Source organism: Staphylococcus sp. FSL W8-0774 (assembly GCF_038006785.1).
GTDB classification, from domain to species: domain Bacteria; phylum Bacillota; class Bacilli; order Staphylococcales; family Staphylococcaceae; genus Staphylococcus; species Staphylococcus pasteuri.
The window spans coordinates 1,153,429-1,211,099 of record NZ_JBBOVW010000001.1 but is presented as its reverse complement, the minus strand read 5'-3'; the positions used below and the strand labels follow the sequence as shown (position 1 = coordinate 1,211,099).

The following is a 57,671-nucleotide window of genomic DNA, read 5'->3' as shown; positions in this document are numbered from 1 at the left end:
ATTCTTGTTGAGGGAGTCAACAGTGTTATTAATTATTTGAATTTACGTTTACGTGCAGCTTCTGATTTCTTTTTACGTTTAACACTAGGTTTTTCGTAAAATTCACGTTTACGTACTTCTTGGATAGTACCACTTTTTGAAACTGAACGCTTAAATCGACGTAAAGCATCTTCAAGTGATTCATTTTTACGTACTACTGTTTTAGACATCTGTATTTCCCTCCCTCCAAATATCAACGGAACTTTATATTCAATCGCATAGTAAAACTATGCTTTTATTAGTATAATATATCTGTAATATCCGGTCAATTACTAATATTTATATTTTTAAAATAATTAAACAAGTACTTCTTGTTCAGATTTATTTGTAGCATGATCAACAATACGAATAGCTTTACCTTTATTTATAGGATAATTGGCTTTTTGAATTTTAACTTTCACAATTTGACCTATTAAATCTTCATTGCCTTCAAATTCAACTTTCATGTAATTATCAGCATATCCAACTAAAGTGTTTGGTGTTTCTCCACTTTCCTCAGGAATGACTTCAAGTACTTCATCTTCAAATTTAGATGCATATTCTTTAGCTAATTGATTACTTAATTCAATTAATTTATGCACACGTTCATTTTTGATTTCTTCATCGATTTGGTCGTCCATTCTTGCAGCTGGAGTACCAATACGAGATGAATATGGGAAAACATGTAATTCTGAGAATTTATGCTTCACAATAAAGTCGTATGTTTCTTGGAATTCTTCTTCTGTTTCGCCAGGGAAACCAACGATAACGTCACTAGTAATAGCTACATCTGGTAAAACTTGATGTAATTTAGTAATTCTTTCTGAGAAGTGTTCCATTGTATATTTACGTCTCATACGTTTTAACACTGTATCTGATCCAGATTGTAAAGGTACATGTAAATGTCTTACAATCTTATTTGAGCTTTCAAGAACACTGATTACTTCATCAGTTAATTGACTTGCTTCAATTGATGAAATACGAATACGCTCTAAACCATCAACTTGATCTAAATCTCTTAATAATTGAGCTAAATTATAATTTTTTAAATCTTGTCCATATCCGCCTGTGTGAATACCAGTTAATACGATTTCTTTATAACCAGAGTTAACTAAAGTAGTCGCTTGTTCCACTACTTTTTCAGGATCTCTAGATCTCATTAATCCACGAGCCCATGGAATAATACAGAATGTACAGAAATTATTACATCCCTCTTGAATTTTTAATGATGCTCTTGTTCTATCTGTAAAGTATGGCACATCTAACTCTTCATATTTACGATTTTTCATAATATTACCAACACCATTAATTGGTTGACGTTCTTTTTGGAATTCATCAATGTAATCAAGTAATTTATGACGGTCTTGTGTACCTACGACTACATCTACACCTGGAATTTCCATAATTTCAGCAGAAGATGTTTGTGCATAACAACCAGTTACACATACTACAGCATCAGGATTTTTTCTGATTGCTCTTCTTATAATTTGTCTACTTTTTTTATCTCCGGTATTCGTTACAGTACAAGTATTAATAACAAATACATCTGCATTTGTTTCAAAATCTACTCTTTCGTAATCTGCTTCTTTAAATAATTGCCAAATTGCTTCAGTTTCATAGTGGTTAACTTTACAACCTAAAGTGTGAAACGCAACTGTTGACATATTGTTCACCCCATTAATTCTTTTTCATAACTTAACGCGCTCAATGCATATAGTGGCGCTGTTTCTGCCCGTAAAATTCTTGGTCCTAAACCAACTAACTGTGAATTTGATTTTAACATTGACACTTCTTCATCAGAAAGTCCGCCTTCTGGACCAAATATAAGTAATACACGATCTTGTGGCTTAAATTGTTTTAACATATGTTTGAAATGACTATTTTCGTTATGTTTGGCTTGTTCTTCATAAGCAACAAGAACATAATCATACTGAATTATGATATCACAAATTGCCTTTGAATTCGATAGATAATTAATTTGAGGAATTGTTAATCTATAGCTTTGTTCTGCAGCTTCCTTGATTATTTTTTGCCATCGTTCTAGTTTTTTAGAGATTTTTGCATTGTTTAATTTAACAATAGATCGGTCCATTTCTACTGCCAAAAATTCACTGGCACCTAGTTCAGTTGCTTTTTGAATCATCCATTCATATTTATCAGCCTTAATCAAACCACTGCAAATAGTAATATGTTGCGGTAACTCAGTATTAATTTCTTGCTTTTCGATTAATTCTAACTCTATATTTTGATCAGATATATTAGTTATTTTACACGTATAAACATTTTTATCATTAAATGTGATTACTATTTTATGTCCTTCAGAATGGCGCATTACATTTTTAATATGATGCATATCTTCTTTATCTGTAATAAAAAAACGCTGACTTTCATCAGCGTTTTGATTAATAAAATATCTTTGCAAATTAGTCACTCACTTTCTGACCAACGATACATACCCAACCGTTGTCATGTTGAACTGAAATAATTTTAAAACCTACACGCTTCATATGTTCTTCAATTTCTTCATATTTTTCTTCAATTATACCTGAAGTTATAAAGTAACCTTCTTCATTGACTGTATTATAAGCGTCTTCAATCATTTCATCAATAATATGAGCTAAAATATTTGCAATGACAATATCAAATTTTTCATTTTCATCTTTTAATAAATTACCAGGAACAGCTTCAATCTCATTTAGACAATGGTTTTTTTCAAAGTTTTCTTTGGCTACATTAACAGCCATTTGATCAATATCTAATGCCTTTATCCTTTTAACACCTATCAAATGACTAGCTATACTTAATATTCCAGAACCTGTACCAACATCGATGACACTGTGTTGTGGAGTCACATATGTTTCAATAGCTTTTAAACACATACTCGTCGTTGGATGGTCTCCCGTTCCGAAAGCCATACCTGGATCTAATTCTATAAGTAACTCTTCATCTGATTCTTTATTGTAAGTTTCCCAACTAGGAACGATAGTAAATTTATTAGATGCTCGGAAAGTATGAAAATAATTTTTCCATTCATTTTCCCAATCTTCTTCTGCAATTGTAGTTTCACTTATATTAAAAATAGATTTATCTATATCTTTTAATGCTAGAATTTCTTCTTCAATACTAGTACGTAAATTCTCATTAAAATTCACTTCATTGAAATAAGCTTTTAAACGTACTCCTTTTTCTGGATAGTCCTCAGGTTTAAGTTCATAAATTTCACCGAACTTATCTTCTGGGGGATTGATTAAATCATTTGAGTCTTCTACTACTACTCCGTTAGACCCGTAGTTCTCAAGTATATCAGTAACCAAGAATTCAACCTCATGATTAACTACGATCGAAAGTTCCGTCCAATTCATTTTTGTTATTCTCCTTTGAAGAATCTTCTAGCTTTATCTTTAAAATTTGAAGGCTGTTCATTTAGTTCTTCACCATTAATATCAGCAAATTCTTTCATAATTTCTTTTTGTCGTTCAGTCATTTTAGTTGGTGTAAGCACTTTAATGTTTACAAATAAATCACCGTGTCCATAACCATGAACATTTTTAATACCTTTATCTTTAAGGCGGAATTGTTTACCTGTTTGAGTTCCAGAAGGAATAGTTAATACAACGTTACTATTTAAAGTTGGTATTTTCACTTCGTCACCTAGTGCTGCTTGAGGGAAACTAATATTTAAATCATAGTAAATGTCGTCTCCATCACGTTTAAACACTTCAGAAGGTTTAACTCTGAATACAACATATAAGTCTCCACTTGGTCCTCCGTTTACACCTGGTGAACCTTCGCCAGCTAAACGAATTTGTTGTTCATTATCGACACCTTCTGGAATAGTAACTTCTAATTTAACTGTTTTATTTTCAGTACCTTTACCGTGACAAGTTGGACATGGCTCTTCAAATTCTTGTCCACTACCTTCACATTTAGGGCAAACTTGTTCAGTTCTAACTCTTCCTAAGATCGTATTTTGTTCAACTGAAACAGAACCTGCTCCGTTACAATAGCTACATGTTTTTTTCTTAGTACCAGGTTTAGCACCCTCACCATCACATGTATGACAAGTTACATCTTTACGAATTGAAATCTCTTTCTTACCACCGAAAACTGCTTCATCAAATGTGATCGTCATAGTATATTGCAAGTCGTCACCTTTGCGTGGTGCATTTGGATCTCTTTGTCTAGAGGCACCTCCGAAGAATGAACTAAATATATCTTCGAAACCGCCGCCACTGAATCCACCAAAGTCACCGCCGCCAAATCCTTGGCTGCCGAAACCACCTTGTGGACCATCATGTCCAAATTGATCGTAATTTGCTCGTTTGTTATCATCACTTAAAACTTCGTAGGCTTCAGATATTTCTTTGAATTTTTCATCTGCGCCTTCTTCTTTATTTATATCAGGGTGATATTTTTTTGATAATTTTCTGTAAGCTTTTTTAATTTCGTCTTTAGAAGCACTTTTACTTACCCCTAAGACTTCATAATAATCTCTTTTGGCCACAGTAACCTCTCCTTTTTTACTAACAAGATAAGTTTAACTAATTCATAACAACTATCCAAATAAAAAGCCAAAGCCAATGTACAATTGACTTTGACTTTTTTAAAATAGCTTTAATTGAAGTTGATTAGTTCGACTTAAATATTATTTTTTATCTTCGTCGTCTTTAACTTCTTTAAATTCAGCATCTTCTACAGTGCTATCTTGATTTTGTTCACCAGATTCACCTTGAGCTTGTTGTTGTGCTTGTTGAGCTTGTTGGTAAACTTTTGCTGATAAGTCTTGAACAACTTTTTCAAGTTCTTCTTTTTTAGCTTTAATGTCTTCAACATCTTCGCCTTCAAGAGCAGATTTTAATGCTTCTTTTTTGTCTTCAGCATTTTTCTTATCTTCTTCACCGATATTTTCACCTAAGTCGTTAATAGTTTTTTCAACTTGGAATACTAGGCTATCTGCTTCGTTTCTTAAGTCTACTTCTTCACGACGTTTTTTATCAGCTTCAGCATTTTCTTCAGCGTCTTTTACCATACGATCGATTTCATCGTCTGATAATGAAGAGCTTGATTGGATAGTAATATTTTGTTCTTTATTAGTACCAAGGTCTTTTGCAGTAACATTTACAATACCATTTTTATCAATATCGAATGTTACTTCAATTTGAGGTACACCACGTGGAGCTGGTGGAATGTCTGTTAATTGGAAACGACCTAATGTTTTGTTATCTGAAGCCATAGGACGTTCACCTTGTAATACATGAATATCTACTGCTGGTTGATTATCAGCTGCTGTAGAGTATACTTGTGATTTTGAAGTTGGGATAGTAGTATTACGTTCGATTAACGTATTCATACGTCCACCCATGATTTCAATACCTAATGATAATGGTGTTACGTCTAATAGTACAACGTCTTTAACATCACCAGTGATTACGCCACCTTGAATTGCTGCACCCATTGCTACTACTTCGTCTGGGTTTACACCTTTATGTGGATCTTTACCGATTTCTTTTTTAACAGCATCTTGAACTGCTGGAATACGTGTTGAACCACCAACTAAGATGACTTCATCAATATCTGAGTTTGATAATCCAGCATCTTTCATTGCTTGACGAGTTGGTTCCATTGTACGTTTGATTAATGAATCTGCTAACTCTTCAAATTTAGAACGAGTTAAGTTGATTTCTAAGTGTAATGGACCACTTTCACCAGCAGAGATGAATGGTAATGAGATTTGAGTTTGAGATACACCAGATAAGTCTTTTTTAGCTTTTTCAGCAGCGTCTTTAAGACGTTGTAAAGCCATTTTGTCTTGTGATAAATCTACACCGTTTTCTTTTTTGAATTCTGATACTAAGTGGTCAATGATTACTTGGTCAAAGTCATCCCCACCTAATTTGTTGTCACCTGCAGTTGAAAGTACTTCAAATACGCCGTCACCTAATTCTAAGATTGAAACGTCGAAAGTACCGCCACCTAAGTCGAATACTAATACTTTTTGATCTTGTTCAGTTTTATCTAAACCATAAGCTAATGCAGCAGCTGTTGGTTCATTGATAATACGTTCTACTTCTAAACCAGCAATTTTACCAGCATCTTTAGTTGCTTGACGTTCAGCGTCATTGAAGTATGCAGGTACTGTGATAACAGCTTTATCTACTTTATCACCTAAATAGCTTTCAGCAGTGTTTTTTAAGTTTTGTAATACCATTGCTGAAATTTCTTGTGGTGTGTATGATTTACCTTCTATATCTACTTTGTAATCTGTACCCATATGACGTTTGATAGATTGTACAGTATTTGGATTAGTAATAGCTTGTCGTTTAGCTACTTCGCCGACTTGTGTTTCACCATTTTTAAAAGCCACAACAGATGGTGTTGTACGAGCACCTTCAGGGTTTTGAATGACTTTTGGTTCGTCACCTTCTAATACTGCTACACAAGAGTTTGTTGTTCCTAAGTCAATACCGATTACTTTACTCATAATAAAATTCCTCCAATTGTTATATTTATGTTTTCAATGTTTTTTCGCCAATATTATTGGTTTACTTTAACCATTGATGGTCTTAATACTCTATCTTTTAATTTGTACCCTTTTTGTAGTTCTTGAGTGATAATACCTGAACCATATTCAGGAATGTCATCTTGAACTACTGCCTGGTGTACATTAGGGTCAAATTCTTGTCCTTCAGATTCAATTTCTTCAAGACCATTGTCTTTTAAGGCTCTTAACAGACTTTCATGAACCATTTGAACGCCTTTTTGAAGTGATTTAAATGATTCATCTTCACCTTCAATTTGTAGTGCACGTTCAATATTGTCGATAGTTGGTAAAATATCTGTTAGTACACCTTGAGATTGATACATTTTATTGATTTTATTTTCGTTCTGAATTCTACGTTTATAGTTTTCAAATTCAGCATATAATCTTAAATATTTCTCTTCGTTGTCATTTGCTAACTTTTGTAAGTCATTAATTTCTTGATCTTTTGGATCAATGCTTTCATTATCAGTTTCTTCAGAAGAAACTGTTTCATTGTTTGATTCTTCTTGCGTTTCTACATCTTGCGTATTATTAGATTCAGTGTTATCAACTGAAGTCGCTGTTTCTTCAGATTGTGTATCTGTTGTTTGGTTGTCTGTTTCTGTTTCAGTATTTTGTTTCACTGATTCATCTTTTTCTGTCATTTTGTGCCCTCCAATACAATTCTAATTACGTTACCAAATTCGGTTAAGTAATTGAATTACATTTTGATAATGCATCGCAGTTGGTCCAATAACCGCAATTTGACCTTTGAGTTTCTCATCAAAGTGATACTGTGTTGATACTATTGATATATCACTTAAATTTTCATCTATTTCTTTACCAATTTTTACATTGATTTGAGAATTGGATATATCATCTAATAATTCAATAATTCTATTTGATTCGATATACTGCAAAATTGGTTGAATAGAAGATACATTAGATTCATTCAATGCATCAATCAGTTTAACCTTTCCACCCATGTAAATGCTATTACTTTGATTGGAAATGTGTAAATTCATCATTTTAACTAATTCTTTAATGAATTGTGCTTCATTTTGAGTTTGTGCGAATCTTTCTATTTCATCAATTTGACCTTTAATTAACTTATTATATTGATTTGATAGGAAATTGGATATCTTATTCAATTCATCATTAGTTAAAGGTAATTCAGATGTAAGATGCACATTTTCAACATAGCCTGATGAAAATACTAAAATCATTATTATTAAATGATTATTTGCTCGAATCAAATGAATATTATTAATAATGTCTTGATTATGGTTGGGACGAACAACCAACGTTGCATATTGAGACATCATAGATAGTTCATTTGCAAAATACGTTAATGCAGAAGAAGTATCATAATGATTCTCAATCATTAACTGATTTAAACGTTGAATTTTGTTTGAGTTTTGATGAGATGTTTGTTCTAATAATTGATTTACATAGTATCTAAAACCTAATTCGGATGGTGACCTTCCTGAAGATGTATGAACCTTTTCAATGAAATCCATATCTTCCAGTTGTTTCATTTCATTCCGAATTGTCGCTGGACTTACATTTAAGTCGTGACGATCAATTAAAGTTTTAGAACCAATGGGTTGTCCATAATCAACATAATCTTCAACAATTGCATTAAGAATGCTTAATTGTCTATCTGTTATCATGTTTTCACCTCATTAGCACTCTTTTCTCTTAAGTGCTAATTATAATTTATCAAATTGGTCAAAGTAAGTCAACGTTAAAGCATTAGAAATTTAAATTTATTTTAGATATTTAATAAAAATGCTTCAAAAACCTCGTTACCAATGACTTTACCTCTCTCCGTAAGATAAATATAATCTGATTTTTCCTCAATCAACTTTCTATTTTTTAAATCATTAATAGTTTGACCAAATACATTTTCAATTGATGTATTAAACTTCTCATTGAATTTAGTCATACTAACGCCTTGATTTAATCTTAGTCCTAAAAACATCTCTTCTTCCATTTGCTCATTTATAGTTGGTTCAGTTTGAGTAAGAAGAGGTACTTCTTCATTTTTAATAGCTTTAATATAATGATTAACAGGGTTAACATTTGTATAACGTACTCCATTTGTATATCCACTTGCGCCCGCACCGAAACCATAATATTCCTCATTTAACCAATAAACTTTATTGTGTTCAGATTCGTGTCCTTCAATAGCAAAATTTGAAATCTCATATTGATGGAATCTTGAATTTTCAATTTTATGCATTAATAATTGATACATTTCTGCACCTAAATCTTCGTTAGGTAGTTTGAGATGACCTTTCCTATACATATTATAAAATTGGGTTTTGGGTTCTAGTATGAGTCCATAACTAGATATATGATCAATATCCATTTGCATTGCTAAATCTAAACTATTTTCAAAATCTTGAAGAGTTTGTTGTGGTAAATGATACATTAAATCTAAACTAATAGATTCTATACCAGCATCTCTAGCATTTTTAACTGCATTATAAATATCTTCGGTTTTATGTGTTCTTCCTAAAATATTTAGTAGTTCTGGTTTGAACGTTTGTACACCCATTGATATGCGATTTACACCATAAGATTTTAGTAATTTCACTTTCTCAAATGTAAGTTCATCTGGATTTGCCTCAAAGCTGTATTCGCCTTCAATATTAAATAGATTATTGATTCCTGATAATAATTTTGTAAGTTGATCTATATTCAATGCAGTTGGCGTACCTCCACCAACATACATCGTTTTTAAATTGGTATTTGAATGTTTAGTACGTCTTTCCATTTCTAATAGTAATGAATCCAAATAGTCATCAACTGGTTGCTTATCAATAAAATATTTATTGAAATCACAATAAGTACATATTCTGACACAAAACGGTATATGAATATAAGCACTTTGTATGGTCACTTTAATTCCTCCACAAGATATGACTTTATTTTTATTAAAAAATTAGAGGCGGGATAGAATTAAGTTAAAAATCAATTCTGGTCCCACCTCGTATCAAATGTTAATGTTTAAATCTTAATTAAAAAGTGTTTTTAAATACAAAGTCACACTTAATAACGTCATTATTATTCTTCATCCATTTTAAGTACTGCTAAGAATGCATCTTGAGGAATCTCTACATTACCAACAGCTTTCATTTTAGCTTTACCAGCTTTTTGTTTTTCTAAAAGTTTACGTTTACGACTAATGTCCCCACCATAACATTTAGATAATACGTTTTTACCCATAGATTTAATGTTTGTACGTGCTACTATTTTTTGACCAATTGCAGCTTGTACAGGTACTTCGAATTGTTGTCTAGGGATTAATGTTTTTAATTTTTCAACTAGTGATTTACCACGTTCATATGCAAATTCTTTGTGGACTATAAAGCTAAGCGCATCTACTTTTTCACCATTAAGTAGGATGTCCATTTTAACTAAATCACTTTCTTTATTTTCAATAAATTCGTAATCAAATGATGCATAACCTTTAGTATTAGATTTAAGTTGATCAAAGAAATCAAATACAACTTCTGATAAAGGAATTTCATAAACGATGTTAACTCGAATGTCATCTAAGTAATCCATATTAACAAATTGGCCACGCTTACGTTGACATAGTTCCATGACTGCACCCACATAATCATTAGGTACCATCATTGTTGCTCTAACATATGGTTCATAAATTTTTTCTATACGATCACGTTCAGGCATTTGTGCTGGGTTATCAACTGTGACTTCAGATCCATCTTTTAATATACATTGATAAATTACTGATGGAGCAGTTGCAATCAATTCAATTCCAAATTCACGTTCGATTCTTTCTTGAATGATTTCCATGTGTAACATACCTAAGAATCCAGTTCTATAACCAAAACCTAAGGCTTGTGATGATTCTGGTTCAAATTCTAATGAAGCATCGTTTAATTGTAGTTTTTCAAGCGCTTCACGTAAATCATTATAATTTTTATTATCAATTGGGAATAAACCACAATAAACCATTGGATTCATTTTTTTATAACCTTGTAATGGTTTCTCAGCAGGTCTATTCGCTAAAGTAATAGTATCACCGACACGTGAATCATCAACATTTTTAATACTTGCAATGATATAACCAACATCACCGACAGTTAATTCGTCCACAGGTAGTTGTTTTGGAGTATTAATACCTACTTCAGTCACTTCAAATTCTTTACCTGTTGCCATCATTTTAATCTTATCTCCAGCTTTTACTACGCCATCAATAATTCTAATTGATGAAATAACACCGCGGTACGGATCATATTCTGAATCAAAAATTAATGCTTTTAATGGAGCTTCTGGGTCTCCTTCAGGTGGTGGGACAACTTCTACAATTTTTTCAAGAATTTCTTCAATACCAATATTAGATTTTGCACTTGTAAGAACTACATCATCTTGGTCAAGACCAATAACATCTTCAAGTTCTTGCTTAACTCTTTCAGGTTCAGCTGCTGGAAGATCAATTTTATTAACTACTGGTAATAGTTCTAAGTTATTATCTAAAGCTAGGTATACATTAGCTAGTGTTTGTGCTTCTATACCTTGTGCAGCGTCGACTACTAAAATAGCACCTTCACATGCAGCCAATGATCTTGAAACTTCATATGTAAAATCGACATGTCCAGGTGTATCGATTAAATGGAATGTATATGTTTCTCCATCTTTAGCTTCGTATTTTAATCTAACAGCATTTAATTTAATTGTGATACCACGTTCTCTTTCTAAATCCATTGAATCTAACAATTGATCTTGCATATCTCTAGTTTCTACTGATTTCGTATTTTCAAGAATTCTATCAGCTAAGGTAGATTTACCGTGGTCTATATGAGCTATAATAGAGAAATTTCTAATCTTATCTCTTCTATTGTATCGTTCTTGCTTATCCATTATATCCTTCTCACTTTCATATTTATAACCCGTATTTGTACATCTTTGATATGATAACGTTTTTAAATTGTAAATGCAAACATCTAATTAATCGTTTAAATAAACCATTTACTTTGATAAACTAATACTTATATTGGTTTAAGTTTAATATTGCATACTTTATTATAAAGTGTAATGAACTTAATTCCAATACTATAATGTGATATTCATTTATTAGCGTAGCCATTAAATAAATGATTGCACAAAGATAGTACATTTGATAAAATATTTCTTGTTGTAATCAAATATAATTTAATTTGATAAGTTAGTTCACTTTTAGGAGGTGACAGTAATGCCAAACATTAAATCTGCAGTTAAACGTGTTAAAACAACTCAAACTGCTGAAGAACGTAATATTTCTAAGAAAAATACTATGCGTACAGCAGTTAAACGTGCGAAATCAGCTATTGAGACAAATGCCGATAACAAAAATGAATTAGTAAGCTTTGCTATTAAGCAATTAGATAAAGCTGCTCAAAGCAACTTAATCCACTCTAACAAAGCTGATCGCGTAAAATCACAATTGATGAGCGCTAACAAATAATTATAAATAAAAGCTAGTTCGCCTAATAGGTCGAACTAGCTTTTATTTTTTTATGTAATAACCAATCAATCTTATAATGATAAAATAAACAATTCTAAAATCAGTTGTTTATACATATATGAAGATTTCAATTTATAATCAGTTTCTGCACAAGAATTTATAATATTTAAAAGATCTTCTAACTGATAATGTCTTACCTGCCCCAATGCTAATTTCACTCTATATGGATGCACATTGACTGTTTTAGCTATTTGTTGCCCACTATATCCTTTTTGACTTAAAATCTTACATTGGTAATATAACCTATAATTACTAGTTATCAATGCTAATAATTTAATTGGTTCTTCCTTCATATTAATTAAATCTTTGACCAGTTGTATTGCTTTATTTTTTTGGCGTTTTTGAATATATTCTGTTAACAGAAATACATTTTGTTCTAAACTACGATTAATGATTTGATTCACATCGTCTTTATTTATAGTCGGTCTATCACCTAAAAATAGCATTAATTTATCTAATTCTTGTGAGATAATATTGAAATTAATACCGGTTAACTCAATCATATTATTTAGTGCGTCTTGTTTGATGTCCTTAAAATTATCATTTAATTTTGATTGAATCCATTTTTTTATTTCTTCTTCAGACATTTGTTCAACTTTTTTTAATTGTCCATTTTTCTTAAGTGTTTTGGTTAATTTTTTTCGTTCATCTAATTTATTTTGAAATACTTCAAAAACTATAAGGTTTTCACCATCATATTTTTCAATAAATTCAAGTAATTGGTCGGTATTTTGATTCAATTCTTTGGTAACCTTTTCACCCGTAAAGACATATGCATTCTGAACTAAAATTGCCTTTTTATCTGAAAAAAATGGCATTGTTAATGCTTCTTCAATGATTGGTGTAATTTCAGTTTCATATAAATTATATTTCACATAGTTGAAGTCATCTTTTTCTGATTGTAAATATTTATTTATCATTTCTGAACTCTTTTTCTCAACTAAGTCTGGTACCTCTCCATATACCATAATGATATTGTCAGACATGCATTACACCCTTTCCATATAGTTCACATTAAGAAATTATATCACGTAATAAACTCTAACCTCTACCAATTTATTTTTGTTGCTTAGTTGATATTGATAAATTTGAATGTAGTTTAACAGTTATCTCCCCGTTTATTTGGGTATCTAAAACTTTACTTCCAGATTGACGTAACCGTATAATTACTTCTTGATTTGGCAAATGATATTTATTACCTTTACCACTTGATATAAGACTGATTTTTGGAGTTATGTGTTGTATTAAATTTGCAGAATTACTTGTTTTACTGCCATGATGCGCAACTTTCAAAATATCTATTTTAGGTAATTGATATCGATTTAACAGTAGTTCCTCATTATTAATAGTCATATCACCAGTAAGTAAAATAGTTTTATTTTTATATTTTAATAATGTAACAATTGAGTGTTCATTTTTATCGTCGCTTTCTTGAATATAAGTGTCTAAAAATTCAAGTTTCCCATCTTTAATAGATAAAGAATTGAGTAAGTTAATATCCATGAAATTGATACCATTTAACTGACAAATACTTTTAATATTTGCTAGGACATCTTTAGGATAACTTGATGGCTCTATAATAATATTTTTGATGTTTATATGATTACTTAAATATGGTAATTCACCCATGTGGTCTAAATGAGGATGTGTAATAATTAAATAATCAATTGTAGATATCCCCTTAGCTTTTAAACTTGGTAAAATCTTATATTTAGTTATATTATTATTAGATTTAGTGTGACTGTCAGTTAGTTTTCCACCAGTGTCAATCATAATATTTAGATTGTACTCAGTATGAAATAAAATGCTGTCTCCCTGACCAACATCTAACATTGTTAACTCTGTTTCTGAAGGCCTCGATGTATATATAATTATTATAATGCTAAGAAAAATTATCGAAACAGACGTTAAAATATTTCTTTTAACGAATAAAAATAATGAAATGAACACAGAAATTATTAAAAACACTATTGCGAAAGTGTTTAACTCAGGAACAAAAATTCTAATGTACTTTAATGAAAGAAATAAAGAAAGAAATAGATCATGTATACGGTAACTATAATTTATTACTGTATTTAAAATTAATAAGTGGGTTGTGAAGTGGCTAAGAAAGAAAAATATAATCGCTAGCGGAAAGATAATAAGGCTATATAAAGGAACGAAAATTAAATTTGAAACTAATCCTATCCATTGAATTTGATTAAAATAGTAGACAGTAATTACTGACGCTCCTAATTGAGCTATAATTGTCACTGACATTAATAATTTTAGTCCAGTAAGTTCCTTTAATAATGGTGTAGAAATTATAAGGAAGAATGAAATAAAAAAGCTAAACTGAAAACCAATATCAAAAACTATCAGTGGATTGATAAAATACATTAATATAAAAATAAAAGAGAGTATATCTAACGGTTTACTTTTAAACTGTCTAGGAAGAATGAGTAAAATTATGCCGACTAATATAGATCTAACTGCGCTAGGAGCAAAATCAGTATAAAAAGCATATAGAGGTAATATAAGTAGAAGTAAAAGCTTAATTAATAAATATGGTGTGTTCAATCTCACAAAAGCGGAATGTACTAAATAAATAATTGCAGCAACATGTGAACCACTTACTGCAAGTAAATGATAAATTCCTATTTCTTTAACATCGTCAATAAATGATTGATTTAATGTTGATGTGTCACCAGTAATCAAAGCTAGTAACCTATCGTGATAAACATTTTTTGTTTTACTCATTTGATTCTGAATATAACTTTGATGTTTGGCTATAGGATTAATTTTCTTATTTTGTGTACAACTATTTAAATCTATCTGTTTAATAAATATTATAGGCTGATTCGAATTTAATAACTGTAAATCTCCATTTATAGCACATCTATAATTATCAATATTCAATCGATTATAATCACCTTGATGTCTGTAATAAAACTTTACATTGTGGTCATGCCATTCAAGGAGTCCTTTATAGATATTACTTTCTTTGTTTAATTTAATAAAAGTTACTGCTTCATTAATATGTTTACTATTCTTAATATTTTGCATTTCTTGTTTATGTTTAGTAAGTGCTAAATTTAACATTAAAACACTAAGTAATACTGAGATACATACCAAGAATAGATATTGCTTAATTACATTTTTTCTTATTAATAGAAACATTAGCATACAAAGTATAAAAGTAGAGAGCACTTTGTTAAATAACCAAAGTATCCCTACTAGAAATGATATTGCAATATAAAACAATAAACTTAACCTTGAGTTAAATACTTTGCAACATAATCTGGTGAAAATGGAATTTTTTTGTATTCTATTCCAGATTGATCCAGTAACTTCATGGCATACTCGTGATTATGGTAATCTTCAGCGTAATAAATCGTCTTTATTCCTGCTTGAATGATTGATTTTGTACAATTAAGACATGGGAAATGTGTGACATAAATTGTTGCACCTTCAGTCGATACACCTTGCTTTGCACATTGTAATAACGCATTCATCTCAGCATGAATAGTTCTTATACAATGGCCATCTTCAATCAAACAACCCTCATCGATACAATGTACTTCACCAGCTACGGATCCATTATAACCGCCTGCAATAATACGGTTGTCTTTAACTATCGTCGCGCCAACCGATAATCTTTGACAAGTTGATCTTAATGCTAATAAGTGGCTTTGTGCCATAAAATATTCTTCCCATTTTATTCTTTCCATGATGATCTATGCCTCCATCGTACTTAATTAAAATAATAATTATAGCTTACTCATTTTAAATTCATATTGCAAATGCAACTCTTATTACACAGTAAAATAAGCCTTTAATTTTTCAAATGTCTTTGGTCCAAATCCTTTTATATTTTTTAAATCTTCTATGCTATTAAAAGCACCATTTTTATTTTTATAATCTATAATTTCTTTGGCTTTAGAAGGACCTATACCGGGAACTTTCAGTAATTGCTCTTCTGTCGCTACATTCAAATTAATAGTTGATTGTGTATTATCAACCGTATTACTGGTAATTTGTTCTTGTATATTTTGAGAAGTCTTTTCTCCCTTTTCAGGTATGTAAATTAACTTTTGGTCTATTAATTTTTCTGATAAATTAATTTGTTTAGTATCAGCATTATTACTTAATTGCGCTTTCTTTAACAAGTCAATGATTCTATCAGAACTGTTCATTTTATATACATTGGGATGCTTTACTGCCCCCTTTATATCGACGTATATAACTTTATTTTCCTTTTTTGCTTCAGAATCTTTAGTTTCGCCTTGATGACGTTTAGATAGAGTTTCTTTTTTATCTGTTTTATTACTATAACTATCTGTATTTGATTCAACATATGTTTGTTGACTTTTGTCTTCATTATGATTCATAGAATAAGATAAAACTGCTATAAAAATAATTGCTATTCCAATTCCAATATATAGTTGATACGGTGTCAAAATCTTTATTAATTGTGTTAATTTAGAAAGCAAAAAATCACCCCTTCATACTAATTAACGTATGTCAGCGTGATTTTACTTTATATTTAATGTTTTTGAGCTACAAAAAATAATCGATCTGCCTGTTGATCATCTTGATTCATATTGAAATCTGTAAACGTTTTGACTAAAGTTAATCCACATTTTTCCAATAATTGAGTATATACATCTTTTTCAAATGTACGTTGATAATGTTCTTCGTCAAATCTTTGATATAAACCATTTTCTCTTTCAATAAAAAATGACATTTGATGAATAACGCTTAATGGTTCCGCTCCTTTTAGAGCATCCCATCCTAAAAATAAATGTTCTGCTTCATCTATATAACTTTGGTCACTAAATAATGTAGTCATTTTAGCAACGGTATGTACATCAAATATTAACAAACCGTTATCTTTCAAATGGTTATAAACACATTTAAAAGTATCTTCAACATTGTCTAATGTAGGTAAATAGTTTAATGAATCACAAAAAATAGTAACAATATCAAATTGATGATCTAATTGAAAATTCGTCATGTCTCCTTCTAACCAATTGATTTGATTAGATTTTTGAGAGGCAATGGAAAGCATATCCGGACTAATATCCATGCCACTAACATTTCCTAAATCATTTAACATACATGTTAATGTACCTGTACCACATCCAATATCAAGGATATCGGCATGATGATTAGCATAAAATTGAACTATATCAAACCATGATTCATAAGGTTGATCTTGTGTGAGTTGATCATAAACCAAACTCATTTCTTCATATTGAGACATAATTAGTAAACAACCTGTCCGTATGATTCGATTGGAGCATCTTGATATAATTTCTCAATATTATAATAAGATCGTTCATCTTTATGGAAGATATGAACAACTACATTGGCAAGGTCAATTAGAACCCATCTTGCATCTTGATAACCTTCCATTCGTTTAACATCGATATCATGTTCATGAACTGCTTCTTTTACAGCTCTAGCAATTGACTGAACTTGACGTTCATTATTACCATGACATACAACAAAATAATCTGTCATATCACTGATACCTTGCATATTAAGAGAAATAATATCTTCTGCTTTTTTGTTCTCTGCTGCATCAACAGCAATGTTTAACAATTTGTCTGAATTCATTTAATCATCCTTTATTCTTTCATCACTATAGTTATAATAATTTAGACAAGCAATCGTAGCACCGTAAACTGTAATATCTTTTTGAATTAAAAATAGTACTGTACGCTTAGAAATTTCATAAATTGTTTTATCTAAGCTACCTTGATTGTATGCCATATCTCTGATTTCTTCAACTCCTGGAGTCTTACGACCAGGCTCTATATAGTCAGCTATAAATACTAGTTTTTCTGTTTTTGTCATTTGTTGACGACCAGTTGTATGATATTTAATAGCTAACAAAACTTCTTCATCTTTGACATCAAAGTCATTTTCCATTATTGCTGAACAAACCGGTCCATGCAAAATTTCTCTACCGTAACTCAATAAATCAGATTCTAAATCATACTGTCTCACTGTTTGATACATAGTACTTAAATCATCATATTTACAATAATCATGAAGTACACCAGCTAGTTCAGCTTTATCTTTATCGCCATCATAGATTTCTGCTAATTTTACAGCTGTCTCTGCTACTCTAAGTGAATGTTTAAATCGCTTTTCTGGCAATTTCTCTTTGACTAACTCTATAGCATTTTCAATTTTCATATAATCCTTCCTCTCGAATATAATGTTCAACGCTTTGAGGAACTAATATTTGAATAGACTGTTTCGCTTTAACACGTTCACGTATCATTGAAGAACTAATATCCATTCTAGGAATAGTGATAGATATCATACCTTCTTCAACAGACTGTACATCTTTCTCTCTATTAACCACTATAAATGTAATCAATTTCTTTAATTCATCAATATTGTACCATTTATCTAATTGATCGTATTGATCAGTGCCTATAATGAAGTAGAATTCACTATTAGGATGTGACTTTATTAATGATGATAACGTATCATAAGTATAGCTTTGCCCTTTTCTTTCTATTTCTTCTTCACTAATTTTACCAAAACCTAAAGTAGCAATTGCTAACTCTATCATTTTAATGCGTTGTGATGCTTCTAGGAAATCAGAATGTTCTTTTAAAGGAGACATATAACTTGGTAAAAAATAAAATTCATCTGGCTTGATGACATGATACACTTCACTAGCTACCATCATATGAGCGATATGAATCGGGTTAAATTGTCCACCATATAAAATAATTTTCTTTTTCATTATGGTAACGTAATTTCTTTATTATCCTTTGATTCTCTGTATAAAACAATCATAGACCCTATGATTTGAACAACTTCACTATTCGTAGCATCACTTAATGCAGTAGCAAGTTCTGATTTATCATCAAAATTATTTTGTAATACGTGTATCTTAATTAATTCGCGATTCTCTAAAGTATCGTCAATTTGGTTAATCATATTTTCATTTATACCACCCTTACCAATTTGGAAGGTTGGATCAGTATTATGTGCTAAACTACGTAAATATCTTTTTTGTTTTCCAGTTAACATAATTAAACTCCTTTTAATTTATCTATTACTGATTGTTTCATCATTTTAATATCGGCTTGGTATCCAGTCCATATTTTGAAACTTTCAGCGCCTTGATATACAAACATGTCTAATCCATTATAAATCGGATTACCTTTATTTTCCGCTTCTAGTAAAATTGGTGTTTTATACGGAATATATACGATATCACTTACTAAGGTGTCTGTGTTTAAATTCTTGAGACTGATGGGTAATTCTTGATTATTATCCATACCAGCAGGTGTTGTATTAATAATAATATCGAACTCATCTAAGTGGGATTCAGCCTGTTCTAGAGTTATCTGATTAACATTTAAATGCCATGACTCAAATCGTTTCATCGAACGGTTAGCAATCGTTAATTTCGGTTGAACAAATTTAGTTAATTCATTTGCTATACCCTTACTAGCTCCACCAGCGCCTAAAATTAATATATATGCATTTTCTAAATCATTATAAACTTGACGCAAGCCAGTAACATAACCTATCCCATCTGTATTGTATCCAATCCATTTACCGTCACGTACCATTACTGTATTAACAGCACCAACAGTTGTAGATTGTGAATCTATTTCATCTAAAAATGGAATAATACGTTCTTTATATGGGATCGTAACATTAAATCCATCTAATTTTCTTTCTTTAATTATTTCTTTAATGTTATGAAATTGATCTTCAGGTATATCAATTGCTTCATAAGTATAATTCAAACCCAAAGATGCAAAATTATCAGTATGCATAAGTGGTGATAAAGAGTGTGAAATTGGATGTCCAATTACTGCAAATTTCACGTTTATCCCTCCTTATAATATCGAATTTCTTAAAATGACATCTACATTTTTAGGTACTCTAACTATAACTTTTGCACCAGCATCAATTGTAATAAATCCTAGTCCAGAAATCATTACGTCTCGTTTTTCTTTGCCTGTTTCTAATCGAACAGCTTTCATTTCACTCATATTAAATTGATTAGGATCATGAGGTGGTGTTAACAAATCTCCAATATGATTTTTCCATAAATCATTGGCTTTTTCTGTTTTAGTTCTATGAATATTTAATTCATTTGAAAAGAAACATATCAATGGTCTTTTTCCACCTGAAACATAATCAATTCGAGCTAAACCACCAAAGAATAATGTTTGTCCTTCATTTAGTTGATATACTCTTTGTTTGATTTCCTTTTTAGGCATAATTAATTTTAATTCTTTTTCTGTGACAAAGTGAGTCATTTGATGTGATTGAATAATACCAGGTGTATCAAACATAAATGATTTTTCATCTAATGGAATATCTATCATATCTAATGTAGTTCCTGGGAATCTAGACGTTGTGACAACATCTTTTTCACCTACACTAAGCTCTATCAATTTATTAATTAATGTTGATTTACCTACGTTAGTTGTACCTACAATATAGACATCTTCCTGTTGACGATGTTTATTGATTGAATATAATAGATCTTCAATACCCTGTCCTTTTTCAGCTGAAATGAGTACAACGTCTTCAGACTCAAGACCGTATTTCTTAGCAGAACGTTTCAACCATTCTTTTACACGACGTTTGTTAATTTGTTTTGGAAGTAAGTCCATCTTGTTAACTACTAAAATAACTTTTTTATTACCAACAATGCGTTTAACTGCATTAATAAATGAACCTTCAAAATCAAATACATCTACGACATTAACAACGATACCGCTTTTATCTGATAATCCAGAAAGTAAATTTAAAAAATCTTCGCTATCAAGTCCTACATCTTGTACTTCATTATAATTTTTTAATCGAAAACATCTTCTACAAATAACATCTTCTCTAAACATATTATGTTCCGGTACATAACCTGGTGCGTTTTTATCTTCTGATTGCAATGGTGCGCCGCAACCTATACATTTCAATTCATCACTCAATCAATTTTCCTCCCATTTAATATAACCTTTTTTCCTGAAGTGATTTAATAATCTTCTTTCAATTAAGCGATTAAACTTGGTAATAAACCCGTCAGTACGTTTAACAGGTACAACCATAATCGTATATAAACCATTACGATTACCACCAAAAACATCTGTTAACATTTGGTCACCAACTACCACTGTTTCACTAGGTTTGATGCTCATTTGTTTAATTGCTTTTTTAAATGCTTTACCCATCGGTTTTCTAGCTTTACAAATGAAATCTACATTTAAATCTTTTGAAAATTCACCTACACGTTGTTCATTGTTGTTTGACACAATTGTGATTTGTATGCCTTTTTCTCTTGCTTCTTTAAACCATTGTTTAATTTGTTCAGTTGGCGCGACAACATCCCAACCTACTAGTGTGTTATCTAAATCTGTGATAATACCTTTTACACCAGTTTCAGCCAATTTATCAACATTGATTTCGAATACTGACTTTACATATGCATTAGGCATAAAATAATGTTTAATAATACCCATTGAATTGTCACCTTTACTCTTTAATTATAATTTTCCGACTAATAATTCTACCATTTCACTTGATGAAACAGCTGCTTTTCCTAAAAATTCCTCGAATGTCATATCTGCTTCGCCATTAGCTAAATCAGAGACAGCTCTCGTAATAATAAATGGAACTTTAAATTGATAACATGTTTGAGCGATAGCAGTTGCTTCCATTTCAACAGCCATTGCGTCGCTAAATTGAGTTTTTATCGTTTTTCTTTGTTCTGCACTTCCTATGAAACTATCACCACTTACAATAAGCCCAACTTTAGCATTTAAATTTTGTTGTTTTACAACTTCAATTGTTTCATTTATTAAATTTTGATTTGCTTCATATTTTTCTGGCATTTGTGGGATTTGACCCAATGCATAGCCAAATGCTGTAGCATCTGCATCATGGTAAGCTACATCATCACTGATTAATACGTCTCCTATAGATAAGTTTTCATCTAGTGCTCCAGCTGAACCTGTATTTAGGATGTATTTAGGATTAAATTTTTCGATTAACAATGTTGTAGAAATAGCTGCATTAACTTTGCCAATACCACTTTGAGTAATGACTACTTCTTTTTGATTAAGTTCACCTTTATAGAATTTAACATGAGCTACATTAATTTCGCTTAAATTCACTAATTTATCTTTTAAAATGGCAACTTCTTCTTCCATTGCACCAATAATACCTATCATTATTGTCCCACCTTATCTTATTATACTAGCATTTGTTATTCTATCACATTTTATAGCTTTCAACGACAATAGGTTAGTATTTAACTAATATATAATCGTATGTTTTAAGTTATAAAAAAAGCGTTAATACTACACATTTATTAACTAAATGAATAATATTAACGCATATTTATTATCTTAATTTAATATTACAATCTTAGCCTTTCCACAAACTAGCTAAATCTTGCAATGAGAAGATGCCAGTTAAGATAGTTACTAATACTGCAATAATTCCGAACACTAACATCCAAGTAGGGTGTTTATAATCACCAACAATCGATTTCTTTCTACTCGCTATTAAAATTACACTTAATGTAATCGGTAAAATCCAACCGTTTATTACGCCTGCTATGATTAATAAGCTAACTGGTTTACCAATAAACAAGAAGATTAAAGTTGAAATAACGATAAATGAAATAACGATTAAATTATTTTTATTGAACAAAGATTTATGCATTGTCTTTAAGAACGTTGCGCTTGTATAAGCTGATCCAATAACAGAGGACATTGCTGCTGCAAAAATAACGAGTCCAAAAATGTTCTTACCAATTGGTCCAATCGCATGTTCGAACACTGAAGCTGGTGGATTCTCAGAACTTAATGTAACACCAGTTACAACAACACCTAAAACTGCCAAGAATAGTAAAGTACGCATCACACCAGTAGTTAAAATACCTGCAATAGCTGAATGATTCACAAACGGCAAAAAGTCTTTACCTTTTATACCAGAATCTAAAATTCTATGGGCACCAGCAAAAGTTATGTAACCACCAACCGTACCACCTACAAGTGTGATAATTGGTAAAATCAACTTAATTGGATGTTCAGGAGCAAATGTATGTACTAGTGCATCACCATAAGGTGGATTGGACACTACCATGACATAGGCTACAACAAGGATCATAACAACTCCTAAAATCATAGACACAACATCCATAATTTTTTGACCACTTTTACTAACAAATATTAAAATAGCAAAAATAGCCGTTATCGCAGCACCCCATTTTACATCTAAACCAAACATCGCATTTAGTCCAAGACCTGCTCCGGCTATATTACCTATATTAAATGCTAAGCCCCCAAATGCAATTAAAATCGAGACAACTGTTCCAAGACCAGGCAGTATTTTATTAGATACTTCTTGGCCTCTTAAACCAGTTACAACAAGTACACGCCAAATATTTATTTGAGCTCCAATATCAATAATTATAGAAATGAGAATAGCAAATGCAAAACTAGCATAAAATTGTGCAGTAAATACTGCTGTTTGTGTTAAAAATGCTGGACCGATAGCTGATGTAGCCATCAAAAATACAGACCCTAATAACAACCTTTTATGATTTCTAGTAAATTGAGCTTTCCCATTATGATTTGATGATAGTTTTTCTCCCATCTAAAAACCCCCTATAAAGTTTGGATATCAATGCCTTCTTTCGTTAATTTTTCTCTTATTTTTGTTACGAATTCAAGCGCATGTGCGCCATCTCCATGAACACATATTGTGTCTGCTTGAAGAGTGATTTCCTTATTATTTTTTGAAATGACTTTATTCTCAGTTACCATTTTTACAACTTGTTCCAATGCTTCTTCAGAATCAGTAATCACTGCATCCGCTTCTTTACGACTTACAAGTTGACCATCATCTTCGTATCGACGATCAGCAAATACTTCTGAAGCTGTCTTTAATCCAACTTTTTCTGCTTCTGAAATAAGTAATGTATTAGCTAAACCAACAAATACAAGACTTGAGTCAAAATCATAAACTGCTTTAGCAATAGCATTTGCTATAGCTTCATCTTTAGCACCCATTTGGTACAATGCTCCATGAGGCTTAACATGATTCATTTTAACGTCGTGTATTTGACAAAAGCCATTTAATGCGCCTAATTGGTATACTACAATGTTATATATTTCATCAGGTGTCATATCTAATTTACGTCTACCAAAACCTTGTAAATCAGGTAAACCAGGATGTGCACCTATACCAATGTTATTTTTTTTAGCTAATTGAATTGTTTCATTCATTACATTCGCATCACCAGCATGAAAACCACAAGCAATGTTTGCTGATGTAATTAGAGGAAGAATATCTTTATCTCCACCAAAAGAATAATTACCAAATGCTTCGCCTAAATCGCAATTTAAATCAATTTGCATTATAATTCCACTCCTTTACTTATTTGATGTTTTTCAAGGAATTTAATATCAACATCTTTTGCGTCTCCATCTGAATATGCAGGATAGTTTAATACTGCATAAAGGAAATCTGCTGTTGTTGTAAAACCATCGATAACCATTTCATCTAAAGTTACTTTTAACTTTTGAATTGCGCTAGCTCTATCTGCACCTTTTACAATTACTTTTGCTACTAAAGAATCATAATAAGGAGATACTTTATATCCTGGATATAGAAGTGAATCTACTCTAACGTTAAAACCTTGTGGTAAGTGTAATGCATTTACTTTACCTGGTGTTGGTTGGAAATGCTTTTCAGGATTTTCAGCATTGATTCTTGCCTCAATTACATGACCATTAAACTTAATGTCTTCTTGTTTAAAAGGAAGCTCATCATGTTGTAGTAGATAAAGTTGTGCAAGTAATAAATCTCTGTCAGCACGCATTTCTGTAACAGTATGTTCTACTTGAATTCTTGCATTCATTTCAATGAAATAATGTGCATCTTCAGTAACTAAAAACTCAATCGTACCTGCACTTCTGTAATTTGAAGCTTGAGCAACTTTAACTGCATCATCACAAATACGTTGGCGTCTTTCCTCAGTTAGTGCAGCACATGGAGATTCTTCAATTAATTTTTGATTTTTTCTTTGTACTGAACAATCACGTTCTCCTAAATGAACAAAATTATCTTTTCCATCTCCAATAATTTGAACCTCAACATGTTTAGCAACAGGAATAAAGGCTTCTACATATACTCGGTCATCATTAAAGTATTTTTGTCCTTCACTTTTAGCTTCTTTTAACGCTTTTTCAAGATGGTCAGGTTCTTTAACAATACGTATTCCTTTACCACCGCCACCACTTGCAGCTTTTAAAACAACAGGATAACCAATGTCTTCTGCCAGTGTTTTTATTTCTTCTACAGTTTTAACTTCATCTGTTGAACCAGGTATAACAGGAACTCCAGCACCATCAACAGTTTGTCTAGCTGTAATTTTATCTCCCATCATTTCCATAGTTGTTTTATTAGGTCCGATAAAATTGATATTATTATCTTCTACAGCTTTAGCGAATGTTGTTGACTCAGATAAAAATCCATATCCCGGATGAATAGCATTCGCACCAGTTACCTCTGCAGCACCTATGATTCTAAGAATATTTAAATAACTATCTAGTGGATTTGCTTCACCAATACAAACTGCTTGATCAGCTAATCCTACATGTAAGCTATCTTCATCTCCTTTAGCATATACTGCTACAGTTTCAATGCCCATCTCTCTACAGGCACGAATAATTCTAACAGCAATTTCCCCTCTGTTTGCAATTAAACATCGATACATTTACTTGTACCCCCTTACTTCAACGTTACTAAAACTTGGTCATATTCAACATTAGTTCCATGATCGACAACAATTTCAGCTACTTCACCAGCAATATCACTAGTAACTTCATTCATTACTTTCATAGCTTCAATGTAACCAATAACATCGCCTTTTTCTACTTTATCGCCGACTTTAATTTGAGGTTCTGTTAATTCTTTACTATCTTGTAAAAAGAATGTTCCGACCATTGGTGATTTGATCGCATTTTCTTCAGATTGAACATCAGTTTTTTGAGAATCTTGTTGATTTACACCATTTGATGTCGCACCATTTTGAGCTTGAGGTACATTGGTAGGCTGTGCTAATACTTGTCCTTCTGTAAAATCTAATTCAATTTCACTTTCAAAATCTTTATATTTAAATTTTTTCACATCATTAGCTTTGACTAGTTTAATGATTTCTTCTATTTTTTTAGTATTCATTGATTAAATATCTCCTTTAAGTAGATTCGCTAATTTTTTTGATGTTTGTCTTAACATAGATAGTTCGTATAGCGGTTGTTTTTGTATATTTGATAATTCGTCTTCAAATTGCTCGTTAAATGTTGCAGATTCATTTATAGCATCTTCAATTGATATCCATTTAAATTGCACAGCTTCTCCTGGTTGTAATTGAACTAATTTATTTAATCCTAGTTGTGTTACTGTTGCAATTTTTGTATAGCCCCCAACAGTTTGTTTATCATTTAATAATACAATAGGGTTTCCATCATTTGGAACTTGGATACTGCCTAAGGCTACTGGTTCAGAAATAATATCTGCAGATTCTTCGGGTGGGATACTTTCACCTTTTAAGCGAAATCCCATTCTATCTGACATATCTGAGATAATAAATTCATTTTCAACTAATTTTGCTTTAGCCTCTTCTGAAAAAGCTTCAATTTGTGGCCCTTCGACAATATGAATCACATTGTCTTCATAGTTTAAATTTATTTCTGCAGCTTGACCTACATATTTCTTATATTTAGGTAATGATACTGTATCTATAACATCATCTTTCTTTAATGCACGACCTTTAAAGCCACCCATTTTACTTCTAGTATGCGTTGCATAACTATTTGCAACTTTTAGTATATCCAATGGTTGACCAAATGTAATGTAACCTCGAGCGCCTTTAATAGCATTACCGATTTCCAAAATATCACCTTGATGAACTTCATAGATGACTTGTGTCTGTATAGGGTTCCCGTTTAATTTTGCATTAAACTGTCCACCAGTAATGGTAAATGAATTATCACTTAAAAATTGTATAGATGGGCCTACAATTGTATATTCAAGTGAAGGGCCTTCATTACCGATTAGATGCTTAGCAATCAAATAGCTAAATTTATCAAGTGCGCCAGCTTCCGAAAAACCTAAATTCATATAACCTTTTCTTCCTTCATCTTGAACGGTTGTGAACAAGCCTGGCTTTATAATTTTAATACTCATTGTCGTAAGTCACCCACTTATCTAATTCAAAATTTCCAGCATTAATATCTGCTTGAATTTGTTCAAATTCATCTTGTGTAATCGCTTTAAATTGAATATAGTCACCAGCTTCATAGATTGTCATTGGCTCTCTATCTAAATCAAATACTTTTAGCGGCGTACGTCCAATAATTTGCCAACCACCTGGTGAATCTAAAGGATATAAACCAGTTTGGTTATTTGCAATACCAACTGATCCTGCTTCAATTTTTACTCTTGGCTCTGAACGACGAGGTGTATGTATACGTTCGTCTAGACCACCTAAGTATGGAAATCCTGGCATAAAACCTAACATATATATTAAGTAGGGTTGTTGTGTATGTATCTGGATTACTTCCTCAGTTGTTAATTGATTACTAGAGGCAACTTCTTCCAAATCAGGTCCAAATTCTTCACCATAAACTACGGGTATTGTTACTACTTTTCGTTGTTGTAATTGATTTGATTCTGAGTCATTAAATTGATTAAGTTCTAAATTTTCAATTAATTTAGTGCCATCAATACTTGTGTTATCAAACGAAATCAAAATAGCTCTATATGAAGGTACTATATCTATGATTTCTTTATGATTTTGTTCCTTAATATATTGAACTAATTTATTTACTTTATTATATGTATCTTTAGTAATTTCATTATCAAAATAAATCATTAAAGATTGTTCATTTATCAATCTAGTTTCCAACTTACCAATTCCTCCCCTTTTATAGGACTAGTTTGTTGTGCTATATTATTGTATCATTTTATTTGCGTGATTGTTTAATAAATTATTCTAATTATTAGTAATAACCAATTTCTCAATTCATTCTAAGATTTACATTTACTAATAATAATTACTAACTATTCAAAAAATTCTTTATTATATTTAATCATAATAATTTTAATTTGTCACTGTAATCGTTATCACCAAATAAGTTTTCCTTATTAAAATGATTGCATTAAATTAAAAGATTTTTCAAATGTCTCACTTAAATATTAAACATTCCAAAAAATCGCAAGGGAGTGGGACAGAAATATAAAGCACTACTCCTAATTTTATTAGGTTAGTAGTACTTACACATTAGCTTTAGCTAAGGTGTACATTAATGGAACACATGAGTTGAACTCATGCGTAAGAAATACTAATTTCTAAAGAAAAAGTATTTCTTTATCGTTGTCCCACCCCGGCAAGGTTGACTAGATTTGAAAAATAAAGTGTCACTACTATTTTAATAGTTTAGTGATACTTACACATTAGCTTTAGCTAATGTGTTCCACTAAGGATTACATGAGTTAACACTCATGCATAAGTAATTCTAATTTCTAAAGAAAAAAGAATTACTTTATCAGTCAACTACTGCCTATATATAATTGTAGCCTGAGACACTGATTTTTGTCCCAGGCTGTTGCGACTATTTTTAGAATAGTTAATTATTTTATATCTACAATTTTAACGTTGATTTCTCCACCGTTTGGTAGTGGTACACGAACTTCATCGTCTAATTCTTTACCAATTAATGCTGACGCCATTGGTGATTCGTTTGAGATTTTACCTTTAAATGCATCCGCTTCAGCTGAACCTACGATTTGGTAACTTTCTTCTTCGTCTCCTGGTAGTTCGATAAACGTAACAGTTTTACCAATTTGTACTGTATTATTATCGCCTGTATCTTCAATGATTAAAGCGTTTCTAATCATATGTTCAATACGTTGGATATCTTGTTCAATAAAACCTTGTTCATCTTTAGCTGCATCATACTCTGAGTTCTCAGATAAATCGCCGAAAGAACGTGCAACTTTAATTTTTTCAACTACTTCAGGTCTTTTAACTGTTTTTAATTCTTCTAATTCTTGCTCTAATTTTTCGTACCCTTCTTGAGTCATTGGATATTGTTTTTGATTTTCCATTATGTCATCTTCCTTTACTTTTAAATACTATTGTTTACTAACTAAAGATTGAATCTTAGTAGTCATAATATCTATGGCTACTTTGTTACTACCACCTTCTGGGATGATGATGTCAGCATGTTTCTTAGTTGGTTCAATAAATTGCACGTGCATAGGTCGCACCACATTTAAGTATTGATTGATAACCGAATCCATAGAACGTCCTCGCTCATGAGTGTCTCTTTTAAGACGACGTAAAATTCTTAAGTCTGCATCAGTGTCGACATATATTTTAACATCCATCATATCACGTAACGTTTTATTCTCTAAAGCGAAGATACCTTCTACGATGATAACATCTTTCGGTTCAAATGCAATCGTTTGATCGCTTCTTGTATGATTAGCATAATCGTATGTTGGTACTTTAACTGCTTTGCCATTTCGTAAATCTCTTAGATTTTGAATTAACAAATCGTTATCAAATGCAAATGGATGATCATAGTTTGTCTCCAAACGTTCTTCAAAAGTTAAATGTGATTGGTCTTTATAATAATAGTCTTGCGCTAATAATGCAATACTATGACCTTCAAGATTTTTCATAATTTCATTTGTGACTGTCGTTTTACCAGAGCCAGAGCCTCCAGCAATTCCTATAATCGTCGTTTGTGTCATTAACCGATTTCCTTTCTCATCAAGTTGTTTGCATAGATTGGACGATCAACTTTAATTTGTACAATTTGTAATGGATGGCGCGCAGCATCAAGCTCATTACCTTCTTCATCATAAATGGTATCAACAACTTGTTTAAAACTTTCAATTTCCGGACCAAAAAATTCAATTTCTTGTCCAGGTTTAAAGTGATTTCTTTGTTGAATTGTAGCAATTTTTGTATCCTGATCATAATCTAAAACTAAGCCACAGAAATCATAAGGAGACTTTTTCGATTGTTGTTCTCCAAACATTTGTTCCTCATATCCTGGAGTACCTTCAAAGAATGCTGGTGCTGTATCTCTATTAGCACATTTATCTAATTCCATTAACCATTCAGGTTGAATTTTAAAATTGTCTGGGTCTTCAGTATATGCATCAATTACTTTACGATATACTGACACCACAGTAGCTATATAATGAATTGATTTCATTCTGCCTTCTATTTTTAACGAATCAATACCTAAATCCATCATTTGTGGGATTGATTCGATTAATTTTAAGTCTTTCGGACTCATTGCAAATGGGACGATTTGTCCATCTTCATAAAATAAATCAAGTTCACCATCTTCATCTACTTGTAGTAAATCATAATCCCAACGACAACTTTGACAACAGCCACCTCTATTGGAATCACGTGCTGTCATGTGGTTACTTAATGTACATCTACCAGAGTAAGCAATACACATAGCACCATGAATGAAGGCTTCTATTTCAATATCAACTTTTTCTTTCATTTCTTTCATTTCCATAGCTCCTGTTTCTCGAGCTAGAACTACACGATCTAATCCTTCTTCTTTCCAAAATTCAACTGCTTTATAATTAGATAAAGATTGTTGTGTGGATAAATGAATTTCTAATTTTGGTGCTACCTTTTTGCAAGTTTCAATAATAAGGGGGTCAGCAACAATAATACCTGTTGCACCTGTCGCTTCAAGATTAATAAGATAATCGTCTAACCCTTCCATATTATCGTCATGCGCAATAATATTAGTCGTAACATAAATTTTTGCACCATAACGGTTTGCAAACTCAACACCTTCAGCAATTTCTTCCATTGTGAAGTTATCAGCATTTGATCTTAAACCATATTCTTGTCCGCCTAAAAAAACTGCATCTGCGCCATAATGTACAGCAATTTTTAACTTTTCTAAGTTACCAGCTGGAGCAAGTAATTCTGGCTTCTTCATTTTAGTATTTGAAGTTTGTTTAACTTCTTCTAATGTCTTCATGATTCAGCCTCCTAATATACCGTATGCTTAAATAAGAAACCTTCATCAAATGGTCGATGTTCTGGTTGAATGTCTTCGATAGGATCTACAAGCATAAATTTTTCATCTTCATAAGTTTCAGGATCTTCATTATATAAATCTATTGCTTCTCTGTATTGTTGTGTAACAACATTAATATATTCTTCTGTCTGTAATATGCCGTCAATTTTAAATGAATCAATACCTGCTTCAAAAAACGGTTCTAATTCTTCTATAAGGCACATATCATTTGGTGACATAATATGTGTACCATTATAATCTTCAAAAACAGGATATTTATTTTCGCGTTCTTCATCATATAATAATAAATCATTTTGATTTTCATTACGTTGAATTTTCATTTGTCTATCTTGGAATGTATAATAGTTGCCTAATAACATTCTTTTAGATTGAAACATACATGTCATGCCATGAACTTGAACTTCTATTTCCACGTCAGCATATTCTTTTATATTTATAATTTCTTCCAGACTTAATTCTCTCGCTAATACTGCTCTTGTAGCACCTTTTTGTCCCCAATAGTTACACTGAAAATAGTTAGTAACAAGTGTTTCTGCATCCCAATGTAATGGAATAGGATTATTTTGTTGTTTAACATACATCACAACAGCTGGGTCACCAAAAATAATTCTATCCACACCAATTTGATGTAAAAATTGAATATAATCTTCTACTGCTGCTAAATGATAATTATGAAACAAACCATTAACTGCAGCATACACTTTCTTATCATTCTCATGGGCTAATGTTACTGCTTTTTCCATGTCTTCTCGATTAAATTCTCCTGGAAGTCGTAAACCAAATTTTTGCTCACCAATAACAAATGCATCTGCACCTATTTCTATTAGTGTTTCCATATGTGTTATTGACTTAGGAGTAACTAGTAATTCTGTCATAGTCATTCTCCTTTAATAGATATTGCTAAACCATCGTCCATATTTAAAAAGTTAGTTGTATATTGTTCATTTTGCATTAACCATTCATTAAATTGTTGTACTTTTTTAACCATTTGACGTACGTTACGTGAACGAACTATATCGATATTTGAGACAAAACCATGATATAAAACGTTATCTGTCACAACAATGCCACCCTTTTTAAGTAAAGGCGTATATAGTTCAAAAAATTTCTTCGATTGTGCTTTCGCAGCATCAATAAATAACATGTCAAACGTTTGAGATTTAACTTTATCAAATTGTTCTAATGCATCACCTTCAATTAACTCAATTTGATTAGTAAATTGATTAGAAGTGATATTATGTTTCGCTTGGTCTATCATTTCTGGGTCTCTTTCTATTGTAGTTACATGTATATCTTTAGACACTGAAGCAAATTGCATTGAACTGTATCCTATAGCCGTACCAATTTCTATAATCCGTTTAGTTTGATGAATACGTATAATTTGTTTGATTATTTCTAGTGTATTACGATCCACGATCGGCACTTGATTTGTATTTGCATATTCTCTTAAAAGTTCAATGTCATTATCATTAGTTTTATGTAAATTGAGAATATAACTTTCATTATTATCCATTATACAACGACTTCCTTTGTGTAAAATAACTACAATTTAAAAAGGCAATAAAATAAATCAGTCACAATATTGATTAGTAAAGTAACCAATGGCTTTGACTGATTGTAACTACGTACAAGTATTTTAAACGTTATGTTACATAACGATATATAAAATATTTAACTCCAAATATTTTACCATAAATTCTTTGTGAATATAAGTATAAATCTAAATGATAAGCATGTATGTAAACAAACTTTGAACAAATCATATATAGAAAAACTCCTTATGTCAGATATTCAATAGATATCGTTACATAAGGAGTAAAATTTAAATATTTATTCTAAGATTATTCATCAATTTCAGTATTAACTACTTCTTCAATCATATCCCATTCTTCATCTGTTTCGATTGGGACTAATTTACCACCGTCACCTGATTCATCAGGTTCATTTATCATTGGTACTAATTCAATCATGTCGTCTTCATCAGATTGTGCGCCTTCTTCAGCAAGTACTACATATTCTTTTTTGAATTCAGGATGATAGAATTCAAGCATTTTACGATAAAGAACTTCATTTCCATCTTCATCATATAATGTCAATAATTCTTCTTCATTGTTAATTTTTAATTCTGCATCGTGATTATGTTCAGTCATTTTATTTCTCCTTTTATTAAATAGAGTCTAGGTAGCCTTGTAATATAAATACGGCTGCCATTTTATCTATTACTTTTTTTCTTTTTTGTCTTGAAACATCTGCTTCTAGTAATGACTTTTCAGCTGCCATCGTGCTAAGTCTTTCATCCCACATGACAATCTCAATAGATGGTAATGCTTCTTGAAGTTTCTCTTTGTATTGTAACGAAGCCTCTCCACGAAATCCAATAGAATTGTTCATGTTTTTGGGCAAACCGATTACAACTGTACCGACATCATTTTTCTTGATGATTTCAACTAATTGTTCGATGCCTAATTCATTATTTTGTTCATCGATATGGAGTGTGTCTAAACCTTGAGCAGTCCAACCCATTAAATCACTAATCGCTATTCCTACTGTTTTACTACCTACGTCTAAACCAAGTATTTTATGCTTTAACATTGATACTATTCTTTAGACTCAGCTAAATAATTAGATACGAGTTCTTCCATAATCACATCTCTATCAATGTGACGAATTTGATTTCTAGCTTCATTTTGACGTGGAATGTAAGCAGGATCACCTGATAATAAATATCCTACGATTTGATTTACTGCATTGTATCCGCGTTCTTCTAGTGTTCGGTGGACATTCTCTAATACTGATTTGACATCTTCTTCTGGAATATCTTCATATTTAAATTTCATTGTTTTATCAAAGTTTTCCATTTCGTCACTCCTTCAATTCATAAATTGATTCCATTTTATTCTACACGAACTGTAACTAAAATTACATATTTTTAATGTAATCTTTAATAAAGCGTAATGATTCTGTGATATTTTCAGGTTGAGTACCGCCACCTTGAGCCATATCTGGACGGCCACCACCTTTACCACCAACGATTGGTGCCATATTTTTAATGATGTCACCTGCTTTAATTTGATCTGTATGAGTTTTAGGAACTGTAGCTATAATAGAAACTTTACCATCTACATTACTTGCTAAGACGATAATAGTGTCTTGTAATTTTGATTTAAAGTCGTCCATAGTTGAGCGAATTGCTTTAGCATTAGGTACTTCAACTTCTGTTGCCAATACTTTAAAACCATTTATTGTTTCTACGTGATCTTCGATATTACCCATTTTAAGATTTGTAATTTCTTTATCACGTTGTTCTAAACGTTTTAATAAGTTCTTTTCTTCTTCTTGTAATTGAGTAATTTTGTCTACAACTTGATCATCTGTTTTCACTTTAACTTGATCTTTAATAATATTGAATTGAGTTTGGATATGTTCTAAATATAAGAACGCTGATTTTCCTGTTAATGCTTCGATACGTCTAACACCTGCACCAGTACCAGATTCACTAACAATTTTGAATAAACCAATTTCAGCAGTATTGTCTACGTGAATACCACCACATAATTCTATTGAAAATGGTGCCATATTAACGACTCTTACAATATCACCATATTTTTCACCAAACAGTGCCATTGCACCCATTTCTTTAGCTTCATTAATTCCCATTTCTTGAATATGAACAGAAATACCTCTCCAGATTTCTTCATTGACACGTCTTTCAACCTGATCAATTTCATCTTGAGTCATTTGTCCAAAATGAGAGAAGTCGAATCTTAAACGGTCTGGTGCTACTAATGAACCTGCTTGGTTAACATGGTCACCTAAAACTTCTTTTAAAGCAGCGTGCAATAAGTGTGTGGCACTATGGTTTTTTTGGATAGAACGACGTTCATCTTTGTTCACACTAGCATCAACTTGTGCACCTTTTGTTACTTGACCAAATTGAATTTCACCTTTGTGTAAATTTTGACCATTAGGTGCCTTAGTAACTTCAGTCACTAAAATTTCAAAATGCTCATTACTAACAGTACCATTATCAGCTACTTGTCCACCACTCACTGCATAAAATGGTGTGTCTTTTAACATGAAGTAAATTGTTTCACCAGCATCTGCTTTTTCAACTTCTTCTCCATTTTCAATAAGTTGAATCAATTCTGTTTGATAATCTGTAGTATCATAACCAACAAAGTGACTTTCAGTAGTAATATTTTTTAATACTTCACTTTGAACTTGCATAGATTGTGAATTTTGGCGAGCTTGACGTGCTCTATCACGTTGTTGTTGCATTTCTGCTTCAAATGTAGCCATATCAACAGTTAAACCTTCTTGAATTGCTAACTCTTCAGTAAGTTCAATTGGGAAGCCATACGTATCATATAATTTAAAAGCATCTTTACCATTAATTTCATTATTAGTTTCTTTGGCTTTACTAATAAATCCATTTAAAATTGAAAGACCTTCTTCAAGTGTTTCATGGAATCTTTCTTCTTCTGATTTGATAACGCGTTTAATAAAATCACTTTTATCTTTGACATTTGGATAATAAGGTTCCATGATATCCGCAACAATATCAACTAATTTATACATAAATGGCTCATTGATATCTAATGTTTGGCTAAATCTTACTGCTCTACGCAATAATCTACGTAATACATAGCCACGTCCTTCATTTGCTGGTAAAGCACCATCAGCAATTGCAAATGAAATAGTTCTAATATGGTCAGCTATAACTTTAAACGCTACATCTTGCTCATCTTTTTGAAGGTATTTTTTACCTGACACTTCTTCGACTTCATTAATTATTGGCATAAATAAATCTGTTTCATAATTTGTACGTACATTTTGTGAGATAGAAGTCATACGTTCTAATCCCATGCCGGTATCAATATTTTTATTTGGAAGTGGTGTATAAGTATGATCTTTATTATGATTAAATTCACTAAACACTAAATTCCACACTTCTAAATAGCGTTCGTTTTCTCCACCTGGATACATTTCCTCTTCTGGATCATCTTGGCCAAAATCATTACCGCGATCATAGAAAATTTCAGTATTAGGTCCAGAAGGTCCTTCACCAATATCCCAAAAGTTACCTTCTATACGAATAATTCGACTTTCTTCTAAGCCAATTTGTTCGTTCCAAATTTTATAAGCTTCTGTATCTTCTGGATGTATTGTGACGTATAATTTTTCTGGCTCCATACCCATCCATTTATCGCTTGTTAAAAATTCCCATGCAAATTCTATAGCTTCTTTCTTAAAATAGTCACCAATTGAGAAATTACCTAGCATTTCAAAGAAAGTATGGTGTCTTGCTGTGAAACCTACATTTTCAATATCATTCGTACGAATAGCCTTTTGTGAGTTAACAATTCTTGGTTTCTTAGGTGTTTCTCGACCATCGAAATATTTTTTTAAAGTTGCAACTCCAGAGTTAATCCAAAGTAAACTATCATCATCGATAGGTACTAATGGTGCAGATGGTTCAACCATATGACCTTTTTCAACAAAGAAGTCTAAATATTTTTGTCTAATTTCGCTTGCTTTTAAATTTTTCATCCACGTACACTCCCTATATTTAGTTCATACACATTTTTATTAAGTTTATATTGGACACTAGTGTTATAAGGTAAACAAAAAACGTTCATCCACAAAAGGGACGAACGTTGTCGCGGTACCACCCTAGTTATAAGTTATTACGGTTAGGATTAATACTGCATTTATTAGAATATGAATTTTAATCAATTATTCCATGCTAACCTTTACTTATCACTTTAGTCACATATTTAAATTGACACAAAGTAGCGTTCAACAATTTTAATTGTGCTTTCCACCAACCAGCACATCTCTTAAAATTCAAAATTGTTTACTCGTCTTTATGCGAACTTAAGTTTATTTTAATTTTATTGTTTTCAAATGTCAACGATTAGCGAAATCATACGGTGAAGTTTCTCCCATATTAATCATAGGATCAATTTGATATATTGTTTCTTCAGTTAATTCTATAGTCATAGCCTTGTCTGAATCATTTTCATCATTTTCATCTGAAACATCATCTTCATAATGTATACCTTGTGAATCATTTGACTCATTATTCTCTTCAGTTAAAGATAAATCATAGGATTTTTCTTCAGTAAAGTATTGTTTTAATAAAGTAAATAATTGCGTTAATCTTTTCTGACCGTTTGTGTTAAGACCGATATCAAATGCTTGGGGATCCCCTAGTAATACTAATGATTGTTTCGCTCTTGTTAAACCAGTATATAAAATAGGTCTTTGTAGCATTCTAAAATATTGTTTAACTATAGGCATAATCACGATTGGAAATTCTGAACCTTGAGATTTATGGATAGATGTACAGTATGCATGGGTTAATTCGAGCATATCCTGTCTTGTAAAAGTAATTTCATTTCCTTCAAAGTCTACGACTAGTACATCCTTGTTTAAAGCATTTTCTTTTGCCCAGAAAATACCAACAATTACGCCAATGTCCCCGTTAAAGATATTATCATTAGGACGATTAACTAATTGTAGAACTTTATCTCCTTTTCTAAAGACAACATCGCCAAATTCGATTTCTCTAGTATCTTTTTCTTTTGGATTTAGAATAGATTGTAATATTTGATTTAACCTTTTAATACCTGCATTACCTTTATACATTGGTGCTAGTACTTGAATATCACTCATGTCATATCCTTTATTTACCGCACTGTTTACGACTTTCTCAACTACATTAGGTATTTGTTCTGTACCACAATTAATAAAACTTCTGTCATGGAATCGTTGTGTAATATCAATTGGTTGTCCTAACTTCATGCGATGTGCCAATTCTATAATACTAGATCCATCTTGTTGTCTATATACCTCAGTTAAATTAACCCTTGGAATCGTATTTGAGTCTATTAAATCTTTAAAGACTTGTCCAGGTCCAACAGAAGGAAGTTGGTCTTCATCTCCTACAAGAATAATTTGAGCATCTAATGGCACTGCACTTAAGAATTGATGGAATAGCCAAGTATCAACCATTGACATTTCATCAATTATAATCAAACGCGCATTAATTTCATTATCCAAAATATCTTCAGGTTGGGTATCTTGATTCCATCCAATCAATCTATGAATCGTCATGGCTTCTAATCCAGTAGATTCTTGTAGTCTTTTTGAAGCTCTACCTGTTGGTGCTGCTAGTACTACTGGATAATCATCTTCTTGGTAGTCATCATAGTCTAAAGATATTCCGTGCACCTCTGCATATAATTCCACTATTCCTTTTATAACTGTTGTCTTCCCTGTTCCCGGTCCACCAGTTAGTAACATAATTTTAGAATTTATAGCCGTTTGTAATGCATCTTTTTGTGAAGCAGCATAGCTCACTTCATTATTTGTTTCGATATCACCTATATGTAATTGTAAATCTGATTGTTCAATTTCTTTTAATTTTGTAGTATGAGTTTTAATTCTATATAAGTTTTGAACACTTTTTAATTCTGAATAGTAAAGACTTGGAATCGATATTTTTTCTTTATCTACAATTAATCTTTTTTCTTCATTCAGTTGTAATAACATTGTTTGTAAATGCTCATGATTAAATTGGTTATCATCATTATTATTATTTTGTGTTAAAACATTAAAAGTTGCTGCAATAATTTGATCATTAGGTATATAAGTATGTCCTTGTTTAATACATTCTTCCTCTAACGTAAATAATAAACCTGCTTTTAAACGTTCAGGGTCATCAAATTTAATTCCTATTTTTTGTGCTAATTGATCAGCTTTACTAAAACCAATGCCTTTAATATCATAGACAAGTTGATATGGATTTTTGTCTAATACACTTAACGTTTCTGCACCGTAATATTGATAAATAGAACTAGCTAATTTTGGACCAAAACCTAAATCATGTAATCTAATCATGACTTTTTCAGATTCTTGATTAGAAGCAATTTGTTCAGCAATTTGCTTTTGCTTTTTCTTAGGCAAGCTAGGTACTTTTTCAAGAACACTAGCGTCGTTTAAAATGTCATTAATCGCATTTTCACCTAAAGTATTTACGATGTTTTGTGCTGTTTTTTTACCTATTCCTTTAAATAAATCACTTGATAAGTAACTGATGATTGCATCTTTAGTTTGTGGTAATTCTTTTTCGAATGTTTCGGCTTTTAATTGTTTACCATATCTTGGATGCTCAACCGTTTGTCCTTTAAATGTATATACATCACCTTCAACAACATTAGGAAGAAACCCTACCACTGTTGGCATTGTATCAAATGATTCGTTTGTCTCAATGGTATCCACCTTCAAAACTGTATAGTAATTATCACTATTTTGAAACAAAATCGCTTCTACAGTGCCTTTTATCATTGAATAATCAAATAGTGTAGGGTCAGTCATATTACTCCTCCTCTTCTTGCATAGTTGAAAATGTTTTTAAAGCATGTTGACTTAGTAAATGTTCTGGATCAATCTCAACTGCTTGCTTAAAATATGCTATCGCTTCATTTATATCTTCATTCTTCATGTAAGTAGCCAGTCCTAGATTGTAAATCGCATCTACATGTGATGAATCCAATGACAACACATAGTTTAATTGTGTTATTGCAGCATCAAACATTTCTAGCTGACACAATACTAATCCATACTGAAACTGTACTTCTGTATCGTGTTGTTGATCTTTTTCGGCTGCTGTCATTAAAAATGGTAGTGCCTCTTTATGAGCATTTAATTGATTAAAAGCCATTCCAATCATATAGTTACAATCTACAGGTTCCACATCATATTTCATAGCTTGTTGGTATAACTTAATCGCTTCATTATATCTACCTTGATTGTAATATACGTTACCTAAATTATAATATATTGCTCCATTTTCTGAATCAATCGTTATTGCTTTTTGAAAAAATCGCTCAGATTTCTCAATTTCACCAACATCTGCCAATACAATACCAGCATTAATATAATTTTCAGTAATTGATGGATCTTCTTCTATATTATCAAACAAAGCTTTTAATGCTTCTTCTAATTGGCCTTCTTTGATAAATTGATATATCGTTTTTTGATCTATCATATTTAAAATTACATCTCCTTAATTCTTAAATAATGATATAGGTATTATAAGATTTCATTTCAAGTTCAAACTTTTATTTTAATCATATTTTACCACTTTATGTATTTTTATATAAATGAATAGTCATGTTCTCAAATGGTCGAACACTACCATAATCATTCATATTAAAAAGCCACTAATTCAAAGAAACATTTCTATGAATTAATGGCTGATTTTTACACAACATAACTTAATTGACCTGATGTTTTATATACATCATCAATTGTTGCACCACCAAGACAAACTTCTTCTTTATAAAATACAACTGCTTGACCAGGTGTGATAGCTCTAACTGGTTCATTGAAAGTTACTCTAATGGCTTCGTCATTTTCACGTTGTACAAATACTTTTGTATCTTTTTGACGGTATCTAAATTTAGCAGTACAGTAAAATCCTTGTTCTAAATCAATTTCATTTTCATTAACAAATGAAACATCTGAAGCAATTAAATAGTCACTGTATAATGCCTCATGATGGAATCCTTGTTCTACATAAAGGACATTATTTTCTAAATTTTTACCTACTACAAACCATGGATCACCGTCTCCACCGATACCTAAACCATGTCGTTGACCGATAGTGTAGTACATTAATCCACTATGCGTACCCATTTTTTTACCATCTAATGTCACCATATCACCTGATTGAGCTGGTAAATATTGTGATAAGAATGTTTTGAAGTTTCTTTCACCTATAAAACAAATTCCTGTAGAATCTTTCTTTTTAGCTGTAGCTAAGTTTTGTTCTTCAGCAATTTCACGCACGCGTTTTTTTTCAATAACACCTATTGGGAACATCACTTTTGAAAGCTGTTGTTGTGAAAGTTGATTTAAGAAATAAGTTTGATCTTTATTATTATCAACGCCTCTTAACATTTCAACATGTCCATCGTCATGTCTTCTTATTCTTGCATAATGACCTGTTGCTACATAATCTGCACCTAATTTCAGTGCATGTTCTAGAAAGGCTTTGAATTTAATTTCTTTATTACACATAACGTCAGGATTTGGTGTACGCCCTTTTTTATATTCATCTAAAAAGTAGGTGAACACTTTATCCCAATACTCTTGTTCAAAGTTAACTGCATAATATGGAATGCCAATTTGATTACAAACTTCAATGACATCATTATAATCTTCTGTTGCAGTACATACACCATTTTCATCGGTATCGTCCCAATTTTTCATGAAAATACCTATAACATCATAGCCTTGTTCTTTTAACAGATATGCTGTTACTGAACTATCTACGCCACCAGACATACCAACGACTACGCGAGTATCTTTATTTGTCACTACTATTCCTCCTTAAATTTATGGTATATTTTATGAATTTCTGCAACTATATATTTGACTTCTTGTTCGGTAGTCATTTCGTTAAAGCTAAATCTTACAGAATGTTTAGCACGTTCTTCATCTTCGTACATTGCAGCTAATACATGTGACGGAGTAGTTGAACCTGCTGTACAAGCTGAGCCAGATGATACATAAATCTGACTTAAGTCTAATAAAGTTAACATTGTTTCAACATCAATAAATGGAAAATATAAATTTATAATATGACCCGTTGTATCTACCATTGAACCATTAAGTTCAAATGGAATAGCACGTTCTTGTAAGCTAACTAAAAATAATTCTTTTAAATTCATTAAATGAATATTATTTTCATCTCTATGTTGTTCAGCAAGTTCAATTGCTTTTGCAAAGCCGACAATTTGCGCTAAGTTTTCTGTACCAGCACGACGTTTAGTTTCTTGTTCTCCTCCAAGTTGACTATACTGTATCGGAGTATTCTCTCTAACTAATAGCGCACCAACACCTTTAGGTCCACCAAATTTATGACCAGTGACACTCATTGTATCAAATTTAAAATCGTCAAAATTAATATCTAAATGACCGATTGCTTGAACTGCATCTACATGGAATAATGCATTTGTAGCTGTAACAATATCTTCTATAACATACATTTGTTGAACAGTACCTACTTCGTTGTTAACAAACATGATAGACACTAGAATTGTCTTATCTGTAATCACTTCTTCTAATTGATCTAAATCTATTGCACCAGTATCATCAACGTCTAAATATGTTACGTCATATCCTTCTCGTTCTAATTGTTCAAATACATTTAGTACGGAGTGATGCTCAATTTTTGTTGTAATTAAATGATTACCAATGTGCTCATTAGCTTTTACTAGCCCTTTTATTGCAGTATTATTAGATTCCGTTGCACCACTAGTAAAAATCACTTCGTTAGCTTTTGCACCTAAACATTGTGCTACTGTTCGGCGAGACTCATCTAAATATTTACGGGCATCTCTACCAATTGAATGAATAGAAGATGGATTCCCATAATGAGTTTGATATATGTTCATCATAGAATCTACTACTTCAGGTTTAACTGGGGTTGTTGCAGCATAATCTGCATATACTTCCATGTTTTGACACTCCTCACAAAATTATCAATGTTCCTATAATAGCACCTAGAAAACTATTTTTCTACCTATCTGTTTGATTAATAGTTACTTTAATTTTAACATTATCCATAATTAGTTGAAATTATTATTACGTATACTACCCATGATATTTATGAATCATTAATATTCTATTTTTCAATCAAAATCAAGAGACTAAAATACATATGAGCAGTTTATTATTTTAATCAAATAAACATTGTTATACTTCATATACTATTTTTACTATGGAGGCATGATCAATTTGAATAACTTAAAGGTTTCCGCATTAAACCTTGTCCCTATCAGAGAAGGACAAGAAGATAGAGAAGCTTTAAATGATATGATTTCATTGGCACAACAATTGGAAGATTTTGGTTATGAACGCTATTGGATAGCAGAACATCATAACGCACCAAATTTAGTAAGTTCTGCCACAGCATTATTAATCCAACATACTTTAGAGCATACTCAATCTATAAAAGTTGGTTCTGGTGGCATTATGTTACCTAACCATGCACCACTCATAGTCGCAGAACAATTTGGTACGATGGCTACTTTATTTCCAAATCGAGTTGATTTAGGTTTAGGTAGAGCGCCGGGTACTGATATGATGACAGCAAGCGCGCTACGTCGAGACCATCATAATGGCGTATATCAATTTCCAGAAGAAGTAGATCAATTACAAACATATTTTGGTCCAGCAAATCAACAAGCATATGTACGTGCTTATCCAGCAGTTAATAAAAATGTCCCTCTTTATATACTTGGATCATCTACTGATTCTGCACATGTTGCAGCTAGAAGAGGATTACCTTATGTATTTGCAGGTCATTTTGCACCACAACAGATGAAAGAAGCTATTGAAATTTATAAAGAATTGTTTGAACCATCTGATGTATTAAGTGAACCTTATGTCATTATAGGATTAAACGTAATTATAGGTGATACTGATGAAGAAGCTGAGTATCTAGCTACTTCAATGGCTCAGGTTATGGTTAGTATTACGAGAGGTAAAATGCAACCTGTTCAACCACCAACAAATGAATTAGATCAAATTTTAACACCAAGAGAATTAGAAATGGCCAAACAAAGAATTAAATCCTCTTTAATTGGGTCTGAAAGCACAGTTAAACAAAAACTTAAAGATTTCATTGATTACTATGGAGATATTGATGAAATTATGGGTGTAAGTTATATTTACGATCAACAAAAACAATATTATTCATATCAAAAATTCAAACATATTATTGATGCAATGTAATATAAATTCATAAGGAGTAAGGCATTTTAGATTTGCCTTACTCCTTTTTTCTATAAAAAAAGAGATAGCATTGAATGCTATCTCTAAAAAATATTTTAAACGATTATTTATCGTCTTTGTCTTCTTTTTTATCTTTGTCACCTTTACCAGTATCAGTATACTCGTTAATAGTGTCTTTCGCTTTGTTTACTTGCTCATTATCACTGTTTTTGAATTTTTCTGCTGCGTCTTTTGCTTTATCCATGAATCCCATAAATAAAAGCTCCTTTCGATTTTGAACAAATTTGTATTTTGTTAAAAGTTTAATTTTAACTTAAATACATCTTATATGTTGTTAATTTAATTAATTCAACAACTTATGTGATGTATATTCCATAAATACCACTTGTTTATAGAACTAAACATATAAAACCAAAAAATTTATATTTTTTTAGATTTTGGTTCGAAAGATAAGACTTATTATATAAGAAACTCAGATTATACATTTTGTTTCTTATAAGTAACATTCGGATTATAGAGTATAGGTAATCACTGTTTCATGTATGTTTTTGAAAAATTCTTTGGTGGGTCCCTTGCCCTTCTTGCTTTGCTCGTTGAAATTGGTTTTACCAATTTCTTTGTGAAGGGTCCCTTGCCCAGCTGGCTTTGCTTGTTGAAACTGACACGTCAGTTTCTCTCTGCTGGGTCCCTATATATAAAACATATAACCGTCGAGGTTTTGGTCGGTTTCTTTGTATTCCGCTAGGTATTGAAGTGTTGTATTATCTAATACGTCACGAACTGCATCTCTCATTCTGATCCATAATTGTTTTTGTGCTGGTGGTTCTGATTCAATACTTTCCACAAAAGTAATAGGCCCTTCTAGCAATCTGATTATATCACCAGCTGTAATTTCTTCTGATGGTAGTCTTAATTGATAACCACCTTTAGCACCACGAACGCTTCGAATTAATCCAGCATTTCTTAAGGGTCCCACAAGTTGTTCTAAATATAAATCACTTAAATTATTTTCTTCCGCAATGGTTTTTAATGATACACACCCTTGTCCTTCTCTTTTAGCAAGAGAAATCATTAAAGTTAAACCATATCTCCCTTTTGTTGATATTTTCATTGTATAACCTCACTTAATTCGAATTATTTATTCCCATTTTACCATTTTTTACGTTAAGATTATAATAGAAAGGTGTGACAAATGTGAATACTGAACCTTTAGCGTCTAGGATGAGACCTACTAATATAGATGAAATTATATCACAACAACATTTAGTTGGACCAACAGGTATCATAAGAAGGATGGTTGATACTAAACGACTTTCTTCAATGATTTTTTATGGTCCTCCTGGAATAGGAAAAACAAGTATTGCTAAAGCTATTGCCGGTAGTACTCAATATAAATTTAGACAATTAAATGCTGTAACAAACACTAAAAAAGATATGCAAATGGTTGTTGATGAAGCAAAAATGTCTGGACAAGTGATTTTGTTATTAGATGAAATCCATCGTTTAGATAAAGCAAAACAAGATTTTCTATTACCTCATTTAGAAAATGGGAAAATTGTCTTGATTGGTGCTACAACTTCAAATCCATATCATGCCATCAATCCAGCAATACGTTCTAGAGCTCAAATTTTTGAACTTTATCCATTGAACGATGATGATGTTCATATCGCTTTGAATAGAGCGTTAGAAGATAAAGAGAGAGGCCTTAAGTCTTATTCTCCTATTGTAGATGAGGATGCAATGACATACTTTTCAACTCAGAGTCAAGGCGATGTTAGAAGTGCATTAAATGCATTAGAATTAGCGGTTTTAAGTGCTTCTGAAAAAGACGGATCACGTCATATAACTTTGCAAGATGCTAAAGATTGTTTACAAAAAGGTGCATTTGTAAGTGATAAAGATGGCGATATGCACTATGATGTTATGAGTGCATTTCAAAAATCTATTCGGGGTAGTGATGTCAATGCGGCATTACATTATCTAGCACGTCTTATTGAAGCTGGTGATTTACCAACAATTGTAAGACGACTTTTAGTTATAAGTTATGAAGATGTAGGACTTGCTTCACCTAATGCGGGTCACCGAACATTAGCTGCAATTCAATCAGCTGAACGTTTAGGTTTTCCTGAAGCAAGAATACCATTAAGCCAAGCTGTGATTGAATTATGTTTATCACCTAAATCTAACTCAGGTATATCTGCAATTGATAAAGCATTAAGTGATATTAGACAAGGTAAAGTAGGTCAAATCCCCGATTACTTAAAAGATGGTCATTATGCTGGTGCAAAAGAATTAGGACGTGCAACTGGATACAAATATCCGCACAATTATGAAAACGGTCATGTTGTACAACAGTATTTACCTGATATACTTAAAAATCGAATTTATTATGAACCTAAAACTACCTCTAAAAGCGAACAACAATTTAAAGCCATTTATGAAAATTTATTGAATCAGTCAAAATAAACAAAAAAGATAGCTCTTCTTCAACGTATTAATTACGTATGAATGAGCTATCTTTTTATTTTATACCTAATACGATTATTAGTATTGTCCTTTATCTTTAATACGTCTCAATGGAATATCTTTTAAAATATTGTTAATAACGTAGCTTGAACATATTAACCCAACTACACTAGGTACATATGCATTTGATGATGGTGGCATTTGCCCTTTTCTATTAATTGCATTTTTATCGCCAACTGTTTCTTTTACATCTTCACGTATAACTATCGGACTTTCATCTGAAAAGACGACTTTAATTCCACTACGAATCCCAAGTCGTTTTAATCTATTTCTAATTACCTTTGCCATTGGATCAGTATGTGTCTTAGAAATATCTGCTATTTGGAAACGAGTTGGATCAATTTTATTAGCCGCACCCATGCTGGAAATCATGTCGATACCTCTTTCAAGGCACTCTTTCATTAAATGTACTTTATAAATAATTGTATCACTGGCATCAATAAAGTAATCTATATCATAATTATTAAAAATCTCTTCATAAGTTTCTTCAGTGTAGAACATATGTAGTGAAGTTACCTTACAGTCTGGATTAATTTGCTTAATTCGTTCTTCCATAAGTGTTACTTTACTTTGTCCAATTGTAGATGTAAGTGCATGAATTTGACGATTGACATTTGTAATATCAACATCATCTTTATCAATTAAAATGATATGACCAATATTTGTTCTGGCTAATGCTTCAGCAGCGAAAGACCCTACTCCACCAACGCCTAATACGGCTACTGTTTTACTTTTTAATAATTCAAGTCCTTCTTGTCCTACAGCTAATTCATTTCTAGAAAATTGATGTTTCATTTTAATCTCCTTTAACTAAACAATCTACTTTTATGTTATGTATATATTATTTTAATTTAAAAATAAAAATACGCAAGACCTAAGTCTTGCGTACCGATAGAGTCCGTAGATGCCGTAGTTATAAATAGCTTGATCATTCGGCCTGTTTTATACAGGTGGGTGCCCTGTTTCATGTTTTGCAAGTCCTCCAAATGAGGCGTGTGCGCTGCATGAAAACCTATTGGGCTCCCTGATCAAAGAGTGTTAGGCCCAAATAAAAAGCAAACTTACGAACATCACAGATGACTATCTTATGTCATTATATTACCACAAATCTCATGATAAAGGAATTAATCAACTTCGTATTTTTTTAATCATTTTTGTTAAGTCAATAATTAGACATAAACGATAAATGATAAATCTTAATAGTTTATCAATTAATGTCTAATACGTAGTGATAATTCTTCTAATTGTTTATCTGACACTTCTCCCGGAGCATCTGTTAATAAACAAGTAGCTGACGCTGTTTTAGGGAAAGCAATTGTATCTCTAAGATTAGTTCTATTAGTTAATAGCATAACTAATCTATCTAAACCTAACGCAATACCGCCATGTGGTGGTGCACCATATTTGAATGCATCAAGTAAGAAACCAAATTGTTCTTGCGCTTGTTCTTTGGTAAATCCTAATACTTCAAACATTTTTTCTTGTAATTCACCGTTGTGAATTCTAATAGAACCTCCGCCTAATTCATATCCATTTAATACAATATCATATGCATTAGCTTGGGCATTTTCAGGTTCAGAATCTAATTTATCAATATCTTCTTTCTTAGGTGATGTGAATGGATGATGCGCTGCTACATAACGTTTGCTTTCATCATCATATTCTAATAATGGCCAATCAGTTACCCATAAGAAGTTTAATTTCGTTTCATCAATCAAGCCTAATTCTTTTGCAAGTTTAATACGTAATGCACCTAAACTTTGAGCTACCACTTCAGGTTTGTCAGCTACAAACATAACTAGGTCTCCAGCTTCTGCATCAGTAAGTGATTTTAATAATTCAGCATCTTTGTCTTCAAAGAAACGTGCAATAGGTCCTGTTAAACCTTCTTCCGTTACTTTAACCCAAGCTAATCCTTTAGCACCGTATATGTTAACAAACTCTGTTAATGCATCCATATCTTTACGAGTATATTGTTCTGCAGCACCTTTAGCTACAATAGATTTTATTTCTCCATTGTTTTCAACTGTATCTTTAAATACTTTAAAGTCCATTTCATGACCTAATTGTGAAACATTAATTAATTCCATATCAAAACGTGTATCAGGTTTATCTGATCCATAACGATTCATCGCTTCTTCATAAGTCATGCGTGGGAATGGGCCTTCAACATCAATACCTTTAACATCTTTTACGACTTTACGTAACATTTCTTCACCCATAGCCATAACATCTTCTTGATCAACAAAACTCATTTCTATATCGACTTGAGTGAACTCAGGTTGACGGTCAGCACGTAAATCTTCATCACGGAAACATTTTACGATTTGATAATATTTGTCAAAACCACTAATCATTAATAATTGTTTAAATAGCTGTGGTGATTGTGGTAATGCATAAAATTCACCATCATGTACACGAGAAGGTACTAAATAGTCTCTTGCACCTTCTGGCGTTGATTTTGTTAAAACTGGTGTTTCAATATCATAGAATCCACTTTCATCTAGGTATTGACGAATTGAACGTGTTGTTTGATGTCTCATTTTAAAAGTTTGTGCTAGTTCTTGTCGACGTAAATCTAAATATCTATATTTTAATCTTATATTTTCATCTACATTTGTATTTTCTTCATTAATTGAAAATGGTGGTGTTTCAGATTTATTGATAATTTCAATATTTTCAACCTGCACTTCCACTTGACCTGTTTTTATTTTAGGGTTTACTGTTTCAGCATCACGTTTAGTAACTACACCTTGTACTTCTACGATATATTCTGATCTAACAGTTTCTGCAATATTTAATGCTTCTTGAGAAAAGTCTGGATTAAACACAATTTGTACTATACCTTCTCTATCTCTTAAATCAATAAAAATCAATCCACCTAAGTCACGTCTGTTATGAACCCATCCCTTTAAAGTTACTTTTTCGTTTAATAAGTTCTCTGTAACTAATCCACAATATGTTGTTCGCTTACTCATTTTAAAACTCCCTTTCTATTTATGAAAATAATCAACAATTTGATCTAATTGTATTGATTCAGATTCACCGGTTTCCATATTTTTAATATCAATTTGATTGTTTTCCAATTCTTGATCACCAATTACAATAGTATATTTCGCATTTAATCGGTCAGCTTGTTTCATTTGTCCTTTAATTTTTCTGTTCATATAATCTTTATCTGCTTTAACACCATTTTTACGTAGCTGATTAAGTAACTTAACTGCATATCGATCTGCAGCTTCTCCCATAGTTACTACAAATAAATCAAATTCATTTTCAACATCTAGTTCAATGTCTTCTTCTTCCAATGCTAGAAGTAATCTTTCAATACTTAATGCAAACCCAATACCTGTTTGGCTTGGTCCACCTAATAATTCAAGAAGACCATTATAACGTCCGCCGCCACAAAGCGTTGTAATTGCACCGTCATAATTAGGGTTATCCATCATCAATTCAAATGCGGTATGAGTATAATAATCTAATCCACGTACTAAATTAGGATCTTCTACGTAAGGAATACCTAAATCATCTAAATGTTTTTTAACTTGCTCATAATATGCTTTAGAGTCCTCGTTTAAAAAATCAGTAATACGTGGAGCGTTTTTAACTGCCTCTTTGTCTCTATCAACTTTACAATCCAATATTCTCATTGGGTTAGAGTGTAATCGTGATTGACAATCTTGACAAAAGTCACCGATAACTGGTTCGAAATGTTTTACTAACGCTTCGTTATATTCTTTACGAGAATCACTATCACCAATACTATTAATCGCTAACTTCAAATGTTTTAAACCAAAAGATTCATATATATGCATAACCATCGCTAATACTTCAGCATCAATACTTGGATTTTCTGAACCAATTGCCTCAACACCAAATTGGTTAAATTGACGATAACGACCTTTTTGTTTACGTTCATATCGGAACATCGGTCCATTATAATATAACTTCACAGGTTGATTTGGGTTACCTTGCATTTTATGTTCAATATAAGAACGAACTACACCAGCTGTTCCTTCAGGTCTTAATGTAATACTACGGTCACCTTTATCTTTAAATGTGTACATTTCTTTTTGAACGACGTCGGTAGAATCTCCCACACCTCTAGCAAAAAGTTCAGTGCTTTCAAAAATAGGCGTTCTAATTTCTTGATAGTTGTATAGTTCCATTAATTGATCAAGTTTGTTCTCAATATAACGCCATTTGATTGAATCTTCAGGTAATATATCTTGTGTTCCTCTTGGAATTTTAATCATATTTTATCTCCTTTACTAATACTGAGCACGTTTATTTCGTTATAAATTTAAAAAATTAAATAAAAAAGCCCTTGCATAGTATTTAATACTACACAAGGGACGAATATCCGTGTTGCCACCCTAATTGATTTAGACATAATTGTCTCAAATCCACTCAAAACGTTTAACGTACGTTACCCGGCTTTACTTTGGAATAAAGCACCTCTTCTTGTGTTCAAAGTCATAAACTACTCAGTGTAACCTTTCAGCCTTATGGGTTACATTTCTACGTATATATTTATATACTACCTCTTTTGTTTATTCTTTCAAGAATACAATCGGTTTATTATTTATAATTCAATTATTATGATAACGAGTTTTCTAATGATTTGCAAGTTCTATGATGAGAAATATTGTTTTAGACCGTCAACAACTGCTTCTTCAACAATTTGTCTATGTAACTTATCTCTAACCATAACTTCATCTGTTGGATTGCTAATATAACCTAATTCTAACAATACTGCAGGAATATTCGTTTGTCTTAATACTTGATAGTTTTGTTGCCTTGCTTCTTTATTTGTAAGGAGGGATTTCTTTTGGATGCTACTACTAAGTGTTTGGGCTAGTGATTCTTGGTTATCTTGTAACCAATATACAGTTACACCGTTAGCGTTTGGGGAATCTAGCGAGTCATTATGTATGCTTATAAAAGCGTCTCCTTTGATATTCCTATCATCCAAAGACACATATGTATCATCAGAACGTGTCATTTTTACATGAGCACCTTCTTTTTCAAGTAATGCTTTTAACTCTTTTGCAGTTTTTAATGTATATACTTTTTCTAAACTTTTTGAGGAAGTATTACTTGAAGCTCCCTGATCACGTCCACCGTGACCAGGGTCAAGTACAATCGTTTTCCCTTTTAATGGATTAGATTTTTTAGAATTATCGGCATGGATATTTAAGTTAGTATGCCAACCAGCAACCCAACCTTTTTTGTCTCCAGCTTTATTCTTCACTTCTATCCATTTCCCAGATTTAACTATCTTTTCAAAAGTATCGCCTTTTTCAATTTTATAGATAACAGGATAAGCAGCATTTGGTCCTGTTCTCAACTCTGCGCTTTCAGTAATAGATATTGTGCCATTATCTTCATCATTATAATTTAAGAACATAAATAATAATATTAGAAACAACACAAAACAAATGACAACAATAAATGTAAGGCGATTATTTTGCCAACTTTTAGTTAACCATTTACTCAAGTTGTTCATATTACTTTGCCATCCTGACTCTCATAAATGATTGTAACAGGACCATCATTATGAATTTCTACATTCATATGTGTTCCAAATTCACCTGTTTTCACATTTAATCCATATGATCTTAATGCCTCATTGAACGATTCATATAATTCATTTGCTTCATCAGGTGATTTAGAATTTGAAAAGCCAGGACGATTACCTTTTTTCACATCAGCATATAAAGTGAATTGTGAAATAGATAATATTTCTCCTTCAATTTGTTGAATATTAAAATTCAGTTTGTCATTTTCATCTTCAAATAATCTAGCATTCGCAATCTTCTTGGCAACTGCTTGCACATCAGCTTCTGTTGATGATTTACCAACACCTACTAATAAGCAATAACCCTTTTTAATAGAATTGTGAATGTTGTCATTTGATACAGAAGCTTCTGAAACTCTTTGTACAACTACTCTCATTTTTCTTTGCACCTCTTAAGTTCTAGTTCCATACTCTTGTAACAGTATATACATCACCTAACTGTTTAATCTTTTCAACTACACGGTAAACATCATTTACATTTTTAACCATGACACTAATATTAATAACTGCATTTTTATCAATATCGGAACGGCCAGAAACCTTTATTAAACTACCTGCAGTTGAATTGACTGCTTGTAACACTTCATTTAATAGACCATTACGATCATATGCAGTAACTTCAAGATCAACTTGATAACGTTGGGTCGAATCTTTTGATTTAACCCATTCAACCGAAATTAATCTTTCTGTTTCATTTTTTATATTTGGACAATCTGTTCTATGCACTTTAATACCGTGACCTTTGGTGATATAACCTACAATATCATCACCTGGTATAGGATTACAACATTTTGATAGTTTAATTAGAACATTTTCTAGTCCTTCAACATAAACACCACTATCAGTGATAATATCTTCTTTTATTGGTACAGATTTAGTTACCTCTTGTGCTTCGTTTAGTGCTTTTTGTTTATCTAATATTCTTTGACGTTCAGTCAATTTATTAACAATTTGAACTGCAGTTACACCACCAAAACCAACTGCAGCATACAAGTCATCTTCATTTGCAAAATGATATTTTTCATTTACTACTTCTATATTTTTTTCAGTAAGAATATCATCAACTCTAAATCCTTGTTCTTTAATTTCCGCTTCAACCATGAATTTGCCCTTTTCAATATTTGAAGAACGGTCTTGCTTTTTAAAGAAACTTTTAATTTTACTCTTAGCGCTTGATGATTTAACAATTTTTAGCCAGTCTCTACTTGGTCCATAAGAATGTTTACTGGTTCTAATTTCAATGATATCACCAGTTTGAAGAATATAATCAATTGGTACGATTTTTCCATTTACTTTAGCACCAATCATTTTATTTCCTACTTCACTATGAATCGCATATGCAAAATCAATTGGTACCGCACCATATGGCAATTCTATAACATCACTTGCAGGTGTAAATGCATAGACTTTATCACTTTGTAAATCGTATTTTAAAGATTCCATAAATTCTTGTGCGTCAGATGACGTATGGTCTGTTTCAGCTAAGTCTTTTAACCAATTTAATTTATTTTGGAAATCCTGTGTTTTCTCATTTACAGTTTTACCTTCTTTGTATGCCCAATGTGCTGCTACACCATGTTCAGCAATTTCATGCATTTCGTAAGTACGAATTTGTATTTCTAGCGGATCGCCATTAGGACCAACTACAGTTGTATGTAATGATTGGTACATATTTTGTTTAGGCATTGCTATATAATCTTTAAAACGTCCTGGCATAGGTTTCCATAACGTATGTACAAGACCTAAAATTGCATAACAATCATTAATAGTATTAACAATGATTCGTACAGCAAGTAAATCAAATATTTGATCGAATTGCTTTTTCTGTTTCATCATTTTTCTATAAATACTATATATATGCTTTGGTCGACCGTTGATTTCACCAACAATACTCATTTTATCCATTTCACCTTGAATTTGACCAATAGCATTTTCAATATATGCTTCACGTTCACTACGTTTTTTCTTCATTAAATTAACGATGCGGAAATATTGCACGCTATCAATGTATCTTAAGGCAGTATCTTCTAATTCCCATTTAATTGTATTAATACCTAGTCTATGAGCTAATGGGGCATAAATTTCTAGGGTTTCTTTAGAAATTCTAATTTGTTTTTCTCTAGGCATTGCTTTAAGCGTTCTCATATTATGTAATCTATCTGCTAATTTAACTAGAATAACACGCACATCTTTGGCAATGGCTATAAACAATTTACGGTGATTTTCTGCTTGTTGTTCTTCCTTAGAACGATATTTTACTTTTTTTAATTTTGTAACACCGTCTACAATTCTTGCAACTTCTTCATTAAACATATTTTTGACGTCATCAAATGTATACGGCGTATCTTCAATGACATCATGTAAGAAACCTGCAACTATCGTGGGTCCGTCTAATCTCATTTCAGTAAGAATTCCCGCTACTTGTATAGGATGCATGATATATGGCAGGCCATTTTTTCTGAATTGCCCTTTATGTGCTTCATAAGCAATATGATAACTTTTTAAAACATATTGATATTCACTTTCACTTAAATAGGACTTTGCCTTGTAAAGCACTTCGTCAGCACTATAAGGATACTCGTTATTCAATATAGACACCCCACTTATTGATTATATTTCTATCTCTGAACTTTATTATCGATTGTTATGTATTATGCCCTAAAATTAAAAATGATGATAAGAATTTATGCAAATTAAATTTAACTAACTCATTTAGTGAAGGCTTATCTAAAAAACATTTAAATGACTTTATATAATAAATAATCATTAAATGTAACTAATGGCTCAAATTTAAAAAGAAAACAAAATAGCCATGTGACTCAACAATTTTGAATTGCTTTTATTTTATCAAAATTTATAGGTACTGATAAGCTATCTATCATGAATTAAAATATAATATTAGCTATATGATACTACAATTTTTTGAATAAATAAATGAATCTCAATTATATTGTAAAGCAATCCTACATTAATTTTATCTTCACTTTTTATATAAACACATTTGACTGATCTATTAATTCCATAAATGCAAAAAACTAGTTCTCATATATCATATTATTAACGATAATATGTTAATAAGTGTGAGAACTAGCTTATATTCTTTAGTTTACAAGTTTTAAATTAATACTATTCATCGTAAGAAATTAAACTCATTACATCATAATCTTTAATTTTTTCAATACCGTTTAAATATTTTAATTCTATAATGAATGCAATGCCAACTACGATGCCGCCTAATTTTTCAACAAGTTTAATAGCAGCTTCGATAGTACCACCAGTGGCTAATAAATCGTCAGTGATTAATACTCTTTGTCCTGGTCTAATAGCATCTTTATGCATTGTTAAGACATTTGTTCCATATTCTAAGTTATACTCATATTTGATAACTTCGCGAGGTAACTTTCCTTCTTTACGAACTGGTGCAAATCCAATACCCATAGAATATGCTACAGGACAACCAATAATAAATCCGCGAGCCTCTGGTCCAACTACTACGTCCACGTCTTTTTCTCTTGCATACTCTACAATTTGGTCTGTGGCATAACCATAAGCTTTACCATTATCCATAATTGTTGTAATATCTTTAAAACTAACTCCCGGTTTCGGCCAATCTGGAACTTCAGATACATATTGTTTTAAATCCATTTTAAAATTTCCTCCTAATAATTATCTCCCAAATGTGATTTTATCCATTGATTTAAATGCGTAAAATCATCGTATAATAATAATTTTTCAACTTCTATTCTAGACAACCTACTTTGATACATCTGACTTGATTCTATGTCCTGTTTACTAGGTTGAGTCGCAATCGTTATTATACCATCATCTTCGTTAATAAATCCTAATTCTAAAAATACTTTTAACATAAATTTTAGTATATTTGCTTTAATATTGAGAAATTCGCATAACATCATACCTTCATTTGCTAAATTCATTTCTTTTTTATTAATTAAAGCTTTATAACATTTTTTAAATAATTCTTTGCTAGGCATACCTTCAAAATAAATTGAAGCTTTATGTTGGAATACGATATAAACTTGAGAGATTTGCGTTTGTTGTAAAGTAAGTTTTAGCTCATCAAGCGTCATGGGTAAATCTCTTAATACCATTTTCTCAAAATGATCAGGTACAGTTTCACCATAATAAAATTCATTTTCATTTAATTTTTGTGCTTTAGATTGAATCATAAAAGCAGTAGTTTCATCATTATTTAAGAAATCTGTATTTTTACTTTTACTTCGGTAGTCCAATATTTGCAATGTATCCATAGCAATATCTTGAACCATAAATTGAGGTGTTTGATTACCGTTCCACTCATTAATTTGAAGATTACCAATTAAATTTACAGGTTGATCAATTTCTAATTGAGATGCATATGCACCATTTTGCCAAAACAATGAAACTAAATTTGATTCACCTAATGTCATTTTTAAATGATTCTGTTCTTTTCCTATTGCTTTAAGAGATTTAATAGCAATATCTCTTATTTCAAATAACGGAGAAGTGAAATCCGTACCAAAAGGTCTTAATTTTTGAATATCCCTAATATTTTTAATTGTAATATCAGATTCATCTAGTAATACATCAACATTCTTACTTGGCTCTAGCGATGTTGTTTCACTTAAACGCGCCATCCAATCATTTAAGCCAGTGCGTAACTCATCTATATTATCAATGTCCATCGTCATTCCTGCAGCCATATGATGGCCACCAAACTTGCTAATTAAATCTTGGTGCGCACTTAATATTTCGAACATTGATACTTGTTCAATTGATCTTGCTGACCCTTTAGCATGATTCTGTTCATAATCAATATTTAATATTAACGTTGGCAAACTATATGTTTCTACAATTTTAGAAGCAACGATACCTAATACACCTTCGTGCCAATCTTCTTTAGCTAACAATAGAAATTGGTGACCTTGCTTAACATAGTCTTCTGCCATTGCAAGTGCTTCTTCTGTTATAGAAGCGACAATATCTTTACGTTCTTGATTAAAATGCTCTACTTGTTCTGCCAAGAATTCCGCTTCTTCTGGACTATCTGACATCAATAGCTCAGCAGCTAAAGATGCATCTTCCAATCTTCCTACTGCGTTTAATCTTGGACCAATAATAAATCCTATTGTTTCTTCTGAAATTTCATCATTGAAACTTGCTTGATTCAATAACGCTTTTATTGCTATAGGACAACTTTCATTCATTACTCGCAACCCATTTTGAACAATCGAACGATTCTCATCTGTTAAAGATACTAAATCCGCAATTGTTCCAATCGCAGCGTACGCTTTAAAATAATTTGGTACATTATCTAACAATGTTTGTGCTAGTTTGTATGCTACTCCTGCACCACATAAATATTTAAATGGATAATCAAATTCTGGATGCATTGGGTGTACGATAGCATATGCTTCAGGTAAGGTACGACCTATTTCATGATGATCGGTCACAATCACATCTACACCTAAATCTTGTACCATTTTAATTTCATTATGACCTTGTATACCATTATCCACTGTAATAATTAGTGATACGCCTTCATCATAG

The 57,671-nt window shown here is 31.5% G+C and carries 55 protein-coding genes and 1 other RNA gene (1 of these 56 running past the window's edge); 3 read left to right on the top strand and 53 right to left on the bottom strand.

The features are described from left to right. Positions 1-32: 32 nt before the first annotated feature. The 10 genes from rpsU to lepA form a co-directional block, all read right to left on the bottom strand. Positions 33-209 carry a 30S ribosomal protein S21 gene (rpsU, locus tag NSQ15_RS05940; RefSeq protein WP_000048060.1) on the bottom strand — a complete coding sequence of 59 codons (177 nt, stop codon included), beginning with the start codon at positions 207-209 and terminating at the stop codon, positions 33-35. A 126-nt stretch (positions 210-335) separates the two neighbouring features. After that, positions 336-1,682: a tRNA (N(6)-L-threonylcarbamoyladenosine(37)-C(2))-methylthiotransferase MtaB gene (gene mtaB, locus NSQ15_RS05935; protein ID WP_154834957.1), complete on the bottom strand. Its 1,347-nt coding sequence runs from the start codon at positions 1,680-1,682 to the stop codon at positions 336-338. Between the two features lie 5 nt (positions 1,683-1,687). Then, positions 1,688-2,440 carry a 16S rRNA (uracil(1498)-N(3))-methyltransferase gene (locus NSQ15_RS05930; RefSeq protein ID WP_017636284.1) on the bottom strand — a complete coding sequence of 251 codons (753 nt, stop codon included), beginning with the start codon at positions 2,438-2,440 and terminating at the stop codon, positions 1,688-1,690. 1 nt (position 2,441) lies between these two features. Next, the gene (prmA, locus tag NSQ15_RS05925; protein WP_340747016.1) at positions 2,442-3,380 is read right to left on the bottom strand and encodes a 50S ribosomal protein L11 methyltransferase; all 939 of its coding nucleotides are present in this window, start codon (positions 3,378-3,380) and stop codon (positions 2,442-2,444) included. A gap of 5 nt (positions 3,381-3,385) precedes the next feature. Continuing rightward, positions 3,386-4,522: a molecular chaperone DnaJ gene (gene dnaJ, locus NSQ15_RS05920; RefSeq protein WP_029055731.1), complete on the bottom strand. Its 1,137-nt coding sequence runs from the start codon at positions 4,520-4,522 to the stop codon at positions 3,386-3,388. 141 nt (positions 4,523-4,663) lie between these two features. Next, positions 4,664-6,499 (bottom strand): molecular chaperone DnaK, encoded by a 1,836-nt coding sequence (dnaK, locus tag NSQ15_RS05915; protein WP_017636287.1) that lies wholly within the window; start codon positions 6,497-6,499, stop codon positions 4,664-4,666. Positions 6,500-6,552: 53 nt separating this feature from the next. Further along, positions 6,553-7,203 carry a nucleotide exchange factor GrpE gene (grpE, locus tag NSQ15_RS05910; RefSeq protein WP_217193932.1) on the bottom strand — a complete coding sequence of 217 codons (651 nt, stop codon included), beginning with the start codon at positions 7,201-7,203 and terminating at the stop codon, positions 6,553-6,555. A gap of 30 nt (positions 7,204-7,233) precedes the next feature. Further along, positions 7,234-8,211, bottom strand: coding sequence for a heat-inducible transcriptional repressor HrcA (gene hrcA, locus NSQ15_RS05905; protein WP_017636289.1), 978 nt, complete (start codon positions 8,209-8,211; stop codon positions 7,234-7,236). Between the two features lie 101 nt (positions 8,212-8,312). Beyond that, positions 8,313-9,446: a radical SAM family heme chaperone HemW gene (gene hemW / locus NSQ15_RS05900; protein ID WP_070453887.1), complete on the bottom strand. Its 1,134-nt coding sequence runs from the start codon at positions 9,444-9,446 to the stop codon at positions 8,313-8,315. 164 nt (positions 9,447-9,610) lie between these two features. After that, complete coding sequence (lepA, locus tag NSQ15_RS05895; RefSeq protein WP_217193933.1) at positions 9,611-11,434, bottom strand: translation elongation factor 4; 1,824 nt, start codon at positions 11,432-11,434, stop codon at positions 9,611-9,613. A 331-nt stretch (positions 11,435-11,765) separates the two neighbouring features. Here lepA and rpsT point away from each other — a divergent pair, with 331 nt between their 5' ends. Further along, positions 11,766-12,017, top strand: coding sequence for a 30S ribosomal protein S20 (gene rpsT / locus NSQ15_RS05890; RefSeq protein ID WP_002451849.1), 252 nt, complete (start codon positions 11,766-11,768; stop codon positions 12,015-12,017). Positions 12,018-12,088: 71 nt separating this feature from the next. Here the strand turns inward: rpsT and holA are convergent, their stop codons facing one another. The 32 genes from holA to NSQ15_RS05730 form a co-directional block, all read right to left on the bottom strand. Further along, positions 12,089-13,063 (bottom strand): DNA polymerase III subunit delta, encoded by a 975-nt coding sequence (gene holA, locus NSQ15_RS05885; protein ID WP_070453891.1) that lies wholly within the window; start codon positions 13,061-13,063, stop codon positions 12,089-12,091. Positions 13,064-13,133: 70 nt separating this feature from the next. Beyond that, positions 13,134-15,158 (bottom strand): DNA internalization-related competence protein ComEC/Rec2, encoded by a 2,025-nt coding sequence (locus NSQ15_RS05880; protein WP_252650025.1) that lies wholly within the window; start codon positions 15,156-15,158, stop codon positions 13,134-13,136. 167 nt (positions 15,159-15,325) lie between these two features. Next, positions 15,326-15,787, bottom strand: a complete 462-nt coding sequence (locus NSQ15_RS05875) for a ComE operon protein 2 (protein ID WP_017637104.1) — start codon at positions 15,785-15,787, stop codon at positions 15,326-15,328. Between the two features lie 84 nt (positions 15,788-15,871). Beyond that, complete coding sequence (locus NSQ15_RS05870; RefSeq protein WP_340747015.1) at positions 15,872-16,549, bottom strand: helix-hairpin-helix domain-containing protein; 678 nt, start codon at positions 16,547-16,549, stop codon at positions 15,872-15,874. 53 nt (positions 16,550-16,602) lie between these two features. Next, positions 16,603-17,322 (bottom strand): class I SAM-dependent DNA methyltransferase, encoded by a 720-nt coding sequence (locus NSQ15_RS05865; RefSeq protein WP_340747014.1) that lies wholly within the window; start codon positions 17,320-17,322, stop codon positions 16,603-16,605. 2 nt (positions 17,323-17,324) lie between these two features. Beyond that, a complete protein-coding gene (rsfS, locus tag NSQ15_RS05860; RefSeq protein ID WP_029055723.1) occupies positions 17,325-17,678 on the bottom strand; it encodes a ribosome silencing factor in 354 nt (117 codons plus the stop codon). Further along, a complete protein-coding gene (gene yqeK / locus NSQ15_RS05855; RefSeq protein ID WP_340747013.1) occupies positions 17,679-18,263 on the bottom strand; it encodes a bis(5'-nucleosyl)-tetraphosphatase (symmetrical) YqeK in 585 nt (194 codons plus the stop codon). Continuing rightward, a complete protein-coding gene (locus NSQ15_RS05850) occupies positions 18,253-18,825 on the bottom strand; it encodes a nicotinate-nucleotide adenylyltransferase (protein ID WP_070453897.1) in 573 nt (190 codons plus the stop codon). The genes yqeK and NSQ15_RS05850 overlap by 11 nt, the downstream gene beginning before the upstream one ends. After that, complete coding sequence (gene yhbY / locus NSQ15_RS05845) at positions 18,825-19,115, bottom strand: ribosome assembly RNA-binding protein YhbY (RefSeq protein ID WP_017637098.1); 291 nt, start codon at positions 19,113-19,115, stop codon at positions 18,825-18,827. Before yhbY ends, NSQ15_RS05850 begins: the two co-directional genes overlap by 1 nt. Positions 19,116-19,117: 2 nt before the next feature. Next, positions 19,118-19,924 (bottom strand): shikimate dehydrogenase, encoded by an 807-nt coding sequence (gene aroE, locus NSQ15_RS05840; RefSeq protein WP_340747012.1) that lies wholly within the window; start codon positions 19,922-19,924, stop codon positions 19,118-19,120. A 12-nt stretch (positions 19,925-19,936) separates the two neighbouring features. Continuing rightward, positions 19,937-21,037, bottom strand: a complete 1,101-nt coding sequence (gene yqeH, locus NSQ15_RS05835; protein WP_340747011.1) for a ribosome biogenesis GTPase YqeH — start codon at positions 21,035-21,037, stop codon at positions 19,937-19,939. Further along, positions 21,038-21,565, bottom strand: coding sequence for a YqeG family HAD IIIA-type phosphatase (locus NSQ15_RS05830; RefSeq protein WP_029055719.1), 528 nt, complete (start codon positions 21,563-21,565; stop codon positions 21,038-21,040). Between the two features lie 24 nt (positions 21,566-21,589). After that, the gene (gene mtnN, locus NSQ15_RS05825) at positions 21,590-22,276 is read right to left on the bottom strand and encodes a 5'-methylthioadenosine/S-adenosylhomocysteine nucleosidase (RefSeq protein ID WP_046466753.1); all 687 of its coding nucleotides are present in this window, start codon (positions 22,274-22,276) and stop codon (positions 21,590-21,592) included. Positions 22,277-22,472: 196 nt separating this feature from the next. Next, positions 22,473-23,708 carry an NRAMP family divalent metal transporter gene (locus NSQ15_RS05820; RefSeq protein WP_070453901.1) on the bottom strand — a complete coding sequence of 412 codons (1,236 nt, stop codon included), beginning with the start codon at positions 23,706-23,708 and terminating at the stop codon, positions 22,473-22,475. An 11-nt stretch (positions 23,709-23,719) separates the two neighbouring features. After that, positions 23,720-24,472, bottom strand: coding sequence for a 5-oxoprolinase subunit PxpA (gene pxpA / locus NSQ15_RS05815; protein ID WP_017637092.1), 753 nt, complete (start codon positions 24,470-24,472; stop codon positions 23,720-23,722). Next, positions 24,472-25,833, bottom strand: a complete 1,362-nt coding sequence (locus NSQ15_RS05810; RefSeq protein ID WP_340747010.1) for an acetyl-CoA carboxylase biotin carboxylase subunit — start codon at positions 25,831-25,833, stop codon at positions 24,472-24,474. The genes pxpA and NSQ15_RS05810 overlap by 1 nt, the downstream gene beginning before the upstream one ends. Before the next feature lie 14 nt (positions 25,834-25,847). Beyond that, on the bottom strand, positions 25,848-26,297 hold the full coding sequence (locus NSQ15_RS05805; RefSeq protein WP_029055716.1) for an acetyl-CoA carboxylase biotin carboxyl carrier protein: 450 nt from the start codon (positions 26,295-26,297) through the stop codon (positions 25,848-25,850). Positions 26,298-26,300: 3 nt separating this feature from the next. Next, positions 26,301-27,305: a 5-oxoprolinase subunit C family protein gene (locus tag NSQ15_RS05800; protein WP_029055715.1), complete on the bottom strand. Its 1,005-nt coding sequence runs from the start codon at positions 27,303-27,305 to the stop codon at positions 26,301-26,303. After that, positions 27,295-28,026 carry a 5-oxoprolinase subunit PxpB gene (gene pxpB / locus NSQ15_RS05795; protein WP_029055714.1) on the bottom strand — a complete coding sequence of 244 codons (732 nt, stop codon included), beginning with the start codon at positions 28,024-28,026 and terminating at the stop codon, positions 27,295-27,297. Before pxpB ends, NSQ15_RS05800 begins: the two co-directional genes overlap by 11 nt. Before the next feature lie 725 nt (positions 28,027-28,751). Next, positions 28,752-29,228, bottom strand: a complete 477-nt coding sequence (gene greA / locus NSQ15_RS05790) for a transcription elongation factor GreA (protein WP_017637087.1) — start codon at positions 29,226-29,228, stop codon at positions 28,752-28,754. 27 nt (positions 29,229-29,255) lie between these two features. Continuing rightward, complete coding sequence (gene udk, locus NSQ15_RS05785; protein ID WP_017637086.1) at positions 29,256-29,879, bottom strand: uridine kinase; 624 nt, start codon at positions 29,877-29,879, stop codon at positions 29,256-29,258. Beyond that, positions 29,879-31,147 carry a peptidase U32 family protein gene (locus NSQ15_RS05780; protein WP_340747009.1) on the bottom strand — a complete coding sequence of 423 codons (1,269 nt, stop codon included), beginning with the start codon at positions 31,145-31,147 and terminating at the stop codon, positions 29,879-29,881. The genes udk and NSQ15_RS05780 overlap by 1 nt, the downstream gene beginning before the upstream one ends. Before the next feature lie 11 nt (positions 31,148-31,158). Further along, a complete protein-coding gene (locus NSQ15_RS05775; protein ID WP_017637084.1) occupies positions 31,159-32,082 on the bottom strand; it encodes a peptidase U32 family protein in 924 nt (307 codons plus the stop codon). A gap of 2 nt (positions 32,083-32,084) precedes the next feature. Next, positions 32,085-32,720 (bottom strand): O-methyltransferase, encoded by a 636-nt coding sequence (locus NSQ15_RS05770; RefSeq protein ID WP_017637083.1) that lies wholly within the window; start codon positions 32,718-32,720, stop codon positions 32,085-32,087. A 328-nt stretch (positions 32,721-33,048) separates the two neighbouring features. After that, positions 33,049-33,357, bottom strand: a complete 309-nt coding sequence (locus tag NSQ15_RS05765; RefSeq protein ID WP_017637082.1) for a DUF1292 domain-containing protein — start codon at positions 33,355-33,357, stop codon at positions 33,049-33,051. 16 nt (positions 33,358-33,373) lie between these two features. Further along, positions 33,374-33,799: a Holliday junction resolvase RuvX gene (gene ruvX, locus NSQ15_RS05760; protein ID WP_046466759.1), complete on the bottom strand. Its 426-nt coding sequence runs from the start codon at positions 33,797-33,799 to the stop codon at positions 33,374-33,376. Positions 33,800-33,804: 5 nt separating this feature from the next. Next, on the bottom strand, positions 33,805-34,065 hold the full coding sequence (locus NSQ15_RS05755; RefSeq protein ID WP_017637080.1) for an IreB family regulatory phosphoprotein: 261 nt from the start codon (positions 34,063-34,065) through the stop codon (positions 33,805-33,807). Between the two features lie 61 nt (positions 34,066-34,126). After that, positions 34,127-36,757, bottom strand: coding sequence for an alanine--tRNA ligase (gene alaS, locus NSQ15_RS05750; RefSeq protein ID WP_340747008.1), 2,631 nt, complete (start codon positions 36,755-36,757; stop codon positions 34,127-34,129). A gap of 360 nt (positions 36,758-37,117) precedes the next feature. Next, positions 37,118-39,589 (bottom strand): SF1B family DNA helicase RecD2, encoded by a 2,472-nt coding sequence (gene recD2, locus NSQ15_RS05745; RefSeq protein ID WP_124760106.1) that lies wholly within the window; start codon positions 39,587-39,589, stop codon positions 37,118-37,120. 1 nt (position 39,590) lies between these two features. Beyond that, entirely contained in the window at positions 39,591-40,262 is a 672-nt protein-coding gene (locus NSQ15_RS05740; RefSeq protein WP_070453907.1) for a tetratricopeptide repeat protein, read from the bottom strand. 215 nt (positions 40,263-40,477) lie between these two features. After that, complete coding sequence (gene mnmA, locus NSQ15_RS05735; protein WP_340747007.1) at positions 40,478-41,596, bottom strand: tRNA 2-thiouridine(34) synthase MnmA; 1,119 nt, start codon at positions 41,594-41,596, stop codon at positions 40,478-40,480. Positions 41,597-41,598: 2 nt separating this feature from the next. Next, positions 41,599-42,738 (bottom strand): cysteine desulfurase family protein, encoded by a 1,140-nt coding sequence (locus NSQ15_RS05730; RefSeq protein ID WP_217193937.1) that lies wholly within the window; start codon positions 42,736-42,738, stop codon positions 41,599-41,601. Positions 42,739-43,009: 271 nt separating this feature from the next. Here NSQ15_RS05730 and NSQ15_RS05725 point away from each other — a divergent pair, with 271 nt between their 5' ends. After that, positions 43,010-44,017, top strand: coding sequence for an LLM class flavin-dependent oxidoreductase (locus tag NSQ15_RS05725; RefSeq protein WP_340747006.1), 1,008 nt, complete (start codon positions 43,010-43,012; stop codon positions 44,015-44,017). A gap of 103 nt (positions 44,018-44,120) precedes the next feature. Here NSQ15_RS05725 and NSQ15_RS05720 read toward each other — a convergent pair whose 3' ends face one another. Further along, positions 44,121-44,270: an SAS049 family protein gene (locus NSQ15_RS05720; protein ID WP_002451815.1), complete on the bottom strand. Its 150-nt coding sequence runs from the start codon at positions 44,268-44,270 to the stop codon at positions 44,121-44,123. A 435-nt stretch (positions 44,271-44,705) separates the two neighbouring features. Continuing rightward, positions 44,706-45,128, bottom strand: coding sequence for a cysteine metabolism transcriptional regulator CymR (cymR, locus tag NSQ15_RS05715; protein ID WP_017637073.1), 423 nt, complete (start codon positions 45,126-45,128; stop codon positions 44,706-44,708). Between the two features lie 83 nt (positions 45,129-45,211). Between cymR and NSQ15_RS05710 the strand changes: the two genes are divergently transcribed. Continuing rightward, on the top strand, positions 45,212-46,483 hold the full coding sequence (locus tag NSQ15_RS05710; protein WP_017637072.1) for a replication-associated recombination protein A: 1,272 nt from the start codon (positions 45,212-45,214) through the stop codon (positions 46,481-46,483). A gap of 78 nt (positions 46,484-46,561) precedes the next feature. Here NSQ15_RS05710 and NSQ15_RS05705 read toward each other — a convergent pair whose 3' ends face one another. The 9 genes from NSQ15_RS05705 to recJ form a co-directional block, all read right to left on the bottom strand. Further along, the gene (locus tag NSQ15_RS05705; protein WP_340747005.1) at positions 46,562-47,338 is read right to left on the bottom strand and encodes a tRNA threonylcarbamoyladenosine dehydratase; all 777 of its coding nucleotides are present in this window, start codon (positions 47,336-47,338) and stop codon (positions 46,562-46,564) included. Positions 47,339-47,434: 96 nt separating this feature from the next. Beyond that, positions 47,435-47,625, bottom strand: a non-coding RNA gene (ssrS, locus tag NSQ15_RS05700) — 6S RNA. Positions 47,626-47,754: 129 nt separating this feature from the next. Further along, on the bottom strand, positions 47,755-49,521 hold the full coding sequence (gene aspS, locus NSQ15_RS05695; RefSeq protein WP_017637070.1) for an aspartate--tRNA ligase: 1,767 nt from the start codon (positions 49,519-49,521) through the stop codon (positions 47,755-47,757). Positions 49,522-49,536: 15 nt separating this feature from the next. Further along, positions 49,537-50,799 carry a histidine--tRNA ligase gene (hisS, locus tag NSQ15_RS05690; RefSeq protein ID WP_070453915.1) on the bottom strand — a complete coding sequence of 421 codons (1,263 nt, stop codon included), beginning with the start codon at positions 50,797-50,799 and terminating at the stop codon, positions 49,537-49,539. 377 nt (positions 50,800-51,176) lie between these two features. Then, positions 51,177-52,052: an N-acetylmuramoyl-L-alanine amidase gene (locus tag NSQ15_RS05685; protein WP_340747004.1), complete on the bottom strand. Its 876-nt coding sequence runs from the start codon at positions 52,050-52,052 to the stop codon at positions 51,177-51,179. Next, positions 52,049-52,501 (bottom strand): D-aminoacyl-tRNA deacylase, encoded by a 453-nt coding sequence (gene dtd / locus NSQ15_RS05680; protein WP_017637067.1) that lies wholly within the window; start codon positions 52,499-52,501, stop codon positions 52,049-52,051. Before dtd ends, NSQ15_RS05685 begins: the two co-directional genes overlap by 4 nt. Before the next feature lie 22 nt (positions 52,502-52,523). Beyond that, on the bottom strand, positions 52,524-54,713 hold the full coding sequence (locus NSQ15_RS05675) for a RelA/SpoT family protein (RefSeq protein WP_340747003.1): 2,190 nt from the start codon (positions 54,711-54,713) through the stop codon (positions 52,524-52,526). Positions 54,714-55,250: 537 nt separating this feature from the next. Then, positions 55,251-55,769, bottom strand: coding sequence for an adenine phosphoribosyltransferase (locus NSQ15_RS05670; protein ID WP_029055702.1), 519 nt, complete (start codon positions 55,767-55,769; stop codon positions 55,251-55,253). Positions 55,770-55,783: 14 nt separating this feature from the next. Next, positions 55,784-57,671 carry the 3' portion of a single-stranded-DNA-specific exonuclease RecJ gene (recJ, locus tag NSQ15_RS05665; RefSeq protein ID WP_070453919.1) on the bottom strand. Its footprint extends 395 nt past the window's final position, so 1,888 of the gene's 2,283 nt are visible here — the last part of the coding sequence; the start codon falls outside the window, past its right edge; it ends in the stop codon at positions 55,784-55,786.

Coding starts and splice junctions, on each gene's coding strand:
- rpsU (WP_000048060.1), bottom strand. CDS start 209: ATGTCTAAAACAGTAGTACGTAAAAATGAATCACTTGAAGATGCTTTA.
- mtaB (WP_154834957.1), bottom strand. CDS start 1,682: ATGTCAACAGTTGCGTTTCACACTTTAGGTTGTAAAGTTAACCACTAT.
- prmA (WP_340747016.1), bottom strand. CDS start 3,380: ATGAATTGGACGGAACTTTCGATCGTAGTTAATCATGAGGTTGAATTC.
- dnaK (WP_017636287.1), bottom strand. CDS start 6,499: ATGAGTAAAGTAATCGGTATTGACTTAGGAACAACAAACTCTTGTGTA.
- grpE (WP_217193932.1), bottom strand. CDS start 7,203: ATGACAGAAAAAGATGAATCAGTGAAACAAAATACTGAAACAGAAACA.
- hrcA (WP_017636289.1), bottom strand. CDS start 8,211: ATGATAACAGATAGACAATTAAGCATTCTTAATGCAATTGTTGAAGAT.
- lepA (WP_217193933.1), bottom strand. CDS start 11,434: ATGGATAAGCAAGAACGATACAATAGAAGAGATAAGATTAGAAATTTC.
- rpsT (WP_002451849.1), top strand. CDS start 11,766: ATGCCAAACATTAAATCTGCAGTTAAACGTGTTAAAACAACTCAAACT.
- holA (WP_070453891.1), bottom strand. CDS start 13,063: ATGTCTGACAATATCATTATGGTATATGGAGAGGTACCAGACTTAGTT.
- NSQ15_RS05880 (WP_252650025.1), bottom strand. CDS start 15,158: ATGTTAAATTTAGCACTTACTAAACATAAACAAGAAATGCAAAATATT.
- NSQ15_RS05875 (WP_017637104.1), bottom strand. CDS start 15,787: ATGGAAAGAATAAAATGGGAAGAATATTTTATGGCACAAAGCCACTTA.
- NSQ15_RS05865 (WP_340747014.1), bottom strand. CDS start 17,322: ATGTCTCAATATGAAGAAATGAGTTTGGTTTATGATCAACTCACACAA.
- rsfS (WP_029055723.1), bottom strand. CDS start 17,678: ATGAATTCAGACAAATTGTTAAACATTGCTGTTGATGCAGCAGAGAAC.
- yqeK (WP_340747013.1), bottom strand. CDS start 18,263: ATGAAAATTGAAAATGCTATAGAGTTAGTCAAAGAGAAATTGCCAGAA.
- NSQ15_RS05850 (WP_070453897.1), bottom strand. CDS start 18,825: ATGAAAAAGAAAATTATTTTATATGGTGGACAATTTAACCCGATTCAT.
- yhbY (WP_017637098.1), bottom strand. CDS start 19,115: ATGTTAACTGGAAAACAAAAAAGATATTTACGTAGTTTAGCACATAAT.
- NSQ15_RS05830 (WP_029055719.1), bottom strand. CDS start 21,565: ATGGGTATTATTAAACATTATTTTATGCCTAATGCATATGTAAAGTCA.
- mtnN (WP_046466753.1), bottom strand. CDS start 22,276: ATGATAGGTATTATTGGTGCAATGGAAGAAGAAGTTGCCATTTTAAAA.
- NSQ15_RS05820 (WP_070453901.1), bottom strand. CDS start 23,708: ATGGGAGAAAAACTATCATCAAATCATAATGGGAAAGCTCAATTTACT.
- pxpA (WP_017637092.1), bottom strand. CDS start 24,472: ATGCAAATTGATTTAAATTGCGATTTAGGCGAAGCATTTGGTAATTAT.
- NSQ15_RS05810 (WP_340747010.1), bottom strand. CDS start 25,833: ATGTATCGATGTTTAATTGCAAACAGAGGGGAAATTGCTGTTAGAATT.
- NSQ15_RS05805 (WP_029055716.1), bottom strand. CDS start 26,297: ATGAATACTAAAAAAATAGAAGAAATCATTAAACTAGTCAAAGCTAAT.
- NSQ15_RS05800 (WP_029055715.1), bottom strand. CDS start 27,305: ATGAGTATTAAAATTATAAAGCCAGGCTTGTTCACAACCGTTCAAGAT.
- greA (WP_017637087.1), bottom strand. CDS start 29,228: ATGGAAAATCAAAAACAATATCCAATGACTCAAGAAGGGTACGAAAAA.
- udk (WP_017637086.1), bottom strand. CDS start 29,879: ATGACACAAACGACGATTATAGGAATTGCTGGAGGCTCTGGCTCTGGT.
- NSQ15_RS05780 (WP_340747009.1), bottom strand. CDS start 31,147: ATGAAGACATTAGAAGAAGTTAAACAAACTTCAAATACTAAAATGAAG.
- NSQ15_RS05775 (WP_017637084.1), bottom strand. CDS start 32,082: ATGACAGAATTACTAGTTACTCCTAAGTCAATAACACATATGGAAACA.
- NSQ15_RS05770 (WP_017637083.1), bottom strand. CDS start 32,720: ATGGATAATAATGAAAGTTATATTCTCAATTTACATAAAACTAATGAT.
- NSQ15_RS05765 (WP_017637082.1), bottom strand. CDS start 33,357: ATGACTGAACATAATCACGATGCAGAATTAAAAATTAACAATGAAGAA.
- ruvX (WP_046466759.1), bottom strand. CDS start 33,799: ATGTTAAAGCATAAAATACTTGGTTTAGACGTAGGTAGTAAAACAGTA.
- NSQ15_RS05755 (WP_017637080.1), bottom strand. CDS start 34,065: ATGGAAAACTTTGATAAAACAATGAAATTTAAATATGAAGATATTCCA.
- alaS (WP_340747008.1), bottom strand. CDS start 36,757: ATGAAAAATTTAAAAGCAAGCGAAATTAGACAAAAATATTTAGACTTC.
- recD2 (WP_124760106.1), bottom strand. CDS start 39,589: ATGACTGACCCTACACTATTTGATTATTCAATGATAAAAGGCACTGTA.
- NSQ15_RS05740 (WP_070453907.1), bottom strand. CDS start 40,262: ATGATAGATCAAAAAACGATATATCAATTTATCAAAGAAGGCCAATTA.
- NSQ15_RS05730 (WP_217193937.1), bottom strand. CDS start 42,738: ATGGAAGTATATGCAGATTATGCTGCAACAACCCCAGTTAAACCTGAA.
- NSQ15_RS05725 (WP_340747006.1), top strand. CDS start 43,010: ATGATCAATTTGAATAACTTAAAGGTTTCCGCATTAAACCTTGTCCCT.
- NSQ15_RS05720 (WP_002451815.1), bottom strand. CDS start 44,270: ATGGGATTCATGGATAAAGCAAAAGACGCAGCAGAAAAATTCAAAAAC.
- cymR (WP_017637073.1), bottom strand. CDS start 45,128: ATGAAAATATCAACAAAAGGGAGATATGGTTTAACTTTAATGATTTCT.
- NSQ15_RS05705 (WP_340747005.1), bottom strand. CDS start 47,338: ATGAAACATCAATTTTCTAGAAATGAATTAGCTGTAGGACAAGAAGGA.
- aspS (WP_017637070.1), bottom strand. CDS start 49,521: ATGAGTAAGCGAACAACATATTGTGGATTAGTTACAGAGAACTTATTA.
- hisS (WP_070453915.1), bottom strand. CDS start 50,799: ATGATTAAAATTCCAAGAGGAACACAAGATATATTACCTGAAGATTCA.
- NSQ15_RS05685 (WP_340747004.1), bottom strand. CDS start 52,052: ATGAACAACTTGAGTAAATGGTTAACTAAAAGTTGGCAAAATAATCGC.
- dtd (WP_017637067.1), bottom strand. CDS start 52,501: ATGAGAGTAGTTGTACAAAGAGTTTCAGAAGCTTCTGTATCAAATGAC.
- NSQ15_RS05670 (WP_029055702.1), bottom strand. CDS start 55,769: ATGGATTTAAAACAATATGTATCTGAAGTTCCAGATTGGCCGAAACCG.